The following is a 57,671-nucleotide window of genomic DNA, read 5'->3' as shown; positions in this document are numbered from 1 at the left end:
AGGGTGGAAATATGTCTATACTCACAAGAAATCGAGGAGCAATGCTGTTATTGATGCTTAACATTTTTTTGGCATTCATGGGGATTGGCCTAGTTGTCCCTGTGTTACCTAAGTTTATAAGTGAGCTAGGGATGAATGGTTCCTCGATGGGACTGATGGTTGCAGCTTTTGCGTTGACACAGCTTTTGTTATCACCATTGTCAGGAAAGTTGTCTGATCGTTATGGACGTAAAAAGTTAATTGTTTCTGGGATGTTCATCTTCATGTTATCAGAGCTTGTTTTTGGACTGGCGAGTTCTATTCCTACTCTGTTCATAGCACGAATCATGGGTGGAGCAGGGGCAGCGTTGCTTACTCCTTCTATTATGGCCTATGTCGCTGACGTGACCTCGTTTGAGGAAAGAGGCAAGGGAATGGGCATGATCAATGCAGCGATCAACACAGGCTTCATAATCGGGCCAGGGATTGGCGGATTGCTTGCCACATATGGAATACGTATTCCCTTTTTTGCGGCAGCAGGAGCTGCGGGAATAGCAGCTATCTTGTCTCTGTTAGTGCTGCCTGAGTCTTTAAGCAAGGAAAAGCAACAATATAATAGAGAACTTCCACGGCAAAAAGAAAATCTTTTGCAGCAATTTGCCAAGTCATATCAATCTCCATATTTCATGGGTTTACTCATTGTATTTGTCGTTGCTTTTGGGTTAGCGAACTTTGAAACAGTGTTTGGACTGTTTGTTGACCATAAATATGGTTTTACACCAATGGATATTGCCATCATTATAACGACAGGCTCCATTTTGGGAGCAGTTGTCCAAGCGACTATATTTGGATGGATTATTAATCGTTTTGGAGAGAAAAAAGTAATTCACCTCTGTTTGGCTATTGGGGGACTGTTCATCTTTCTAACCCTATTTGCTGAACAGTACGTGATGATTATGCTGACGACCTTCATCATTTTTCTGGCTATGGATATCCTTCGCCCGGCAGTAAGCACTTCTCTATCGCGGCAGGCCGGAGATGAGCAAGGCTTTGTGGCAGGCATGAACTCGTCCTATACAAGCTTGGGTAATGTGATTGGACCATTAATTGCAGGACTGTTATTCGATGTTCATATTAATCTGCCTTATATGGTTGCAGCTATAGCGTTACTGGCTTGTCTCGTCCTTTCACTACGTTCCAAGCAAGCGGGTGAGCAACACTCGATAGCCCGTGCAGCAGAACAGCATAGAGAGTGATAGCCGCAGGTCTATACTCATCCCCGACTTAGGTCTAGGTTCAAAAACCGTCTGGGGTCCGTTTTGTCGAACGCTAGGTCAGCGTACAATAAGAACATAAGCAAGACACAGTGAAAGGCGGTGAGAGATGATGAGAGTTAACAAAGGGAATGGGTTAGCGATTGTACTGATCGTGTTGGGTTCGATTATGCTGCTCGGTAAGTTTACTCCGTTTTTCGGTCACTTTTTAGGACATCTGATTGGTTACTTAATTCCGATAGCTATGGTCATGCTAGGCTACTACGGTGTGAAAAAAGGAAATGCGCTCTTCGGCTGGATCGTACTTGTACTCGGGGTACTGATTTTGCTTGGCAAACTGTCCTGGCTTCTGGGACCGCTACTGGCAATCGGGTTGATCATATTTGGTGTTTCCCTGCTGAGTGACCGTAGAAGACGTTACTGATTTTAGCAGTTTGGCGAATGAAAAAAGATTGTAGCAACGAAGTGGTGAATTATGGAAATACGAATTGTGAAAGGAGCAGACGCAAATGAGTGTTTTTCGAAGAATGCGTGATATCACGGTAGCGACCTTCAATGAGCATTTGGAACAAAGCCAAGACCCGGTGCAACTGATTGACCAGTTCTTGTATAATACCCGTCAGGAAATTGCCGAAGCGGAAAAACTCCATCAACAGTATGCGATGCATACAAGACAGATGAAGCAGCAGTTGGATCATGCATTGTCCATGCAGACCAAACGGGAGGAACAGGCGCTACTGGCTTTGAAGGCTGATGAAGAACATATCGCGAAGCTGGCCCTTCAGGAGAAAATGCTATATGCAGAAAAAGAAGAGCAGTATAGAGAACTGTGGGAGCAGAGCCGTGAATCACTACGTGAGCTAGAACAACAGCTAGATACGTTAAAGACAGAATATCAAACGGTACACAGCAAGCGTCAGTATTATGCGGCACGTGTACAGACGTTGAGACTCCAGCAGCAAATGAACGAACGGGCTGGTACATACGGTGGACGAAATGTTCCCCGAATGTTCAACCGCTTGGAAGATCGGGTAGCCGATATGGAAGCAGAAACGATGAGTCTGCGTGATTTACGTCGGGGTGAGGGCGACCATGCACAGGATGCTCAAGGCGGTGGATCGCTGCTCGAACAAGAGTGGGCGAGACTGAAAAGCAAGCTGAACAACAGCGGGAAGGAGTAAATTGATAATGACCCGAATTTACAGATCAAGCCGGGATAGAGTAATAACAGGTGTATGTGGCGGTCTTTCTGACGCAACAGGAATGGACTCAACATGGATTCGTATTCTGGTTGTGATCAGTTTCTTTATTACAGCAGGAACCACATTTATGATTTATGTGATTGCGGCACTGGTTATCTCCAAGGAGCCGAGATCTCCTTTTGATGGAGGATTTGGCCCTGACAGCGGACCTTACAATCAACAGGATCCACGCTATTATGGCAGTAACAATACAAGATCGCAGTATGGGCAAGGAACTGGTTACAACCAGGGCGGTGCATATGGCAATTCGAACCCGTTTTTTGGGCAAGATGCCCGCAACTCATCTAAATTTAACACAGGTCAGAACAGTGACCTGGATTCCATGATGGAAGATATCGAGAAAAAGGCAATGAAAAAAGAATTAGCAGAGTTACGCAAAAAAGTAGAGCAATTTGAGAAGGGAGATCGTAAATAATGGGGATCTTTAAAAGAATGAAGGATATGACAAGAGCATCGGTGAATGAAGTGTTGGATAAAGTGGAAGATCCGATTATTATGTTGAATCAATATTTGCGCGATATGGAGGCGGAAATTCACGAGGCTGAGGTAACGGTTGCCAAGCAAATGGCGAATGAACGTCGTATGAAACAGCGTTTGGAGGAAGCGGTGCGTGTATCCAATGAGCGTGAGAAGCAAGCTGAATCCGCATTACGAAATGGTCAGGAAGAAGTAGCGCGCAAGCTGTTGGGAGAGAAGATTTATTTTGTACAGAAGCAGGACGAATACCGCGACTTGCATACACAAGCTGAGCTTCAAGCAAAAGAATTGGTACAGCAGCTTCACGACATGAAAGATGAATTCTATAAAATGCGCAACAAGCGCAATGAGTTGGTATCCCGTGCTCAAATGGCGAAAGCCAAAAAGCAAATGTCTCAAATCAATAGTTTGCACACGATTGAAAGTGGGTCTGCTTCATTGGGCTTCCACCGTATGGAAGAAAAAATCATGCAAATGGAAGCTGAAGCTGACGTACTGCGTGCTCCTTACCGTCAAGCTCCAGGAGAAGCATATATTAATCCAGCTGAGGCTGAAAAACAGTTTAAAGTGGATGAGCAGCTTCAACAGCTTAAGTCCAAAATTCAGACAGGTGCTAAACCAGTCGATATGAAGAAGGACTGACTACTCGGAAACAAGACATTATGATATGCTGTATGGAATGGACATTGGTCGATGATCGTGCTCAATCTGTATGGTCCGGGAAAGCCATATGGCGGAATGTCGCGCCACTATGGCTTTTCCGTCCTGTATAAACAAAAGGGGGTGCAGCATGGAGAGAAAAAAATCAGCCTTGGCACTGGCAGGGATTGGCATCGGGATTATCATTTTATTCGGTCAGTGGATTGGGTTCCTCTCCGTGGTTGCACTGATCCTAATGTTGGCCGGAATATATAAGATCCGCAATTCCAAAATCAAAAAGGGTTACACGATGCTCGCGATTGGTGCTGGATTGTTAGTGCTGGATCATTTGTTCCTGTTTGTGGTAGTTACACTAGCATCATTAGCTGTATTCTATTCACGTTCAAGGAAGCTGCATAAAGGTCAAAGCTCCATATTCAAGCACAATTTTATATCCAATCATAAATGGGATGAAGTGCCTTGGAGCCTGCGCAGCACAAGCATATGGCATGTGGTTGGGGACGTGGATGCCGACCTGACGTTGGCTCTCCCAGAGGAACGTGAACCCGTCATATTTTTGCAGGGGATCTTCGGTGATATTGACATCACGCTACCGGATAATTACGGTGTAGAGGTGGAGATGTTCATATTGTTCGGACAGATTCAGTTTGACCGGGATCATGAGGCGGGGATGCTCAATCGACTGGTTTGGAAGTCTCCCCATTTTGAGCAGAGTGAGTACAAAGTGAAGTTTGTCGTTTCTTACTTGGCGGGCGATGTCCGCGTCCGATTTTATTGAATCAGGAGGAGCCGGGATGAATCATAAAAAAACGTCCAACATGGTAACCCGCAGTATGGGTGAAGGTATCCTCCTGTGTGTTGTTGTGGGCGTAGTTGTCTTTTATATGCTGTATACATATGGATATGTGAAGTCGTTCCCAACCTGGGGAATGATATTGAAAGTTGCAGGAGCCGTTATACTGGTGTTGATTGGTACAGGGGCAATGTACGGATTTTATGAAAGCTACCGCTTTAAAAGTAGACTGGAAATGTTGAGAGAGACGTTGCTGATGTGGGAAAAGGGAACCCCTGCACGTGAGTTGCCGCCCCTAGGGCATGATGAGCTTGGCAGGCTGGGAGAGCAGCTGGAACGGATTGGGCGTAAATGGCAGGAACAAGTTACGTCCTTACAACGCTTATCCACGGATAATGCTCAGCTGGCAGAACAGGCACGGATGACTGCGATTGTGGAGGAGCGGCAGCGGCTGGCCAGAGAGTTGCATGACGCCGTATCACAGCAATTATTTGCTATTTCAATGACGGCGACGGCTGTGGGGAGGACGCTGGATAAGGATTTTGATAAAGCGCAGCGTCAAGTTGCGCTAATTGAAGAAATGTCTTCCGTGGCACAATCCGAAATGCGGGCGTTACTACTTCATCTGCGGCCTGTCTATCTGGAAGGAAAACGGCTTGAGCAGGGTTTGCGTGATTTGGTACAGGAGTTGCAGGCAAAGGTACCGATGGAGATTGATTTTGAGATTGAAAGCGGAGTACAGTTGGTTAAAGGCATTGAGAACCATTTGTTTCGTATTGTTCAGGAAGCGATGTCTAATACATTGCGCCATGCCAAAGCAACCCGCATGGAAATTCGTATCGTGCAACGCCCGGATTCCATCAGGCTGACGATTCGGGATAACGGTATTGGTTTTGAACTGGATGAGAAAAAGCAGACTTCATATGGATTATCTACGATGCAGGAGCGGGTCAGTGAAATTGGGGGAGCTATTCAGTATATAACCGCTCCAGGAAAAGGAACACGGATCGAGGTGTCCGTGCCAGTTATTAATGATGAAAGCGGAAGGAACGATGATCATGGAAACGGAATTACCGATTAGCGTACTGCTGGTAGACGACCATGAAATGGTACGGATTGGTCTTGCGGCGGTGTTGGGGACGGAAGAAGGTATTGAAGTGGTCGGCGAGGCCGGAAGCGGAGAAGAAGGCATACGGTTGGCTTCCGAATACAAGCCAAATGTGATTTTGATGGATCTGGTCATGGATGGCATGGATGGCATCGAAACGACACGCCAAGTAACTCGCCTGCTTCCAGAGACCAAGGTGATTGTGCTGACGAGTTATTTGGACGATGAGAAAATGTATCCGGTCATTGAGGCAGGGGCATTCAGCTATTTGCTCAAAACGTCTCGTGCTTCCGAGATAGCGGATGCGATCCGTGCAGCTGCACGCGGACAGTCCGTACTAGAGTCACAGGTGGCCTCCAAGATGATGAATCGATTCCGCCAGCCACAGGCTGAGGCACCCGCGCATACGGAGCTGACTGATCGCGAGATGGAGGTGCTTCGCCTGTTGGCACAAGGGAAGTCTAACCAGGATATCGCAGATGAGCTGATTATCGGGATTAAGACGGTAAAATTCCATGTCACGAACCTTCTCGCTAAATTAGGAGTAGAAGACCGTACACAGGCGGCGATCTATGCTTATAAGAACGGATTAGCAGAGTAGAATGTAGAATAAACGAATACAAAAAAAACCGGAGACGACAATAGTCCTCCGGTTTTTTTGTGTTCCATAACAAGGTGTTTAAATCAGGAGGAATAAAAAGGCGATTAAAGCCAGATCTAGTGCAAGCCCTGCCCCGTATCCATATCCGCCGTACCCACCGCGATAGCCTGCTCTGCCATTTCCATAACTACTATAGCCATTTCCAGCAAATCCGCCCGCGTCATAAGGGAAGGATGGACTCAGAGGTGCGTTGGGCGGCTTAATTAAGGCATTTAGTTTGGCAGAGGTACGAGCTTTGTTTTTAGGATTCCTTTTTTTCTTTTTAGAGGAAATCTTTTTGGGGGTTTGTTTTCCTTTGTTACTGTAGCTCCCGGCATAGAGACTGCCAGGAAAGGAGGGTGGATATCCGTTCAACATCAGCTTGCCTTTGCTACACCCACTTAAGATGCCGATGTGTCGTGTACCATCACGCATAACGGCACAGACCAGACGTCCACCATGAGGTGCCACATTGGCTTCATTTACAGGATAAATCGGAAACATGATTTCACCTCTTTTGGTGTAAGATGCATTGTGATCATAGTCTATTCTTACGGTGCCTACGATGTATGGTCGAACACCCAGTAGGCAGATGAATATTTTATAAGGCTTTGCCGTATTGCTGTGTGTATAAAACCTCTGACAACGGGAATGCTATTGATAGATTCATAGATTTCAATCCAGCCGAAAAAGAAAGTAACCAGAGCGTAGGTGGGAATCGGATGGTTGTGGAGCGGGGGGAACGATAATGTTAAAAGCAGAGCTGATTAAAAAGGGGATTATTGCAATTTTGGTATTAGGAACGGTGTTGGTACTGGCTGGCTGGCGCTACGGAACCCTTCAGACAAACCGATATGATTCCCGCGAAGCAGAAACGGCTTTACGTTCATTGTTAATCATCTCGGACCAGGCCCCGGGTACGTTGGATAAGCTGGTTGTGAAGTGGCAAGGCGATTGGATTTCTAACCATGAAGAGCCGGCAGATGTGGCGGCACAGATAGCTGATCAGCTGAATATACCCACAGTAAACAAACTCGTAGAAAATGGACACACGGTTTATCGTTCTGTTCGTCATAGTGAGGATCTAAGAATCCGCTTAAATGTGATGGAACGTCAAACTGGACAATGGTATGTAGTTGTTCAACTGGAGAGCAACAATGCAGGACGTGAGCGGTTGATTCAGCTTCATAAGCTTTGTGCTGAGCAATTAAAATCTATGGGGATTCAAGCGCAGTGGAACACAGCCCTTCAGTGTTCGCTGCATACAAAGGAATCCAAGGATCAACTGTTGAAACTGACAGAGGCGAGCTTAGCAGAGGACATCTTCATGCAGGCCAAAGAAAGGTATACTGATGCGACTACTGTGGCTATATCCTATGAAGCTCCAGAGCTGCCGTTAATGATTCAAAGCGGTGAGCATCAGGTCCAGATGCAGATGGCTGTACATGAAGATAGGGAGCAGCAGGATACACGTATAACGCTCGGTTTCCCGCTCATCACGATTGAATACTGACTTATAAGGTAAATTTATGATTCATCGGATAGCTTATCCATGTAGGATATGATAAAATATCATCAAATCTTTAGTTCCATGTTTTTCGAAAATCAAGTATGATCTTGTATAAATATACACAATACTACATGCGGATTTCGGGGATTGTGGATTGCGGAATCTTGACATGGGAAGAATGAGGTACTTCATGGCTGACATACCTGCTAAAGAATCTGTTGTGACGCAAGGCGCAGTTCTGTTTATTTTTGGCGCTACGGGCGATTTGGCTCGTCGTAAGCTTTTTCCTGCTATTTACAGCTTGTACCGCGAAGGCAAGCTTGCTGAAGATTTTGCCGTTATTGGTGTAGCAAGGCGTCCTCGCACTGAGGAAGAATTCCGTAATGACCTATACGCTTCTATACAGGAGTTTAGTCGCTACAAAGCAGAAAATGATCAAGAATGGCAGGCATTTGCCGAGCATTTTGAATATAAATCGCTGGATATCAACAATGTCGAAGGGTTCCATGAGCTGAGACAGCAGACGGAGTCTATAGAAAGCAAGTTTAACATACCGGGAAATCGGTTGTTTTATTTGGCCTTGGCTCCTGAATTATTCGGAAGCGTGTCGAAGAGCTTGAAAGATGGCGGCATGATGGATGGAAAAGGATGGAATCGCCTAGTAATTGAGAAGCCATTCGGTTATAACCTCGAATCTGCACAAGAATTGAACGTTGAAATACGAGAGGTATTTGCCGAAGAAGAAATTTATCGGATTGATCACTATCTTGGCAAGGAAATGGTACAAAATATTGAGGTAATCCGCTTCGCGAACGCCTTCTTTGAACCACTGTGGAATAATAAGCATATTGCCAATGTGCAAATTACGCTTAGTGAAACGGTAGGGGTGGAGGAACGCGGAGGTTACTACGATCATTCCGGCGCCTTGCGGGATATGGGACAGAACCATATGTTGCAAATGCTAACGATGATTGCGATGGAACCACCTAGTCGTTTGTTGCCTGAGGATATCCGTGATGAAAAGGTAAAAGTGCTGCGTTCGCTGCGCCCTTTTGAAAAGTCTGAGGATGTGAAAACCAATGTGGTGCGTGGTCAATACACCGAAGGCAGTTATCGCGGACAGCAGTTGCCGGGGTATCGCCAAGAAGACAAGGTTGATCCACAGTCGAACACAGAGACTTATTTTGCTTCACGCGTGTTTGTTGATAATTTCCGTTGGGCTGGCGTACCGTTCTATATTCGTACGGGCAAACGTCTCCCTGTAAAAACAACGGAGATTGTTGTGGAATTTAAGAGCATGCCAACGAACGTGTACCTCGGTCAAAAGCATAAGCTGGAGCCGAACTTGCTCGTGATTCGGGTCAATCCAATGGAGGGCATTTACATTAAAATCAATGCCAAGAAACCTGGTTCCGAATCAGATATTGAGCCACTGGCTATGGATTTTTGCCAAAGTTGTATGGTAGGTATCAACTCACCGGAGGCTTATGAACGATTGCTGATGGATGCGATTGAGGGTGATTCGACATACTTCACGCGTTGGGATGAGGTTGCCACGGCATGGGGATTCGTCGATCGAATCGCCAAGGCATGGCAGCAGACCCCGGATACGCTGGAAACCTATGCTGCAGGCTCATGGGGACCGGAAGGTGCTCACAAGCTATTGGAGCAGGATGGCTTCAAGTGGTGGCCGGTTAGCGGTCAGGATGAAGATAATGTCATCTGGCGAGTAGGCGGCGTTCAGTAATCCCGATTTGTCCTGCATCCCCCTATGTCCTGTTCAGGACGTAAGGGGATGCTTTGCGTTCGGAGTGTGCTATAATAGCTTAGTCTCAGGTTTTCAGTTTGCAACTGATTATAAGTTAAAGGCAGGCTAAAACATGTAAATAGATCGTATTTATAATGAATATGGTAACGGAGTACGCCGAATACTGGAGCTAACGGCAATATAGCTGATAGAGCCGATGAACTTATGAAAACAGGCGTGCGTCATGGCCTTTTTATGAATAGCTTGAGCAGTAATGCAATGGATTTGATCATGAAGGGATATGTGAAATGAGTAAAACAACAGATATACTTCAACAGGAAGTCGACAAACGGCGTACGTTTGCGATTATTTCTCACCCGGATGCGGGTAAAACGACACTGACGGAAAAGCTGCTGCTGTTCGGGGGCGCGATTCGTCTTGCTGGTTCAGTTAAAGCGCGTAAAGCAAGCAAACACGCCACGAGTGACTGGATGGAGATTGAAAAACAGCGGGGGATCTCTGTAACATCCTCAGTAATGCAATTTGATTATAATGGTCACCGCATCAATATTCTGGACACCCCAGGTCACCAGGATTTCAGTGAAGACACGTATCGTACATTAACAGCAGCAGATAGTGCTGTCATGCTGATTGACGTAGCGAAAGGTGTGGAAGCGCAAACGATTAAGCTGTTTCAAGTTTGCGCGAAGCGTGGAATTCCGATTTTCACCTTCATTAACAAACTGGATCGTGAGGGACGCAGTCCTTTTGATTTGATGGAGGAGCTGGAGCAGGTGCTTGGCATCCGTTCGGTGCCTATGAATTGGCCGATTGGTACAGGACGCGAGCTGTGCGGTGTCTATGACCGTGTCAAAAATCAGGTCGAGCTGTTTCAGGGAGATGACCATTCCACGATCAAAGTACAAAAAGTGGAAGATTACAATGATCCGATCATTCGTGAGATGGCGGGCGAATATTTGCATGACCAGTTATGCCAAGACTTGGAGTTGCTTGACGTCGCGGGTGACCCTTTTGACATGGAAAAAGTACAACGCGGAGAATTAACACCTGTATTCTTCGGCAGTGCGATTAATAATTTTGGTGTACAAACATTTTTGGAAAACTTCCTTCAGCTTGCTCCTAAGCCGGAGCCGCGCCGTAGTACAGCTGGGGAAATTGAGCCAACAAACGAAAAGTTTACCGGTTATGTATTTAAAATTCAAGCGAACATGAACCCGGCTCACCGTGACCGTATTGCATTTTTGCGTATTGTCTCCGGTAAGTTTCAACGCGGGATGAGTGTTAAGCATGTACGGATGGGCAAGGAAATTAAGCTGTCCCAGCCACAGCAGTTTCTGGCACAGGACCGTGATATTGTCGAGGAGGCTTTTCCTGGCGATATTATAGGATTGTTTGACCCGGGTATTTTCCGTATTGGTGATTCACTCAGCCAAGGTAGCGAGGTTGTGTTTGATGAATTGCCGACCTTTTCGCCTGAGATTTTTGCCAAGGTAACGGTGAAAAATGCCTTGAAGCACAAGCAGTATCTGAAGGGCATTGACCAGTTGACCGAGGAAGGTATGATTCAGGTGTTCCGTACGGTAAGCTTTGACGATACGTTACTAGGTGTTGTCGGTCAACTGCAATTTGAAGTATTTGAGTACCGCATGAAGGGTGAATATGGAGTTGATGTACAGCTTCAGCGTATGCCATTCCAATTTGCACGTTGGATTGTGGATGATCAGATTGATCCGAGCAAGTTCCGTATTAACTCTACGCTGGTAAAGGATAAGAAGGGCAATTATGTTGCCTTGTTCGAAAACGAGTATGCCATGCGTACGGCTATGGAGAAAAATCCGACAGCTAAGTTTTTGGAAATGGCTCCATAAGATTGAGTATGCAGAACTGTTTGATCTCAGTCATTTAGTGTATACAACGAATAGTCCACTCGATGTTAATGCGAGTGGACTATTCTCATTTTCGAATACGGGTAAAATAATGAGCACAATTAAATCGGAACAAAAAGTTAAATAGCTAGAGCTAGGTTAAGGGTACGGGTTTGATTTTATCGATTTGTTCATGTGCCAAATGGACGAAATCGTGCTGCTGGTTTGGACTCATATGCTTCCAAGCAATTTCAAGAATGACACCCAATCCAGGCAAAGCGGCCTCCGGTCCGTCCACTGACCCAATAATCATGTCCGTAAGATCAGCTTCTGATTTGCCGTGTACTTTGTGAACAATTGCTTGTCGTAAATCCATTGTAATGGGCATGTGTACCTCCCGTATGTTGTAGTAGTGGTCGAATGTATTATGGCTTGGGCTGTTGTCCAGTATACATGGAGAAGCATTTGGCATAAGTATGTCAAAATTTATGTTTGCAGCATGATATGCTATACTATGACGGACAGTATGGTGATCGGGAGGTAAAGAAGGAATGGCAAAAAAACAGTATGCGGTCATTGGCATGGGCCGTTTTGGTTCCAGTGTTGCCAGTGCGCTGAGTGAGATGGGTTTTGATGTGCTGGCTATTGACTCGGACGAGCAGCGTACACAGGAAATGTCGAATATTGTGACGCATGCGGTGTCTGCCGACTCGACGGATGAGGAAGCGTTGCGAGCGCTGGGTATCCGTAATTTTGACGTAATCGTAGTTGCGATTGGCGAAGATATACAGGCCAGTATTCTGACGACATTGATTCTCAAGGACATGGGCGTACCAGCCCTTGTGGTCAAGGCACAAAATGAATTGCACGGGAAAGTGCTGCAAAAAATAGGTGCGGATAAAGTCGTTTATCCTGAACGGGATATGGGGTTACGGGTAGCCCATCATTTGACATCTCCCAACATTTTGGATTATATCGAACTGTCCAAGGACTACAGTATTTTGGAGATGAGAGCCGCCGATTCCATGATTGGCAAAAATCTGAAGGAGCTAGACATACGTGCACGCTTCGGCTGCAATGTGATGGCGATTCGCAGAAATCAGGAAATGAACATTTCGCCTTATGCCGAAGATCGTCTGGAGCCGGGTGATATACTGGTCATTGTGGGCCACAAGGATGATCTGACCAAGCTGGAGCTGGCATTTGCAGCCTAATGAAGGCTTGATGTTCAAGTACAAGTGAAACATCATTTATTTTTATAGAAACGGACACAGAAACGGAAGGTTAAACGAATGGAAATCATTTCACCAAATAATGCGCGTGTAAAAGAGTGGGCGCAACTGCTGGAGAAAAAGCATCGCACACGGCAGCATAAATATATAGTCGAGGGTATTCATCTGGTGCAGGAAGCGCTGCGTTCGGACGCGGCTGTCGAAACCGTCGCCTATGATTTGGACAAGGGCATTCCCGCCGAGCTGAATGGCCTGGATCCAGCCGACCAGCCAGTGGAATGGGTTCCCGTGTCAGCGGCGGTCATTGCAAAATGCACCGATACGAAGACGCCGCAGTCGGTCTTTGCCATCGTGCGTAAGGAGGAGCGCAGCGCATTCTCGGCATTGCTGGAGCAGCCGGATGCACTGGTGATGGTGCTGGACGGGGTGCAGGACCCCGGCAATGTAGGCACCATCATCCGCAGCGCGGACGCTGCTGGAGCCGCAGGCGTAATATTGGGTCATGGCTGCGCCGACCTGTACAATCCCAAAACGATCCGCTCCACGATGGGATCGTTGTTTCACCTGCCAGTGATTGAAGGCAGTCTGGAGGAGCTTTTACCACAGGCCAAAAGCAAAGGTGCCCGACTGATCAGCACCTCGCTGGATGCGAGCTTGTCATGCTATACCATAGATTTGCGTGTTTCCACTTGGCTTGTGATCGGAAACGAAGGCCAAGGTATTTCTGCTGCTACCGCGCGCATGGTGGATGAGTCGGTATTCATTCCGATGCAGGGGCAAGCGGAATCACTGAACGCAGCGATGGCTTCTACGGTGCTATTATTTGAGGCGATGAGACAACGAAACTAAGTGAATGAACACGGGGCTATGGCTGTGACTTAAATCCAATGCGGTGGATAACGTGTTTTTTATGAAGTTTAAGATTAAGTTCATGCCGGCTGTTTTATGAAACCAATCAATGAACAACCGCTAGAAACAATTGGTCGGCTACTGGTTAGGTTATGATCTTAATTGCGGTTTATGTAGTAACCAATAGAAAGGTATTTGACTATGATATTCATTAACAAAAAAACTATGGATAAGTTAACTGAACCACATAGAGAGTCTAACATGCATATCTGCTATTCAACTCCTCAAAGTCTTTCGGCTTGTACAAGTCGAGCTATATTACTTCTAAATAATGATAGGATTATTATCCTGTTCCTCAATCTATTTTCGTCTAAAGTAGTAGAAAAAGTTGAATTTGAAGTAGCTGATTTACAAGAACAAAAATATCATTCCATATATCTGTCTTCTGCAATATGGTCATTTAACATTAAAGGACAGCATTGGAGGTTCAAGATAATCAAAAAAATTATTCCTCTTGGCTCTATGCAAAGGGATTTTCTAAATTTCTTGCAACAAAATATCTTAAATTAGCGACTGAGTAGATCACCGATCTTTGAAAACGTGTGCCCTTTCAGACAAAGATGAACAGCCAGGTATCTTTCGTAAAGTCGTTTATCTGGTTTTTTCATGGTTCTATTCATTACTCAATAGGCGATTGAAATAATGCTGTTGGTTTGTTAATTGCGTGCTATTAAATCAAATGAATTTGACAGGTTGCCAAATCTTTGTTAGAGTTTCAATCAAATACGTATAACCTTTTCATGGGATGTTACCGATAGGGCATAACCTGAATTGGCTTGTTTACACTGTAAGTGTATACAGGCTGGTTTGGGTTTTTTTATTATCTGTTACCCTCGGATATCCCTTTTATCACACATTTGGAAGGAGAATGTTTATGTCTTATATTTTTCCTAAAGATTTTCTATGGGGCGGTGCTCTTGCTGCCAATCAGGCCGAGGGTGCTTATTTGGAAGACGGTAAAGGATTGAGTCTGGTAGATCTGCTGCCTACCGGAGAGAAGAGAAGAAACATAATGAAAGGGAATGTTCCTTCGCTGACTCCACTTGAAAGCGAATTCTATCCTTCCCACGAAGCCATTGATTTCTATCATCACTATCGCGAAGATATCGCGCTATTTGCGGAAATGGGATTTAAGGCGCTGCGTGTTTCCATTGCCTGGGCTCGTATTTTTCCAACAGGAGAAGATGCTACTCCAAATGAAGCAGGTTTGCAATTCTACGATGATTTGTTCGACGAGTTGCATAAACATGGCATTCAGCCAGTCGTTACCCTCGCTCATTTTGACGTGCCAGTGGATCTGGTCGAGAAATATGGAAGCTGGCGGAGCCGGAAGCTGGTAGGCCTGTTTGAAACCTATGCTAAAACAGTATTCACCCGCTACAAGGATAAAGTGAAATACTGGATGACGTTCAACGAGATTAACATGCTTCTCCATTTGCCGTTTCTCGGCGCCGGTCTTGTTTTTCAAGAAGGTGAAAACGTTAAACAAATTCAGTATCAGGCTGCACATCATCAGCTTGTGGCAAGCGCGCTGGCTGTAAAAGCGTGTCACGAGATTATCCCGGATGCCAAGATTGGTTGTATGCTTGCTGCCGGCAGCTTCTATCCGTATACGTGTAATCCCGAAGATGTGTATCAGGGCATGGAAAAAGACCGCGAGTCCTACTTCTTCATTGATGTACAGTCACGCGGCGAATATCCTGGTTATGCGAAGCGCTTCTTCAAGGATCATGGATTAAACATTGAGATGGAATCAGGCGACGCAGCCATTCTGAAAGATCATACCGTTGACTATATCGGATTCAGCTATTATTCAAGCCGGACGACCAGCACAGACCCGGAAATCGTCAAGAACATGACCAGCGGCAATGTGTTTGGCTCTGTGGCCAATCCATATCTGGACAAGTCCGAATGGGGTTGGACGATCGATCCAAAAGGATTCCGCATCACAGCCAACCAATTGCATGATCGTTACCAAAAGCCTCTGTTCGTAGTGGAAAACGGTTTTGGTGCCAATGATGTGGTTTCGCCCGAAGGAGAGGTTAACGACGATTACCGGATCGACTATCTCAAGCGGCATATTGCCGAAATGGGTGAGGCTCTTCAAGACGGAGTCGAAATTATCGGGTACACAAGTTGGGGACCTATTGACATTGTCAGCGCTTCCTCAGGAGAAATGAAAAAACGCTACGGTTATATTTATGTGGACCGTGACAATGAAGGCAACGGTTCGTTGAAACGTATTAAAAAGAAAAGCTTCCACTGGTACAAAAACGTAATTCATTCCGACGGCGAAAATCTGGGCGAATAATCGTACCACAAGTAAATGAGGATTTTGCAAAAATCCCATAAGCGACTTCCAATGAACAAGATATAGATCGAAATGGTTTAGTTCGTCTATATTTTGCACTTTGGAGCGACTGGAATCGAATTTTGCAAAATCCTGAAATAGGATCGGACGTCCCGGGCCCACGGGGATTTCCGATCTTCGTTTCTTCATTGAAAGCGTTGACAATCGTTCCTCTTCGGGCTATACTTGACGCAATTCCATCATTTTTAGGATTGTTACTGCGTAGCAGGCAAAACCTAAGCCACAAATAAGAAGATGTAACAGTCTTGTTTATTTGGCGTGCTTCGGTTTTTTTCTGTTTACAATAAAGAGGATGGAGCATGTGTGGCTCTTGCTGGCATATGGAACGGGGGATCGAGATGAACATAGCAAAGGTCATTAACAACAATGTAATCAGCGTCTACCAGACGGACGGTACCGAACTCGTGGTAATGGGTCGGGGGATTGCTTTTAAGAAAAAGCCTGGAGACAAAGTAGACGAAACCAGAATTCAGAAGGTATTTGCTCTGAAAAACAAGCAGACGTCCGATAACTTTAAAATGTTGTTGCGTGAGGTACCGCTTGATTTGATCGTGATTGTGGAGGAAGTCATTAATGATGCCAAGCATAATCTGAACAGAAAGCTGAACGAAAATATTTATGTTTCGCTGACCGATCATATCAATTTCGCTGTTGAAAGATACCGGGAAGGATTGGAAATCAAAAACGCGTTATTGTGGGAAGTCAAGCAGCTGTATAAAGAAGAATTCGCGATTGGTCTGAAAACGTTGGAGCAAATCAAACAAAGGCTCGGTATTGAACTGCCTGTGGACGAAGCGGCTTATATTGCGATTCACATCGTGAATGCTGAAATGAACGAGGAAGTCATTACGACCATGAGTATCACGAAGTTTATCCAACAAATTATCAATATCGCAAAATATCATTTTAAGGTCGATTTTGACGAGGACTCTCTGAGCTATTTCCGCTTTATTACGCATCTGAAATTTTTCGCCCAGCGCGTATTTAAGGGAAATCACTACGAAAATAACTATGATCATTTGTATGACATGATTAAGGAAAAGCACAAGGAAGCAGCTGCTTGCACAGAGAAAATCGGTGCTTTTGTGCAAAAAGAATACAACCACGAATTGACGAACGAAGAAAAGCTGTATCTGACCGTGCATATTGAACGGGTGGTGAATAGATAAGTCGAACTTTTTCGACGAAAAAGGATCAAAAATATACGTTTAAAAGTTTTTGTTGACAAATATGGTAGATTAATTATATTATGATAGTAACAGGAATTTAAAAAGTTTTAATTGGGATTGTTACTGGTTATGCAGGCAAAACCTAAGTCATGAAAAATTGCGGGAATAAAGTGCCCACCATTTTTCAAGGCTTAGGTTTTTTGTGTGCCTAAATATGTAAAAAGCCCCTTAGAACATGGAGGTGTCCATCATGAGTTATGAAAAACTGGCTAAGGAAATTGTACACCTGGTAGGTGGCGAAAAAAATGTAATATCACTCGTTCACTGTGCTACTCGCCTGCGTTTTGTGCTAAAAGATGAGGCAAAAGCAGACAAGGGAAAGCTGGAAAAAACCGATGGAATTATCACGGTAAAGCAGAGCGGTGGTCAGTTCCAGGTTGTAGTCGGCAACAAAGTACCAGAGGTATATAATGAAATCGGCAAAGTATCCAATATTTTGAATGAAACTGGAAAAGAAGATCATTCAGCTAAAGGCAACAAAGGATTTGGCGCCGTAATTGACGTAATTTCCAGCATTTTTGCACCGTTGCTCGGAGTTATGGCGGGGTCCGGTATTCTGAAAGGTCTGCTGCTGATTGCGAGCAACCTCGGCTGGTTGCTACCGAAAGACACTACCTATATGATTTTGTATGCTGCGGCCGACAGTTTGTTTTATTTTCTTCCTCTCTTGTTAGCGGTTACAACGGCACGGAAATTCGGAGGTAATATCTTCGTTGCCCTGACCATTGCCGGAGGGTTGCTTTACCCGACCATTGTCACGCTAAAAACGGAAGGTACACCTACGGACTTTTTCGGTATTCCTATTGTTATGATGAGTTATTCATCTACCGTTATTCCGATCATTTTAGCCGTCATCGTCATGAGTAAGCTGGAAAAATGGTGCAATCGAGTGATCCATGAGAGCGTCAAAAACTTTATTACACCTTTGATTCTACTCGTAATTATGCTTCCTCTAACCCTGATCGTGTTTGGTCCAGTCGGGGTGTATGTGGGCAACGCGATCGCTACTGCACTCGTTGCTGCATTTAGCTTTAGTCCGTTGCTGGCTGGAGCAATTCTTGGTGCTTGCTGGCAGCTGCTCGTTATTTTCGGTGTTCACTGGGGTCTTGTACCTGTATTCATTAATAATATTGCTGTGAATGGCAGAGACGGAATCAAGCCTTCCGCTGCGGCTTCCATCTTTGCTCAAACCGGCGCTTCGTTTGGTGTTATGCTGAAAACCAAAAATAAGAAGCTGAAAACTTTGGCGGGTTCCGCCACACTGACCGCTTTATTCGGCATCACGGAGCCAGCAGTTTATGGGGTTACGCTGCCACTGAAACGTCCGTTTATTGCAGGTATTATCGGCGGTGCCATCGGTGGTGCCATTATCGGTCAAGCAGGAACGCAAGCATTTGCCTCCGGCGCACCTGGATTGCTGACCTTGCCGATCTTTTACGGCCCCGGTGGGCAAGGATTCCCGGGATTGATTTTAGGGATTACGGTTTCATTCCTGGTGTCGGCAATTTTGACCTATATTTTAGGATTTGAGGACCCGGTCGAAGCGGAAGAAACCACCGACAATTCGGCTACAGAATCAACCTCACCAACCGATGTTTCCAATGAAGAGGTACTTAGCCCGATTGAAGGAACTGTGGTGGCTCTAACTGAAGTTCCAGATCCTGCATTTGCTTCAGAGGCTATGGGCAAAGGTATCGCCATCCAACCGACAACGGGCAGAGTCGTAGCCCCATTCGACGGAATCATCACTGTGGCATTCAAGAAAAAACATGCGCTTGCGATTGTTTCACCCCATGGCGCAGAAGTTTTGATTCATGTTGGAGTAGATACAGTCAAGCTTGACGGTAAATATTTTACTTCCCATATCAAAGAAGGAGACGAGGTAAAAGCTGGGGATCTACTGCTTGAGTTTGATGTTGAGCAAATCAGGGCAGAGGGTTATCCTACGATTACGCCAGTTATCATTACAAACTCTTCCCAATATGTTGAGATCCTTCCAATCGCTCAAGGAGAGGTAACGGAGCAGTCCCCACTGTTGAAATTGTCTAGTGCTTTAAATGAGAAAGAGGGCATCGCCTGATGTCTTAAGAATAAAGCTCTGATGGTCCACATTCCCGGATCATCAGAGCTTTTTTGTCGTCATTTTATGTAGCCAGTAAGCTCACTTGTAATTGACAATATGTCAATTAAATTAACTTGTATGGGGGTAAAAACTAATCTATAATTTTTTGTAATTATGCAAAATTTCTGAAAACATAGACTAGAAAATCAATTGATTGATCAGGGGGAAATACAAGGAATGTTAGAGCAGTGGGCAGAGGCAGTAAACGGCGTCATTTGGAGCAATCCTGTGGTATATGTCTGTTTGGGTGTGGGACTATTATTTTCGATCATGACTCGATTCCTACAAATCAGGCATTTCAAAGAGATGATCCGTCTAGTATTTAAAGGGAAAAGTTCAGAGGCAGGTGTATCCTCTTTTCAGGCCTTTACGATGGCACTATCTGGGCGTGTAGGGACGGGAAATATTGCTGGGATTGCATTGGCAGTCGGTATGGGTGGACCCGGGGCGATATTTTGGATGTGGGTCATGGCTTTTATCGGATCGGCTACTGCGTTTGTTGAATCCACACTGGCTCAGGTATATAAGGTAAAGCGCGATGGTCAGTACCGTGGCGGCCCGGCCTTTTATATTGAAAAAGGGACAGGCTTTAAATGGTTTGCCGTCATTTTTGCGGTTGCTGCGTTGGTCGCGATGTGTTTACTGATGCCGGGAACTCAATCGAACTCTATTGCCGTAGCTTTTCATAGCTCGTTTGGCATGGATATGAAGGTTTCCGGGATAGTAGTAGTCGTGTTGCTGGCGCTTATCATTTTTGGAGGTGTAAAAAGGATTGCCAATGTGGCTCAGGTTGTCATACCGTTTATGGCACTTGGCTACATCCTTGTCTCTTTTTATATTATGATGACGAATATTACTGCGCTTCCCGATGTATTTTCGCTGATTTTTCGCAGTGCCTTTGGCGTGGATTCTGTGTTTGGCGGTATGGCAGGGACGGCGATTGCCTGGGGCGTAAAACGGGGCATTTACTCCAACGAAGCCGGGCAAGGCTCAGGTGCGCATCCGGCAGCAGCCGCGGAAGTGTCTCATCCCGCAAAACAGGGGCTAGTTCAGGCATTTTCCGTGTATGTGGATACCTTTTTAGTCTGTACGTCTACGGCTTTTATGGTCTTATTCACAGGTATGTACAACGTGAAGGGACCTGGTGGCGATTTTATTGTGCAGCATCTCCCGGGTGTTGAAGAGGGAACTCAATATACACAGGCTGCTATTGAATCAGTATTTCCGGGTTTTGGCTCGAGTCTGCTGTCAATTACCTTGTTCTTTTTCGCTTTTACGACCATTATCGCCTATTATTACATCGCAGAAACGAATATGGCCTACCTGGTTGCCGACCGTAAAGCCAAATGGCCCATGTTCGTTCTAAAGCTGGTTATCCTGGGTTCGACGTTCTATGGAACGGTCGTCAAGGAATCGGCGTTGGCGTGGACACTGGGGGATATGGGGGTCGGTATTATGCTCTGGGTGAATCTGATTGCTATGATTCTGTTAGCCAAGCCTGCTCTTCTTGTACTTAAGGATTATGAACAGCAGCAGAGGCAAGGGCTGGACCCGGTGTTTGACCCGGAGAAGGCAGGTATTTCAAATGCCGAGTATTGGTCAAAGGAATATCAGCCTCCCTCAGATGAGTTGACGATTACCGCCAAACCGAGCAAGCTGCAAGCCTAAATAAGATAGATAAGTAAGATCAAAGGTGGCTCCGCGAGGAGTCATCTTTTTTTCGTTATCTTGCCTTTACATTCCAAGAGGGGTACATACGTTCACTATTTAGTCTATAATTTAGACAGACGGATTTAGAAAAATTCTGCCATAGATATGTGGGGAGGCCACATTGCACAAGAGAGGTGATTTGAATGAGCACATCCGATTTATCCATAACTGACGACAAGTGGAGAGCTATTGTAGAAAACGACAAGTCATATGACGGGGTATTTTTGTACGCTGTGAAGACAACGGGAATATTTTGTCGCCCCTCCTGCAAATCCCGACCTCCCAAAAGAGAGAACATCCGTATTTTTAAAACAGCAGAGCAGGCATTGGCCCAGCATTTTCGTCCATGCAAAAGATGTAAACCGACAGGACAACGATTGCCTGATCATGAATGGATCGCACTGGTTACAGAATACGTGAATTCTAACTATATGAAGGACTTAACATTGCACATCCTGGCTGAGATAAGTCATGGAAGTCCGTATCATTTACATCGTACCTTCAAGCGGATTATGCATCTAACTCCAATGGAATATATACAGCAGACCAGGTTGGAACAAGCGAAGAAGCTGCTCATTTGCTCAGATATATCTGTTGCGGAAGTGGGGGAGAACGTAGGTCTGTCCAATGCATCTTACTTTATTACGTTATTTAAAAAGAATACAGGCTACACCCCATTGCAATATCGCCAACTCAAATCGAAAGCAACACGAAATGGAGGTACACAGCATGGCACAGCAAATAAATAAAACGATCTATTGGTCATTGTTGACACATGAGGATTGGAATTTATATATTGCAGCTACATCGGAAGGACTATGTTATGTAGGTTCGCCCAATCAACCTGTAGAGGAATTGTTTTCATGGGCGGGAAGGCGATTTCCCGGCAGTCCTTTAGTTGAAGAGGATGCTGCTTTACAGCCCTATGCTAAGGAGCTGATTGAATATCTCCAAGGGGAGCGCACCCAATTTACATTGCCCTTTGACTTTCATGGGACTGCGTTCCAGATGGCGGTTTGGAATGCGTTGTGTGATATTCCGTATGGGGAAACACTATCCTATTCAGACATTGCCAACGCTATTCAAAAGCCAGCCTCTGTTCGTGCGGTGGGGGCTGCAATCGGTGCTAATCCAATTTTGGTCACGGTCCCTTGTCATCGGGTCATTGGTAAAAATGGAGCTATGACCGGATATCGTGGTGGTTTGGACATGAAGGTGAAGCTTTTACAGCTCGAACAGGAAAGTGTGGCATCGGTTCAGTATGAAAAATGAGTATTACAAATCCCCCAAGACTCTTTTGAATAAAGGGACAGGTTTCTTGTCAGGGTATACACACTCGTTGAACCCGTATACAGGCTGTACCTTCGGCTGCTCATATTGCTATGTACGTCAATTGCCAGTCTCCACGTTTCGTAAGGAAGCGTGGGGGACATGGGTTGATATTAAAAGTCAGGCGGCAGATATTCTTCGCAAGGAGCTTCGTAGAGCCAAATCCAAAGGTAAAGTCACGATTTTCATGTCGTCAAGCACAGATCCTTATCAGCCTGCCGAGTATAAGGAAGAGGTGACCCGGTCTCTGCTGGAGGTGATGGTGGAGGATCCACCGGATTTTCTCTTTTTACAGACGCGCAGTCCACTGGTACGGCGGGATACTGATTTACTACTCCGATTGGGGGATCGTGTACGTGTGAGTATGACTGTAGAAACAGATCGAGAAAATATACGCAAACATTTTACCCCGGAAGCTCCTCCCATCGAGGCTCGTCTCCAAACGCTACATCTCTTAAAGGAGGCAGGTGTATCGGCGCAAGCTACCATTGCTCCGATGCTTCCAAGCAGTGAACATTTTGCAGACAAGCTTTTGCCTCTGGTCAACCGTGTCTGTATTGATGATTATTTTATGGGAGATGGCAGTGGGGGGAGACGAACGCGTAGCTTAAAAATTGGTACGCTGTACGAGTCATTGGGGCTGGAAGAATGGTACCATCCTGCTGCCTATAAGGCGGTTTATGAGCGTTTTCTTCATGTTTTCCCGAAAGAGCAGCTCTATGTGAGCAAAGAAGGATTCGAACCCTGATGTAAAAGCAGTCCATGCCATTGAATCAAGAGTGACCATATAAGGGGGCAGCGGGAGAACGAATGCAAACCGTAATGACCAAAAACTTTGATTATGGGGAAAAGGAAATCGATTATCTAAAAAACGTAGACACCGTACTTGGTGCAGCGATGACGCAAATGGGCAAGGTAGAACGGGTAATCATTCCCGATCTGTTTGCGGCGCTCGTTCATGCGATTGTGGGGCAGCTTATATCGGCCAAGGCGGTTCAAACCATATGGGTAAGGATGCAGGAGAAGTTAGGGGCGATTACTCCACAAAATATAGCCGTTCAGACGGCTTTAGAAATTCAAAGCTGTGGCATCACCATGAAAAAGGCCACGTGTATCCTTAATATAGCCCAAACGATCGAGCAGGGCTTGTTGGATTTACAGGAATTATATGAGCTTTCCGATGCACAGGTGATCCAGAAATTGTCCTCGCTGCAAGGGATAGGACCTTGGACGGCTGAAATGATGCTGATTAATTGTATGGAGCGTCCAGATGTCGTCAGTTGGGGCGATATGGCTATTCGACGGGGAATGATGAAGCTGTACCATCTAGATACATTGACCAAGCAGCAATTTGAGGAGTACCGCCGAGTTTATTCACCTTATGGTTCGGTGGCCTCCATTTATTTGTGGAGTATTTCATTTCGTTAAGAATCAGGGAGTGGAAACGATGGAGAAAACAATCAGAGAACAGATACTGTCATACGTGGATGCGGATTTTCAGAAATTTACGGCTGCATTGCTTCCGACGATTAATAATGTGCTGGGTGTACGTCTGCCGGTACTGCGTAAGCTAGCTCAAGATATTGCCAAAGGAGATTGGCGTCTCTACCTGGAGACCGCTGAAAGTGAACACTTCGAAGAAGTAATGCTGCAAGGTATGGTGATTGGTTCTGTAAAAACAGATATAGAGGAAGTTTTGAGTTATACCGCCAAGTTTGTTCCTAAAATTGATAATTGGTCCGTATGTGACAGTTTCTGTGCCGGATTGAAAATCACAAAACATCATAAAGAACGGGTATGGGAGTTCATTCAGCCCTATCTATTCTCCAAGAAAGAATATGAAATTCGGTTTGGTGTGGTTATGCTTCTAAATTTTTATATTGAGGAACAGTATATGAATCGGGTGTTTACTTTACTGGAACAGACCCATCGTGAGGATTATTATGTACAAATGGCAGTAGCATGGGCGATATCGATCTGTTATATCAAGCTGCCCGAGATAACAGTGGCGTATTTAAGTCATAATACATTGGATGATTTTACCTTCAACAAAGCACTGCAAAAAATCACAGAATCATATCGGGTGGATCAGGCAACGAAAACGACCATTCGCGGTATGAAGCGAAAAAGAAAATAGGATCGGCTCCCACCTGTAAGTGTTATACTGAAAAAAAATGCGTGTATGAAAACGACAGGAGGGGAGTCAGTGAATTCGATCCCGCTGGGAGTACTTGTTGTGGATGATGAAACTAGACAGCGTCGAGGTTTAGCTGCCATGGTCAGGGATCTACGTCCCGAATACGAGGTATGGGAAGCCAAGAACGGGAAAGATGCTCTGACCATTACGTTATCCAAACCGATCCAAATCGTTTTTACAGATATTCAAATGCCGATCATGAATGGACTTGAGTATCTTCAACAATTGAGAACATCCGGTCAGCATGAGACCAAAGTTATTTTAGTGACAGTCTACCAGGAATTTAGCTATGCACAGCAGGCGGTGAGGTACGGGGCGAATGATTATTTGGTGAAACCGGTGCAATCGCAGCAGCTCATTGAAGTGATTCAACACATGGAGAAGATTATTGTAGAGGAACAGGAAGCACTGATTGGGAATCAAACAGCGTTGAATCAGATCGAGCAGAGTATGCCTGCATTTGTGGAGCATTTGTTTAGCAGATGCGTGACAGACAAATTACAGCCTAATGAGAAAATCCTATTAAAGAGTCACTTTGGATGGCATGGGATAGGAGAAGTTCTCGCGTTGGGAGCATCGGCGGCCCACCCGGAGGATATACATATGTGGGATTCTCAGCTCCGTAATACGGTTGTTGAAATATTGCGACCTTGGGCGTCTTCTGTCGTGTTTCCACTCGAATCCCGTAAAGACCATGTGGTTGCAGTAGTGAATTGGAAGGATAGGGCTGAAAGCAAAGAGGCCAAAAGTGCCCTGCAAGCTGGGCTGAAAAAGTTGGAGCAACAGCAAGCTATTTCAATCTGGTTTGCTTGGGGTCAGCCTTTTAATTTTGATGAAATGCAAATAAGCCAATCTCACGAAAAGGCCGTTGGCCTGATCTCTATGCGTTTTTATACACCTCACATCAGATGTTTGAACCTTGTCGTTTCAGATGATGAGCAGCCAGTACAGGAAATGAGCGCACACGAACAAATGGCATTTTTTAAATTTATTGAAAGCGTTATCTCTAATGGAAAGCCCGATCAGCTATTGGGTCGGGTGCAAAATTTCATTGGACAAATGACACAAGGGTATCCTGCACCTGAAGCGCTTAAAGCAAAATTGGTACACCTTCTGTTGGTTAGTTTACAACGGTTAAATATAGGGTGGAGTGAGGAAGTCTACTCACGTTTCTCGGAACGTTTGAACAAAGCTGTCGAAAAGGCCACCTGTCTTCGGAATCTTGAGGATCGTGTTGCAACATGGTTAAAAGAGCTGATTCTTGAGCTTCATAGCGGCTCCAAAGGCGAACCCATTATGAACAAGTGCAAGGAATTTCTAGATGCACATCTACATGAAGACCTAAGTCTGGAGATCGTCTCCCGGCGCTTCCACTATAATGCGTCCTATTTTAGCATTCTGTTCAAAAATTATTTCGGGCTCTCGTTCACGGAATATATGGTGAAGCTCAGAATGCAAAAGGCTCAGCACTTACTGCTGCATACAGACGCCAAGGTCGCAGAAATTAGTAGACAGGTTGGTTATAAAGATATCAAATACTTTTTTAAAGTGTTCAAAAAAAATGTAATGCACACGCCGGAAGAATTTCGTAGGAAATTCAACTGATTGTTAGGTGAAAGGAAGATACGATGCGCCAAGTTAAATATATGTATCAAAAATTTTTGGACAGTAGCTTTCGTACGAAATTGATGCTGTCCTATTTTTTGTTGTCTGGTTTTATCGTTTTGATTCTAGGTTTCGTTTACTTTGAAACGAGCGCACGGAATATTACTACAAATGTAACAGATAGCGTTACAAGCGTTCTGCGTAGTAATAACCAGCTGCTGGATAACAAGCTGACAGCTATTCAAAAAACCGTAGATATGATTCCGATCGACCATGATCTTCTTCAGAACATTACGAACGTGGATACTACGGATTCTTCATCGCTGTTACGAGCAGATCGCAGCATTACAAAAATTTTGTACAGATACTTTGGCAATATGGAGGAAGTGTACGCTTCCCAAATTATGACGCAAAATTATGCATATGGAAGCACTGATCGGATGTATATTCCCGTTCAGCCGTTCTATTCTTCTCCGTTGGCAACAACGGCGGTGGAAGCAGAAGGGGCTACCAAGTGGATTCCGGCTTATTCGTATGCCGATACATTCCATCAGCAAGATTTAAAACGAGGCTCCTATGAGTTTAGTTCTTTATTTGCTGTGGTAAAGCAGCTTCATTTGACTGCATTAGATGATGCAGGAACCTTTCATACGCTTCCGGAGGGAAAGGAAAAACCTATACTTATACTGAATTTTCGTCCTGACTTGTTAAAAGGGGGTTTTGAAGATTATGCAGCCCGCAGCGGATTTGCACATCTATCCTATGGCATGATTCATGATAAAAATGGGATGGTCATGAGTTCGGATAGACAGCAACAAGTGGGGGAGCCCGTGGCGGATTGGCTTAAGGATGCCATTGCTTCGGAACAAGGGATGAAAATGGTAAACGTTAAAGGTCAAAGCATATTACTGGTTTACGAAGCGATGAAGACGACGGGCTGGGTATCTTATATAGCCATTCCCATGGAAGATGTATTGGGACATCTATCAACGATTCGCACCTACACGGTGTTTTTTTTAGGTTTTATGATGCTCGTTGCTGTTATTCTTGCTTATTTACTGTCTGTTTATATCAGTAAGCCCATCACAGATATGAAACAAGCGATGAAAGTAATGGAGAAAGGGCATTTTGATATTCGAATTCCTGTGCGTGGCTATGATGAATTGGGAGACCTGGTGATTCGGTTTAATCAAATGAATGAAAAAATTAAAGATTTAATCGAGGAAAATTACAAGTCACGTCTACGAGCCAAAGAGTCGGAGTTAATGGCACTTAATTTACAGCTGAATCCCCATTTTTTGTATAACACTTTAACGACCATGTATTGGATCGCGTTAGAACATAAACAGCAGGAGCTAGGCCAATTGATCATTAGTCTGGCAGAAATGCTGCAAATTACTACTCGAAACAAAAACGATACATGGAGCTTGGAAACCGATCTGAATTGGCTGGAGAAATACATTTTTATTATGCAGAATCGCTTTGAGGACAAGTTCACGGTGGAATATGATATTGATCCCATTTTGCTTCAGATGGAGGTTCCCAAACTTTTCTTACAGCCTTTTGTAGAGAATTCAATTATTCACGGCTTCGCCGAAATGGAATCAGGGGGTCTGATTAAGATCACAGCCTGGATCGAGAAGCAATTGGTGTGTTTTAAAGTGGAGGATAATGGATCAGGAATTCAAGAAGAACATATACGCCGAATTCAAGCTGGAGAAATCAGATCAACGGGTATTAAAAATGTAGACAGAAGAGTACGGCTATTATATGGAATGGATTATGGCGTTACGCTCCATTCGCCAGCAGGTAAAGGGACATTCGTCCTGATTCGCATCGGAGAAATTCATAGATCTAATCAAATGACACCAATCCAATGAGAGTACGACTTTTATAAATGTAAGCGTTTGCTAAAATGAGTTTAGTGACGAAGCAACAAACGAAAAGGTAAAAAAATAAACGGTTTGGGGGCGTTACTCATGTTAAAACGAAAGTTATGGATCGTCTGCATGTGCTTGATCGTTGGGCTTATGTCAGCCTGTAGTTCAAATGAGAGCAGCAGCAAACCAGTTGATTTGCAGGGTCACGAGCAAGTGACACTGACCTATGCCAGTTGGGGTAGCACCAATGAAAAGAAGGTTCAGCAGGAAATCGCTAAAAAATTTACAGAGAAATATCCGTGGATCAAAATTAACTATATGCATATCCCCGGGGATTACGTAACCAAATTAACGACGATGTTTGCTGCCAATCAGGCACCCGATGTATTTCCAATTTATAAAGCACAGGCTCTGCAATGGGCTGAACAAGGCAAACTATATAATTTAAATGAATTTTTGAAGGAGGATAAGGAGCTAACGAAGGAAAGTCTTATTCCTAATTCAGTCATCTATTGGGATAAGGACAAAGTGGCTGGGGTCAAGGTAACTGAGGAAGCTTTCGCGCTTTATTACAATAAAGATTTGTTTGATGAGGCTGGTGTTGCTTTGCCGCCAGTAAAGGCTGAAGAGGCTTGGACATGGGAGCAGTTTTTAGAGACAGCACAAAAGCTCACCATTGATAAAGCGGGAAATAATGCGCTCAGTCCCAATTTCGATGCAAGTAACATTAAACAGTATGGAGTTCGGTTTGATACATGGATGTGGCATTTGCTTGTGCCTTCCAATAACGCAAGTGTCATTTCAGACAAAGGGGACTCGCTTAATCTTGAGAGCCCTGATGTGATTGAAGCTGTTCAGAAAATGGCTGATCTGATCAACGTTTATCATGTGGCACCGTCGCCAACACAGTCCAAAAATATACCTTCCCCGGCCGTAGCACTACAAAGTAAGCGTGTAGCGATGGATCTGGATGGACAGTGGGTTCAATTGGATCTTGGAGAATCGAAGGTGAATTTTGGTGTAGGCGTATTACCCAAGCTGAAGAGCAGCAAAACGATCCTGTTTGGTGAACCGGAAGTGATTTCTGCCAAAACCAAACATCCTAAAGAAGCATGGATGTTTTATAAATTCTTGCTGGATGCTGAAAGCGGACTTGACATGCATTCCAGCGGATTGTGGATGCCTGTCATGAAAAAGTGGTACACCGAACCAGACTTTATTAGCAAATGGGCGGATGTCAAACCAGGTCATGCCGATGGTTACCGTGATGCTGTCATGAACCAAACGCTGCATAACGGTGTCAATTCTTACGACTATTATCTGAAAAACTCGGAAAAAATCAATGCCATCATTAACCCGGCGCTAGATCAGGTATGGTTGGGCAAGAAAACGGTGGAGCAAGCATTTAAGGAGGTTTCCGCAAAGGCCAACGCGGAATTTAAAGGGACGTATCCAAAAGAATAGGGTGAGTGTTTTGACAGAAAGAGAGGGATAGAATGCAATCATTATGTTCTATTCGTAAGAAGGAAAATTGGTTGGGGTGGCTTTTTGCCGCCCCTGCTATTCTCGGCTTTGTCATTTTTGTTCTGGGACCGATGATCGCTAGTCTCTGGTTCAGTCTTACCGATTACAAGGTTGCTTCACAGGCCCATTTTATCGGTCTGGATAATTACGTCCACTTATTTGACGGTACGGATCAATTTTTTTATAAATCACTCGGGGTTACGTTTTATTATGTGTTCCTGAGTGTGCCCCTGCAAATTATTGTAGCTTTCTTTTTGGCGATATTACTTAATCAAAAGGTAAAAGGTCTGGCTTTTTTCAGGACTGTTTTCTATCTCCCTACCATTGTGCCACTCATAGCATCGTCTATGATCTGGATGTGGCTGTTTGATCCGGATCTTGGCTTGCTAAATGTGGTGCTGCGTGCGCTGCATTTGCCTGAAAGTCAGTGGATCTATAGCGAAGGGTCGGTAGTTCCTACTCTGGTTTTAATGAGTTTGTGGACCGTTGGAGGAACCATGATTATTTTTCTGGCAGGCTTGCAAGATATACCTAGACATTATTATGAAGCCATTGAAATTGACGGTGGAAACGCTCTTCATAAGCTTATGTATATTACAATTCCATTGACATCGCCCACTATTTTTTTTAATACGATTATGGGCTTCATCGGTGGGTTTCAAGTGTTTGTTCAACCTTACGTCATGACTCAGGGTGGACCCAATAACTCCAGCTTGTTTTATACCTTTTATTTGTTCCGCGAGGCATTTACTTTTTCAAATATGGGTTATGCCTGTGCTATTGCTTGGGTGCTCTTTATTGTCGTTTTGGTATTCACTGCCTTTCTGTTCAAGACGGCCCGAAAATGGGTGTATTACGAAGGCGGGGGGGCATGAACATGAAAAAACGCGGTTGGAGTTGGAGCAGGGTTTTACTCTACACAGTTCTCATAATAGGCTCACTGTTTTGTATGTTTCCTTTTTACTGGCTAGTGCGAAGCTCTATGATGGATTTAAGTCAGATTTTTTTGATCCCGCCGAAATGGATTCCAGAGCCTTTTGTATTCGAGAATTTTTTACAGCCGTTTGAAGAGTTATCCTTTGGGCGCTATTTTGTGAATACATTTATCGTCGTAGCGGGTACTTTGGCGGGTGTACTTCTGTCGAGTACCATTTCTGCCTATAGCTTTGCGCGAATGAGATGGAAGGGAAGAGATAAGGTATTTGCCTTGTTATTAAGCAGCATGATGCTGCCGTTTGCAGTCACGCTGATTCCGTCATTTATTGGTTGGCAGGCATTAGGCATGGTTAATTCGTACGTTCCATTGGTATTACCTTCGTTTTTTGGTGGAGGCGTTTTTAATATTTTTTTGCTAAGACAATTCTACATGACTCTACCGCGAGAACTGGATGAAGCTGTATTTGTGGATGGAGGCAATCATTTTACGATTTTCACCCGTATTATTTTGCCTTTGTCGAGGTCGGCGATTTTGGTCATTGGATTGTTTACGTTTTTGAATACATGGAATGATTTTATGGGGCCGCTGGTTTACCTTAATGATGAGAGCAAATTTACGTTGGCGATTGGGCTGCAGCAATTTCAGGGAATATATTCGGCTCAATGGGGTGTTTTGATGGCCGCATCTTTAATTGTAGTCTTGCCTGCTATTATTCTTTTTGCCATAGGACAGAAGTATTTTATGGAAGGGATTGCTTTGACGGGGATTAAAGGATGAGAACAACTGCCAGGTACGCACTTTGATTTTTTTGGAATTTAATATTAAAATGGAAGTAACTTTCGAAAAGGAGATGACGTGAATTGGCAGAGCAAGTGCGTATTGGCAAAACAGATCTATATGTAAAACCAATCGGTTTGGGTGCAAATAAGGTGGGAGGACATAATCTCTTTTCCGGTTTGAATGATGAAACAGGTAAAGAAGTTGTTCGCACAGCTTTGGACAACGGCATCAATTTTCTGGATACGGCTTTTATTTATGGACCTGAGCACTCAGAGCGGTTGATCGGTGAGGTGCTGAAGGAGCGGGGCAAACGTGAGGAAGCGGTCATTGCGACCAAGGGGGCACACAAATTTGTGAACGGAGAGGTTGTTTTTGACAACTCGCCTGCTTTTTTACGTGAATCCGTTGAATCCAGCCTGAAAAGATTGCAGACCGATTATATCGATCTGTTTTATATCCATTTCCCGGACGAAGCTACGCCGAAGGCAGAAGCAGTTGGAGAATTGAAGAAGCTTAAGGACGAAGGCAAAATCAAGGCTATTGGCGTATCTAACTTTTCCATTGAACAACTTAAGGATGCGAATAGCGACGGTTATGTAGATGTGCTCCAATCCCAATATAATTTGTTTCAACGGGAAGCTGAGAAGGATCTGCTGCCTTATACCAAGGAAAATGGCATTTCGTTTGTGCCTTATTTCCCGCTAGCTTCAGGATTGCTGGGTGGTAAGTATACGAAAGACATGACCTTCACAGACATTAGAGCAAAAAATCCATTGTTTCAGGGAGATGCATTTGCTCGTAATTTGGACAAAGTGGAGCAGGTACGGGAGATTGCCAATGCGTTGAATGCAGAGGTTGCTCATGTTGTGCTCGCATGGTATTTGACCCGCGATTCGATTGATGCCCTCATTCCAGGGGCGAAGGGGCCGGAGCAGGTGCTTGCGAACCTGAAGACGCTAAATGTCCAATTGAGTCAGGCTGATATCGAAAAGATTGACCACATTTTCAAATAATAAGTGTACCTGAAATTTGCAATTGTATATGTATTCCATCTAGAGAAGCTGCCGGACGGGCGGCTTCTTTTTCGTCCCTCCCTTGCATATCCTTGTAGGGTAAGTCCAACGCTGCGGGGGGATCGGATGATGAGAAGACCGCAATGGCACAGCGCACCCAATAGAAGGCAACGCGGCAGACGTAGAGTATTTTTGATTGTGGTACTGGCGCTGCTGGTAGGAATCATACAGGTGGCTGCTTATGTGGAGCAGCATTTGAAGCCGCCTATGATGCACCTGGCAAAAGTGCGGGTCAAACAAATGGCGACGGAGGCTATTAATTCAGCAATTACAGCACAGGTAGAGCAGGGGAAGACGGCTGATAATTTGATCGAATGGAGAACGGATGCACAAGGAAGAACCTCTGGCTTTGTTCTGAATTACGCAGAGCATATGAGAATTACGTCAGACACGCTCAAAGCAGTCAAGGCAACGATGGACAGCATGAGCCATTTTGATGAGAGTGTTCCGATTGGTCAGGCATTGGGCAGTCCACTGTTGGCAGCTTATGGACCAACGGTCCCTCTAAAGGTGGAGCCGCATGGAGCGATCAAGGTGGATTTAAATACGCGTCAACAGGATGCGGGCATAAACATGATTTTGGTGGAAGTGTATATTCGGATTACGACGGAAGTGTCTGTGGTTATACCGTTTGAGATGCAACCTCAGATTGTAGAGACGGAAATCCCAGTTTCGTATTTGCTGGTGGTGGGCAACGTTCCGATGTACTACTATGACAATCAGGGGAAACCAGTGGGTAAAAATGGTGCAGCCGCTCCGCAGTTGGCGTTGCCTCCCCATTCCATAGAGAGTAGCGGCGCTATAGATTCCAGCATAGAAAGTGTTCCAGAGGTAGAGGAAAACCAAAACACCTCTAGCCAGTCCCCAACGCCATAGAGCCGAGGGGAGTGACGTGAGCTGCCCAGGAAAAACAAAAGGGACCCTATGAGGAGGTCCCTTTTGTTTTTCCTGTTTTGAGCGCTTTGCGTTCGGACTGCTCCCACTGTCTTAATAACGGATACGGGTCAAAGGACCAATCTGCCCAGCCATTGTCCCGATATATACCATAGTGCAGATGCGGTGGAAACTTACCTTGGGTACCGGGTTTTCCATAGCCCGAGCTTCCGACCCAGCCAACCGTCTGACCGGGTGTAACGATGTCTCCGTTGTGGACGGTTTTGTCAAAGCCGGAAAGATGCGCATAGTAGTGATAGCGGTTGTTGAGATCTCGGATTCCGATTCGCCATCCTCCGAAGGGATTCCAGCCCTTCATTTCAACTACACCGTAGCAGGTACTGCGAACTGGAACTCCATAGCCAGCAAACAGATCAGTTCCTTCATGTATACGGTAACCGCCCCAGCTGCGACGGCTTCCCCATGTGCTGCGGTAGCTATAAATGCTGCCTAAAGGAAGAGGGAAGGCTTGACTGACCAGATCCAGCTTGCCATACGTCCGATACAGCTTGGCAAACTGCTGAACTCTTTGAACTGCGCGGCTGTTATGGTAATATTCCCAAACGGCAATACCAAATTCATCCTCGTTGTTTCCATACTTTCCGAGATAAGATGCGATGCTGAATAGCAGATCCTTGTCATTATTACGGTCAGCGATTCCATCACCTGAACCGTCTTGTCCCAGCCCGGAAAATAGTTCAATGGAACGCGGATTTTGATCCTCCGAATCAGGGTTCATCAGGCCGGACCAGACTGGTCCCGTGATGAAAATACCTATGATTCGTTCCGCATGCTTCCGATCCCTGGGATGGGCCACTGTAAGTGTGCGTTCATACTGGTCGATGGCGGCCAGCCTGTACCAAGGAACTCCAGTCAAAGCTTCGATGGAATGATATAGAGCCAGCCTGGACGTATACGACGAGGACTGAACATGTGAAGCATCTACATTTGCGGTCAGGCTGCTTCTGGCGGACGAGGACTGTAAGTGATTGGCAAAGGCATGGGCAGGAAGCGGACAGGCCGTTGTCAGTGTAGTAGCACATAACAGCAGCGATAACAAACGAACAGCTCGGGCTGTCCGCGTAGGGTAAGGCACGTGAACCGACCTCCTATAGAAGGGCTTAATCGCCCGGTAAATTCTAGGCCCCGTATTCAATAGCGTGAATAGGGCGCTTTTGTTTAGATTGAGCCATATCCGCCGCTTTTATCCATGTACAGAGTTTACTTTTTCCGGCATCAATGTCATATCAAAAAGGGAACAATGAATGGAGGTTTTTCCATGGCTTTCATGTTATAATGTATGGCAATGACAGCTTAAGCTTATCAGAAAGAAGGTCTATGCCATTGTCTAGAAAAGTGAAGGAAGCTAAGCCCGACTGGATTCGTATTAAACTTACGACAGGCGATAACTATCAGGAAATCAAGAGCATGATGCGTTCCAAGACATTACATACCGTATGTGAGGAGGCACGATGCCCTAATATATATGAATGCTGGGCCAATAGGACAGCTACATTTATGATTTTGGGTGATACTTGTACGCGTGCGTGTCGTTTTTGCGCAGTAAATACGGGAATGCCTACGGAACTGGACTTGCAGGAGCCTGAACGCGTCGCTGAAGCGGCTGAAAACATGAATTTGAAGCACTGTGTCGTAACCAGTGTGGCTCGCGACGATTTGAAAGATGGGGGTGCTACTATATTTGCAGAAACGGTTCGTGCGATTCGCCGCCGATTACCTTTTTGCAGTGTAGAAGTATTGATTCCCGATTTTATGGGCGATATTGAATCGCTGCGAATCGTCATGGATGCCAAACCAGATATTCTGAATCATAATATTGAAACGGTGGAGCGCATGTCCGACAAGGTTCGGGCTAAAGCGAAATACCGTCGCTCTCTGGAGCTGCTTCAACGTGCGAAGCAATTAAATCCGGCTATTCCAACGAAATCAAGCATCATGCTAGGTGTCGGGGAAGAGTGGGACGAGATCTTACAAACCATGGATGATCTGCGTAAAGTCGATTGTGACATTATGACAATTGGTCAATATTTGCAGCCGTCCGAGAAACATTTATATGTGCAAAAATATTATCCACCGGAAGATTTTGCGAAGTTAAAGGAAGAGGGATTACAGCGGGGATTCAGCCACGTCGAATCTGGACCGTTGGTCCGCAGCTCCTACCAAGCGCATGAGCAGGTGAAGTCAGCCGCTCAGCATAAGGAAGAAGGCGCCCTTTCGCAGGCTTGATCCGGGAAAGGCGGTCAGAATAGCTTGTTTCAAATCGGTGGTAAAAACTATGAATTGTTGCAGGATCACAAGAACGGGTGGAATCCCGAAGCGTTTCGTGATCGGTATAGTGAAGTGCTGGATCGCTATGATTACATTATTGGTGATTGGGGTTACAATCAGCTACGTCTGAAGGGCTTTTATCGAGACGGTCATCCCAAAGCAAATAAGGATACATCTATAGTGGTACTGGACGATTACATTAATGAATACTGCAATTTTGGCTGTGCTTATTTTGTGTTGCAAAAAAGCCGTGAAGTAGTTAATAAAAACGGGGTCAATGATGAAATCATTGCTCCAGATATTCAGCAGTTGGTAGATGCTCAGAGGGAACAAGCGGGAACGCTAGAACCCGAAGAGCAGCAAGAAGTATTGCAACATACAGCTGGAGAACAGGAGTGGCCGCAACCACAGCAGGATTCCACAGCTACGGAGGAATCGCGAGTGGAGCAGCCTCGAGAATCCCGGGAACCACGCGAGTTGCAACGTCGTGAACTGAAGGATGCCCAGGAGGTACGTGAACGACAGCCGCGTGAAGCTCGCGAAAGTCGTCCATCCAGAGAAGGACGTGAAGGAAATCGGCAGCGTGAAGCACGTGATTCGCGCCAGCCAAGAGAACCACGTGAAACAAAGGATGGACGCAATCCGGGTGAAGGGCAGCAAGCCCGGGAACCACGTAGACAGCGCAATCAGCAAGGGAGTTTCGATAAAAAGGAATCGCGTGGGCCACGCTATGAGCGTCAACCAAAGGAAAATCGGGAGGGACGGCAAGTTCGTGTCTCACGTGAACCTGAGGGCCAGCGGCAGACCCAGCCAGCTGCTAAAGCCGAAAGAGCTGAGGGTAGCAAAAAGAATAAATCATATACAGCTCCACAACAAAACGGTTCCTGAATTTTCAGGGGCCGTTTTGTTTATAAAAAAAGAGCCAGAGTCGGCTCTTTTATAGGTTCTAATTGAGAAAAGCGTTGCGTACTCGATCCCAAAATGGGAAAGGACGATAACGAGCGAAGCTGATCTTCTGACTTGCGACCTGACATCGAACAGAGATTAAGTCATCCACAGGAAAGTTGAGGTGATCTACTGTCAATAAGAGACGCTGATCTTTCCGTGAAAAAATATCACAATGATGGTGTTTGGGCAGTAGCAATGGCGATCCCAGTGTCCGATACACGCGGTTATTAATGGAAGCGATCTCAGTCAATTGCAATGCTTCAATGGTGGGGTGAACCATAGCTCCGCCAAGTGCTTTATTATATGCGGTCGTTCCTGAGGGGGTAGAAACACATATACCGTCACCGCGAAACATTTCAAAGGTGATATCATTAATATCTACTTGGGCAACGACAGTGCCATCCACCCCTTTTAACGTAAATTCATTCAAGGCAATAAAAGAAGCATTGCCTGACTTCTTGTGAATTTCCAACTCAATCAGTGGATACTTAACGATTCTCGGGTTAAGCGGTCCTTCAGATCCGCTTTGGCTCATCAGGTGGATTAGCTCCTCCAGCTCGTCCGCACGCCAATCAGCGTAAAAGCCTAGATGACCGGTATGTACACCAACAAAGGCAATATCCGGAATGCGGTCGATGAAGGTATGAAACGCATGAAGCATCGTACCATCGCCTCCAATAGACACGACGATTTCCGGCGATTCGGCATCCAGCTTGAAATTCTTTTCTTGGGCAAGACGGTGAAATTGCTGACTCAGGTCCATGGAGTGCTGATCCCCGCGATCCAGAACATAATATCTCAAGATGAAAAGCTCCTTTGTCATGGGTATATATCGATCATAATCAATTATGAGCAAGAACACAATCGTTCATTGCCTGTGTGTTCTTCTCAAACGTACATATAAGCGACTTGTACCCACACTCAACCATGAGAGACTAAGCATTCCAGCCAGTATAAAGGCAAGAAACAGCAGACTTTGCAACAACATGACGGACGAGAAGCCAGGAGACCACGCGATGTCGTATATCGGAGAAAAGACTGGAGAGCTTCCCTGTCCCATAAGAGGCCGCCATAACACGAGAGCTAGCAGTGCTGAGATGATGCCGTGCGCAGCCCGGGCCAACAAAAATGGCATATAACGAAGATCCGTCATATTTAAAATACTTGCAACCTGCGCATGAACCGACAGCCCGCCCCAGGAGAGAACAAAAGCGGCTGCGGCTACCTTGAATGGTAACGCCGCTGCCGTGGCTTTACCTGCGGCTTGCGCTCCTAAAGTGACTTCGAAAATACCACCCACAATGGACTCCGTTAACGTAGGAGGAAGACCACATGCAGTCAATAGGCTTGCCGTAAGCAGATGAAGCCCGCTCATTAAACCGGAGTTCGTCAAAGCGTCTAAAATGACACAGAAGAATACAACTAGCCCTCCTACGACAATAATAAGGCGTAGGGAGGAAGTAATCGCCTGACGAAGTAACTCACCCAATGGGCGACCATCTTCCAAACGAGCTGTATGCATGGCATATAATGCTTGGCGTAGGGGTCCAGGCTGCCTATTGCGATCTGCTACTTTTGTATTCTTGGACTTCGACCAGGCTTTTTGAGTAGGTTGAGGGCGGTCGTTGCGAGTATCTGTTTCTCCTGAACGGGAACCGTGGAAGCGCATAAGCAGTCCGATGATGAGCACGCCACCATAATGGGCCGTGCCCAGTACGAGTGCAATTTCTGGTTGATGGAAGAAGCCAACGGAAACCGCACCGATCAAAAATATCGGATCAGAGGAAGTGGTAAACGCGACCAAACGCTCTCCTTCAATGCGTGTGATCCATTTTTGCTCCCACAGCTTGGCTGTTAGTTTAGCTCCAATCGGGTAACCGGATGCACAGCTGACCGCAGCGACAAAACCTCCACAGCCAGGTACACGGAATAGAGGCTGCATCAGCGGATCCAACAGCGCGCCTATGAAATGAACAATTCCGAAACCCAGGAGAAGCTCGGAAATAACGAAAAACGGGAATAAAGACGGAAACAGCACGTCCCACCAGATGGCAAGCCCCCGAAGCCCGGCATTCAGAGAAGATTGCGGGTATACAGCCATAAGCATAAATAGGAATAGCAGTGTAAGGATGAGCAGAGGAAGCGAGTAACGACGGTATAGCGACATAGAGGCCCCTCCTTTGGAGTTGTACTAATATACCTATGTCGGGGATGGACAAAGAGTACAAAAAAATCAAAGAAAACGGTTACATCTAATGCTGTATTTTTGTAAATAGTATGTTAAAATAGGAAAACAACGATCCATAACCTTAAGGATGGAGTGATCAGGATGAGTATCGTTGCCGGTCTGTTCGTATGTGCTTTTGTGTATGTTATTCGTGCCTCTCTCGTCCATCCCGGTGAAGAGGATTGGCGGAGTTATTAATTGTATTTATAGAATGACGAAGCTGTGTGCAATGAAGCACACCCTCTTCATATGTTAAATTGATAAAATGACGCTTATTTTTAGCGTCATTTTTTGTTTTTTGTTATAATACGGGTGTATATTTATTACCATAGCACAGAAAGTTGGAGGAAAAGTGAATCCTAGCCTGAGCGTTTATGACAACCTTGGGGGTGCGGAAGGTGTTCGTGCTATTATTGAGGCCTTCTACCCGAGAGTTTATAAAGATCCGTTGTTAAGTCCCCTGTTTCCTAAAGACATGGAACCGGTTAAGGAAAAGCAGTATATGTTCCTGAGTCAGTTTTTTGGAGGACCGTCCCTTTTTTCTGATGCATATGGTCATCCGATGTTACGTGCCAGACATATGAAGTTTCCCGTAACGGAGGAGCGAGCAGAGGCATGGTTGTCTTGTATGGCAGGTGCGTTAACGGATACGGGCATTGAGGAGCCGCTTCGTTCAATCATACTTAACCGTTTGTCTGGTCCTGCGCATCATTTTGTAAATACCCCGTAAGCTTTCGGGGATTGCCGAATTTTGGAGAGGGTTGTAAAAACATTGGAACTTGAACCGTTATATCAGATCAAAATCATTTGCCCACATTGCGAAGAAGAATTTCAAACATCCCGTGTCAGACCAAGCCTAAAAAAGGCCATTCGTACGGATTCAGATTTTTGTGCTTATTATAAGAATGAAAATCCGGATTTTTATGTCGTAAGGGTCTGTCCTCATTGTGGATTTACCTCGACAGAGCACTCTACCGTTCAGTTAAGCGAACAGCAAACCAAGATATTCAAGGATAAAATCGGTAATCGCTGGCAGTCTCGCGAATATGGCGGGCACCGTAGCTGGGAAGAGGCATTAGAAACGTATAAACTGGGTTTACTCTGTGCCCAGGTCATCGGAGAAAAGGAACGCGTAGTAGCTAGTCTATTACAGCATATCGCTTGGATGTACAGATACCAGGGAAATGAGGAGCAGGAGCTTCGCTTTCTCAAATTTAGTCTGGATTCTTATGTTCGGGTCTATGAGCTGGAGGGTGTCGGGGCGAATAATGCCAAACTGCTTTATCTGATTGGTGAATTGCATCGACGTACAGGCAACTTTAACGAAGCAGTACGCTGGTTTTCGCGTGTCATTAATGACAAAAAGATTATGGATGCAGCCATGATCCGGGCTTCCCGTGAACAGTGGTCTGTACTGCGAGAACAAATGCTGGCTAAAAATTACCAACTGCCGGAGGAAATGCAAGACGCAAGCTCCTCCTGAAGAAATAAAGGTGTGCACTATGGCCGATTTAGGCTCATGGTTCACACCTTGTTTGTAAAACGGGTTATCTTATCTTACAACTGCCTCATGAATTAATGATGACGCAATGTGGTATCTGACAGCAAATAATCGTCATCACAATCCACTAAAGTAACCTTGTTATGGCAGCATGGAAACACAAGCAGCTTTTTCATACCTTCGTGTATGAGCTTAAGTTCTTTTGGCTTCAGGGGCAGCAAAACATTATCATGGTCGCAAAACGGACAAGACTGTACATAAACGTCTCCCATGACGATGTCATAAGGCCAGGTTTTATGAAAAGGGATCATGATTTGTCCGATTCTCCGCCGTTCGGGTCAGCGGTTTCTTCTTTAGCCAGTTCGGCCAGCTTTTGCATCAAAATGTGCTGGGGTGTATGCATAAGGTGTTCCAGCGGAATGCCGAGCTTTTCGGATAATTTCACAGCCGTCTCCGGCGAAATTTGTAAGGGTCTCATCCTGTTTTCCTCCCAATTGTAGTGATTTACTATCACGATGTAGCTTTATTGTATATGAAACCACATGAATTCGCCAAAAAAGAAAGGTGGAACTATTATGAAAACACCGTTAAAGCAAACATGGGATCTGGAATCTATTTTTAGCGGAGGATCTTCCTCTGCCTCATTTCTTGCATTTTTGGAAGAAATGGAAAGCAAGGTCCAACAACTGCAAGCTCAGCTTAAAGCAGCCAAAGTACCACAAACGGTATTGGATACCGAGCGTCTGGATAGTGTACTGAATAGCATACAGGAGCTATTTAATGGCGCGTCGCAGGCGGGTTCCTTTGTCTCTTGTCTAACTGCTCAAAACCAGCACGACAAGCTGGCTGTTCAACTGGGGGCACGTGTCAACACGCTGTATGCCCAAGGGAAAAGTGCTTTAGTATCTTTCCAGAACTTGCTGGCACAAACCAGTGAAGACATTTGGCAGAAATGGATGGAGCGCGAAGCTATCCAGCCGATTTCTTTTGTCCTTACCGAATATCGGAACGAAGCACGTGAAAAAATGGCTCCTGAGCTGGAAAGCCTTGCATTGGATCTGGCAGTGGATGGCTACCATGGCTGGGGCGACTTTTATGATACCATCGTCAAAAATATGACGATCCCTGTTCCAGAAAATGGCGAGATCGTAAACCTGTCTGTAGGTCAGGCAGCTAATAAGCTGGATGAAGCAGATCGCAGCGTACGTAAAGACGTGTTTGCACGTTGGGAAGAGGCGTGGACTCAGGTAGAGGACTATTGTGCGGATACATTGAATCATTTGGCAGGCTTCCGTCTGAAGCTATATGAAAAACGAGGCTGGACAGATGTGCTTAAAGAACCGCTGGAAATCAGCCGTATGTCTGCACAAACGCTGGATACGATGTGGCAGGTTATTAATGAAACAAAGCCTATTGTAGTCAAATACTTGGAGCGGAAAGCAAAGCTGCTAGGCTTAGAGAAGCTGTCCTGGCATGACGTTGAAGCTCCGCTGGGGACGTCAACCACTAAAATCCCTTACGACGATGCTGCTGTAACGATTGTTGAGCAATTTGGTAAATTTAGCTCGAGAATGGCTGACTTTGCCCAAATGGCTTTTGAGAAAAGCTGGATCGAAGCAGAAGATCGTCCAGGCAAACGTCCGGGTGGTTTCTGTACATCTCTGCGTCTGAGCAAAGAGACCCGTATTTTTATGACCTATGCCGGATCACCATCCAATGTTTCGACACTGGCCCATGAGCTCGGACACGGTTATCATCAGCATGTGATGAATGAATTGCACCCATTGAATCAAAATTATGCCATGAACGTGGCTGAGACGGCATCGACGCTGGCAGAACTAATTGTATCAGATGCGTTGCTGGAAGCTGCCGAGGGTCAGGAGAAGGTGGCTTTGCTGGAGGATAAAATTCAGCGTGGTGTAGCCTTCTTTATGAACATTCATGCCCGTTTCCTGTTTGAAACCCGTTTTTACGAGCTGCGGAAAAAAGGAGTCGTAGGAGCACAACAATTAAGCGAGTTGATGGAACAAGCGCAGCGTGAAGCGTTTAGTGGTGTACTGGATGAGGCTCATCCTCATTTTTGGGCATCCAAGCTGCATTTCTATATTACGAACACTCCTTTCTACAACTTCCCGTACACATTCGGGTATATGTTCAGTGCAGGAATTTACGCTTTTGCGAAGGAAAATCCTGACGGCTTCGCCGACCAATATGATGCCTTGCTGCGTGATACAGGTCGCATGACAGTCGAAGAATTGGCTTCCAAGCACTTAGGTACCGATTTAACACAGGCTGACTTCTGGCGTAATGCTGCGCAAGTTACTGTTCAGGATATTGAGCAATTTTTACAAATGACAAAATAACGGATTTACACTTTTGAAAGGTCTCCCATAAGGGAGGCCTTTTTTTAATTTTTGCAGAAGATGATGAACAAAGTCGCAAAATGTCGAAGTGTAATTAACATTACCTGTTGGCGAAATTTAAAATGATGGATATACTTAGAAAATAGTTATAAATACCCAATTATGTTGGTTTTGATTGTAAGGTTAAAAATCTTCGCATATAATTGAGCCGTAAGACCTATTAAATATTTTTGTATAAGGTATATAGGAGGGTTTTTTGTGATGGATGAAGTAGGTCAATTGTCGTTGGCAAGGCAGATGGATATCGTTTTAAAAGAACTGGATAATGAACTGGCGGGCTTGTCGTCAGGTATCGTATTTGTACAAATACGTAACAATGTAGTTGGAAAATTTGGGATTCGTCATAATCCGCTTGCAGGTAAAGGTGGCACATTTGCAGCAGTAGAACCGGGGTTATCAGCAAAGCATCGGGAGGATTTTCGGCGTATGGCCCTAGAAACGCTAAATCATAAGCGTAGCTGGACTCATGGCGAGATTGCTTTCGATTTTGCCATTAGACAAGGAACGATTTTGGTAGATGCAACACTGGAGTCCAACTACAACATGGCGAATCTTATGATCCGCTACAACAAGCCTACATACCGAGCGGCTAATTCGGAATAATCATTTATAAAAAAAGAGTAAAGAAAAGGCGGCCTTCCTAGGGAAGACCGCCTTTGTTATATGCCCGTTATAACGCATTTTGGTAAATTACGATGAACGGAATGCTCATGTGGAATAATGACGCTTATTGACCTGAACGACCTGATAATTGCTGTTCGGCCAGCTGTACCAAGCGTTTAGTGATATAGCCTCCCAGAGAACCAGCTTCACGGGATGGCATGTCACCGTAGTAACCATCTGCCGGAATGGTGATGCCCAGCTCTTGTGCAGCTTCATATTTCAATTGTTGCAATGCGTTGTTGGCTTGAGGAACAACTAGGTTGTTACTGCGACGGCTTCTGCCTTGATTAGCTTCATTCATGTGTAGTCACCTCCTTCGGCTGTGATGAGGTTAGTATGCGACAGAGTTATGAAAATATGCGCCGAAGGAAGAAAAGTGACTAGAGGAAAATTACGGATATATGATATGAATCTGAGTTTTAAGGTCGATGGATTGCTGAGGCTCCAGACGGATCAGTCCGCCTCCCTCAACAGGATCAGGCAAATTGGGAGCATCCGACAGCCATGTATAAGGCTCAATGCAAAGATACTGATCGCATTCACCTTTGGTATATAACACCCAATACTTAAAGTATTGCTCATCTGCTGTGTAGCGGATTTGATAACCGTCGTCACGAGTCAAAACAGCTTCAGCAGGGCCTTCCGTCGCCCGCAACAGCGTATCTAGATTTGTTCCTTTCAGAGAAAGACCCGAAGAGAGCTGATCCAAGTCATTCAACGAAGTAATGATACCTGTAGGTAGCTGTTCAGCATCCTGCTCATAGACGCCGTTCACAGGCAGCTTTAGGCGCCAGCGCTCAGGTTCTCCGTCCACCATAAACCAAGTGTGATATCCCAAGCCAAATGGGGCTGCTTTTTCACCTAAATTCGTTACGCGCAGCGTTTGACTTAATACAGCACCCTGCAAGCGATACGTCATCTCCAGACGCAAGGGAATGGGGAACTGTTCCATCCAGTGCGGATCACTTTCTGTCAAAAGCTCAGTAGTAACACTGCAACCTTCTTCATCCTCTTCAATATCACTGCAGCGCCAGGACTGATTACGATGCAGACCGTGTATATGATTGTCATTGGCTGTATTTCGGTCGAACTGATAAGGAATACCGTCAAACTCAAATTGTCCTTTGCGAATTCGGCCTGGAGGAATCAAAATGGGCAAGCCAAAATGATAAGGCTTTTGTAAATAGAAAGCCAATTCTTCCTCACCAGGCCGACGTACGATATCCCGGTCGAGCTTCAGATCACGCACTGAGATAATATTATTCCCGAGGCGAGGGATCATCGTAACTTCCAGTTCACCACTATGTAAAACATACGTGTCGTAACCGTTCCAGTGTTCTTTGGTCACTTGTTTCATATCCATGCTCCTTTGTCCACTATAATCGGTTGAAGCTTCGTGTCATTATGATAACAGATTTTTGATCGTAGGGCACAATCGTCATTTGACAATAACATTATGCGGAATTATCATTAATGTAGTTTAGAAAGTAATGACATGGATAACACGATGATGAGGACAAGTAAGCTTTCGCATAAGCTCTTCAGAAAGCCGGTGGTGGATGGGAACCGGTGAGCCTGCACTGCTGAATGGACCTTGGAGTGCCGCACAGAACAGGATTCTACTGTCCTCAGTATGACGGCCGATTGCTCCCCGTTAACGGAGCTTTAAGATTGCAGGCAGCCACGGAGCATAGCTCCGACAAGTAATAGGCTGACGGCAATGAATAAGGGTGGTACCACGGTCTCGCGTCCCTTGAGGATGCGGGGCCTTTTTGCGTTCTAATTTTGAAATAAACGGAGGAGGAAGAATATGAAAACTGTACTTTCAGGTATTCAGCCTAGTGGACAACTTACTTTGGGCAATTACATTGGTGCAATGAAAAACTTTGTCAAATTGCAAGAGGATCATCAATGTTACTTTATGGTCGTAGACCTTCATGCAATTACCGTACCGCAGGAACCGGCCCATTTACGTGAGCAGTCGGAGGCGGTAGCGGCATTATTTATCGCAGCAGGTATTAATCCGGAGAAATCCAATGTCTTTTTACAATCCCATGTTCCTCAGCACGCTGAGCTGGGATGGTTGATGACAACACTGACGAATATGGGCGAATTGGAACGTATGACTCAGTTTAAGGATAAAGCGGCAGGCAAGGACTCCGTAGGAGCAGGGCTGTTCGTATATCCATCGTTGATGGCAGCTGACATTTTGCTCTACAACGCGGATCTCGTCCCGGTAGGCGACGATCAGAAACAGCATCTGGAGCTGACACGCGATTTGGCGGGTCGCTTTAATCACCGTTATGGAGATTATTTTACTGTTCCCGAACCGTATATCCCTGAAGTAGGGGCGAGAATTATGTCCCTGGATGATGTATCTAAAAAAATGAGTAAGAGCAATCCGAATGCAGGCAGCTTTATTGCCTTGCTGGACGAACCGAAAGTCATACGCAAGAAAATTAGCCGCGCTACAACCGATTCTGGTAGTGAGGTTAGATATGATCCAGCCAATAAACCGGAAATTAGTAATCTGATGGGCATCTACAGCCAGTGTTCCGGTTTGTCGCTCCAAGAAGTGCAGGATCGCTATGAAGGTCAAATGTACGGAACATTTAAAAAAGAACTGGCAGAGACCGTTGTAGCTATGCTTGAACCGATTCAGCAGCGCTATCGCGACATCCGGGAATCCGGTGAGATTGGACGTATTTTGGCCCAATCCGCAGAGCGTGCACAAGAAGCGGCTGAAGTCACGTTGTCTGCGGTCAAAGAGCGCATGGGCTTTCTGCCACGTCTACGCTAAAGCATATTGCTGGCAAAACTGATTAGGCCCTATAGGATTGGCTTAGGAGCGGCGTTGTCGGGCTTTGACCACGAAACCCCAGCCGATATTGCCGACAGATAATAGCCCCAGCAGAATGGCAAGCCATGCGGAATAACTGATGGATATAGCGGCTGCGGTCAGCAGGACAATGGATGAAACGGCGAACCATAGGGACAAACCTTTGCTCATTGGTAAAAACCTCCAGTGTTCGAATGTTGAATTTCAGGAATAAGTAGTTGTAAGCGAGCCATAATAATCTTGCAAGCTTGCAATGAACCTCACTCACAAAGAACTGAAAGGAGATTCAAATATGAGCAGACGTCGTTCAAACAACCTGCAAGTACCGCAGGCCAACGCCGCTTTACAACAATTAAAATATGAGGCAGCTCAAGAACTTGGCATCACTATCCCTCAGGACGGTTACTTCGGTAATGTTGTTTCCCGCGAAACAGGTTCGCTTGGGGGATACATCACGAAAAAGCTGGTCCAACAAGCAGAACAATCCTTGTCGGGCAGCAGCCGTTTGCAGTAATACACATAGACACTCCATCTTGGAAGCTGTATTATGAGCAACTGTGATGAAGAAAATCCGGAGCGATCATGCTCCGGATTTTTTTACGCATGGCTTATGACCATTGTGAATCACGCAAGTCCGCTTCGTCAAGAGGGCGCTTTCATGAGATCTGATTTTTTGCGGGAGTGACCAAAAAAAAGCAAGCTCCCAGATTAAGGGGAACTTGCTGTCTGTTGTTCATACGGCTTGTTGTTAGCTTGTAAGCAGGTTTTAATTCGTATGCAGGGAAAGGCGTTTTTGCATCTTTTCGTCACTGAGCCATCCAATATAGCTGTTAATCAGTCCGAACTGCTTATCCATCGCGACCACGGCCACGAATGGATATTGTTTTCGGTGTCGATACCTTACGTCTCCCCATCGCACAATGTAGCCCCATTCCAGTTCCTCCACCTCGGCAACGGCGAAGGAGGAAAAATAGCGAAATGCCTGCACATCGCGATAGGATTTGGATGCTTCTACGGCAGGATGTGTGGATGGAATCGCATGTTTCGTCCAAAATAAGTGTTTGCCATTTAATCCGCCAATGTCATAACTTCCATTCTGATGAGCTTTTACCACATGCCACCGGTTCCATGATACGGTGGGAATGATATAATAGATGTCGCCTTCCTGACGCTCGTTGTCCATATCACGTACCGCTTTTCTGGTTATAAAATGACTCCAGGTTCGCCAAATGTAATATAGGCCAATAATAACGTACAGCGTAATAAATAAGGGAGCGGGTGGAATCAATCCGGTGATCCACAGCATAATCGCAGCAACATGGGTGCCAAAAATAAAGGGATCGAAAATATGGATGATATTCCAAGATATCCACTTGTTCGTAAACGGCCGGAATGCCTGTGTTCCGTACGTATTAAATAAATCTGTGAATACATGTAGGCAGACAGCAATCGTTACCCATAATGCTACATGACCTGGGGGCACATCTCTGAAGATCAGGCAAATCAGTCCTGTTATGGACAAGATCCATATCAACCAGAAGGGAATTGAATGCGACAGTCCACGGTGATTGCGAATGTAGGCTGCATTATTTTTCAACCGAAGCAAAGTGTCAAAATCCGGAGCTTGTGACGCTACGACTGTAGCGAGCAGTACGACTGCGGCCAACTTTGGATCTCCGGCGACGACAGGATCAGTGTAGGCCAGCCCGGCCAATCCGATTCCCATGACAAAGTGTGTGGCTGTATCCATATCTGTCGCTCCTTTTGTATTGTTTCCTGTACTTATTACTACCCAAATTTACTGTAAACGATCAGCAGGGACGATTTGCCATCGGAATTGTGAACGTTTTGTGCGTTTTCTGTCAAACTTTTCGGGGTAGGTATATGATAAAATTTATATCGGAGTTCAACTTACTCCCGAATTCATACATCTCTAAGGGGGAGTTACTCACAATGGATAATATAAGTTATAAGACTTCTTCGGATGCGGCTACCTATTCTGTAAAATCTAAACCACCCGGTAAAGCGGGCACTTGGAAAGATTTTATTACAGTTACCAAGCCAGGCATCCTTCGTACCAATCTGGTTGCAGCCTTTGGTGGTTTTTGGTTAGCATCGCAATGGGACGTTGACTATATAAAGCTAATTCTTACACTTTTAGGTACAATGCTGGTTATGGCGTCTTCTTGTGTTTTTAACAACTATTTTGACCGTGAGCTGGATTTGAAAATGGAACGTACACGTAATCGCTCACTGCCAACAGGGCGTCTGACCCCTACAACGGTGTTGTCATACGCTATTATTTTGGGTGTTGTCGGGTTAGCTGTTCTATTCTTCTTCTCTGGTGTAAAGGCAGGATTACTGGGATTACTTGGTATGTTCGTCTACGTCGGTATTTATACACTTTGGTTAAAACGTTCGTCTACATGGAGCACATCCATCGGCGGTATTTCCGGTGCAATGCCTCCTGTGATTGGTTATGTGGCCGCTTCGGGGCGTATTGATATGGGCGCTTGGCTCTTATTTGCTCTCCTATTCTTATGGCAGCCTCCTCACTTTTGGGCACTTGCTATTCGCAGAGTTGAGGAATATCGCGCAGCAGGATTTCCGTTGTTGCCAGTCGTAAAAGGTATCCATCGTACCAAAATTCAGATGATTCCTTATATTGTATTGCTGATTCCGGTACCCATCCTTATGTATGCTTATGGATATGCCGGTATGATTTTTATGATCGTGTCCGTGTTACTGTCCGTGCTGTGGGCATTCTATGCCTTTAAAGGTTTTACGATTAAGGAAGAAGAAACGGATTCCTGGGCAAAAAAAGTATTTTTCTTTTCCATTAACCATCTGACACTCAGCTTCTTGCTGATGATCGTCGATACGGTTCATAAGTTCTAATGTCATTTTAGAGGCTTTTATAGTGCACCATATAGCTGTCCAACAGGCATGGAAGCGGCCTGAGGACAGCTTTTTGTTATTTTAAAGACTAAAGAACAGGTGGCGGGTATATAATGTATTCTCCTAACCCTGCTTTTTCCAATTGAGCGATCACATATTCATCTGGAGTGCCTTCTACGCCAGCATATCCTTTGCGGGTATACATATGGTAGGCATCCGGAAAAGAGTCTGCAAGCACACCCCTTATTTTTTTCCCTGAGCTGTCATTGTCCATAAATAAATATATTTCGTCGTGCTTGGCCCGCTTGTGGAGGGATTCCAGTTTCATAGAGTTTAGTGTGCCGAAGGTGCATAAAATGTGGACCTCCGGGTCAAGTAATCGGCGAAGTTTGCTGCGGTCATTTTTCCCTTCGACGATCACGGTTATCGCCATGTAAGCTCACCCCTTGTTTGATACATATGCTCGAAATTCCCCGGGAAATGAAGAATATGTGTATAGTGTAGCTCCAAATAGGGTTCTCATGCAAAAAATAACAAAATAGCCTGCCAGAAGTGGCAGGCATGGGCACAAGGGGCAACATGTTAGGGCGATTCAGACATTAAATCCAGCAAGTACGGAGAATGATGACGAGCAGAATATAAAGAACAAGAATGGTGCCAGTTGAAGTTCCAATAGGGCAAGGATGACAGTGGCTCACGGGCTGCACCTCCCTTTGTTAGTGAATGTTCAGTCAAAATAGTCTATGTGGATAGGGGTGTAGTGTACTGTGCATTTGCCCTCTGGAACGGTATTTTGGGCTTTATAGGTAGGACAATAGCAACCGCTGTCTCAGACTAGCTAGGAATGATAAGGTCCTGAGGCGGACAGTGGCGGTGTCGGAGATAAGCGTTTAACGGGAACGAATAGCAGGCCAGCCATCAGAATCAGAAATGCGATAAAAAAAGGAGAAATGTGATCGGGTAGCTGACCTGCCAGTACAGGTCCGGCAAAGGAGCCGATAGATGTTGCAATAGACTGTAGTGCAAAGGTTTTACCCAGTCGCGCACCTCCAATTCGTATGAAAAGAGAGGCCAGCGCTGGAAAAATGATACCTTTGGCTGTTCCCAAAATAAAAAGTATGATGCCAATCGCCGCTTCGGGCGTGGTGGCGAGTGCGTAAAAACTTAGAGACATCAAAATAATGCCACAAAGTAGCCGCGCCATGGGTGAATATTTGTTCAGAAACAGCAGGCTGAGCGTACAAAGTGCTCCCAAACTGATGATGGAAAAGAGCAATCCGGTGGACATCATGGACGCAGAACCGTTATTTCGTAATGGGATTTCGTAAAATAAAATGCCTTGTGCACAGGCCAAAACAAAAGGCAGGAGCAGATAGCGCCAATTGAATGGTAAACGCATCTTCTGTACCCCGGATAGTGGAGCAGGTGTCGCATGACCATCTGATAATTGGGCCTGTGGAGCGGGTGCTGTTTTGGGCAAGGTGAAATAAGCCATGAGTCCCGTGACTACGAGAATGATGCCAAGTGAACTAAACGTCTCACTAAAGCCGAAACTGGCTACGATAAATGCGCCGGCGGCTGGAGACAGGACAGAGGCCAATGTGTGAACGACACCATGTCCTGACATATATTTGCCCTGCGTAACTGGATGATCGGATAGCTGTGCCAACATGGCCAGACAGGCTGGAGATAAAAAGGCCAACACAAAACCGCTAATCGCCCGAAGAAAAAGTAATTCCCACGGTGTGTGGATGTACGATTGAATGATAAGAATGATGCCTGCGGCTGTTAGGCTGAACATAATATATCGGCGGCTGCCGTGTTTGTCGACCTTGGGGCCGGCCATCAAATTACCAGGCAGGTGAGTTAGAGAGTAAATCCCCATCATCCAGCCAATAAAAGTAGGTGCTGCACCCAGGGAGATAGCGAATGGTGTCAAAATAGGATATTGTGCATGCAGATCGAAAAAGGCAATGAATAAAAAAAGATACAGCCAGAGGGCTGTTTTCATGGGATGACCCCCTTCCCTAATGTAAAATTTCATGTTGCACTACGTATCGGCCCTTCCTAAGTTGTACGCTGGATTGGACGAACATAGACCACTTTGTATGGACAAGAATTGAATAACAAGGTGTGTAAAAGAGCTAAGCTGACAGGGCATCACGTAATCATGTATAATTACAGAGACAATTTTCTGATTTGAATGATGTAGTTGAAAACGGGAGTGTAGCGAAATGGATAAGGGCGTCTGGACAGAGTTTTTGGAACATAATTGGCAGATTGTTCAGGATAACTGGCTGTATATATTAATTGGGCTTGTCCTATTGTTAGTCATATTGAAGGTTGTAAGAACTCTCATAAAATGGCTGATTGTCATTGTCGTAATTGCAGGCTTGCTTATCTACAGTGGCATTTCCTTTGAACAGGTCGGCAAGGTCGTTACTCAGGCAAAGGATGATGCGATTAACAAGGTTCAGAGCGAGGCTTTGAACATGATGATCAAGGAGGGACGGGATGCTAAATACACATCCAATGCGGATGGGACGTTTTCGGTAACCAGTTCCAACCTGGAAGTGAAAGGTCCATTTGATGGTGACAAGGTCAAGGTATGGTTTCAGGGGATGTCGCTGGGCGAGTGGAGTATGGGCGATACCGTTAAGAAATATATCGAAAGTGCGAAAGGCTCGGCTGTAACACAGTCGCCACAGTCGCCGTAGAGACAGGAGGAACACAATGAAACCATCCTGGCTGGAGCCTATTCTTCATTGGAATGGCGTGACGGTGTTTTTGATTGTCATTGTACTGCTGTCGTTGATTCAGGGCTGGAGACGAGGAGCTTCCAGATCTGTGGGGGCGCTGTTCAGTCTCATTGTGGATGGCATACTGACTGTGGCGGGTATTTTGTGCTCGCTCGGGTTAGCCATGTGGCTTTCACCGAAAGTACAACAATGGCTGGCGGCTTACATGGAACATTTGCCTCAGCGGGAACTAAGCGGGATTGAACAATTTTATTATACGTTGGTGGCGGGGTTAGAAGGTTTTCCGCTGCTGCGGTTCGCCGTATTGTTCATGCTCAGTTATGCTATCGCCCAATTTGTACTACGTGCAATTTATGTGTTGATGGTAGGTGGTAAGTCAGATTCTCATCTCCGTGAGCATGAAAAAAAATCAGGCTTTCTCAGTAGGGTGGCAGGGGCTGGAATAGGTACTCTTATCGGTGGAGCACGCGCTATCATGGTTATAGCCCTGCTATTCATTGGCGTAAGTCTGTACCCAGACAGCGGGTTTAGCAGCTACGTCCAAGCTTCACCGATTTATAAGCAAGGAGCGCAATCGGTCATTGAGCCGTTATCCGGTACACTGATTAAGGATAAATTGCCCGTATTTACGCAGGCCGTTACCAAGGAATTAAATGGTATCCTGCAGCGAAAATACGAAATGATTGACCGGGAAATTCCGAACGATATCGGTCAGGCTGCGGCCAAGATTACACAGGGGATGAGCGGTGATGAGCAAAAAGCCAGAGCGTTGTATGAATGGGTAGGTACCCGTATTAGCTATGATTTCAGTAAGGTAGAAGCCTATGAGCAGCGTGGTGACTGGCATGAACAGACCCCTAGAGATACGTTTGATACACGTAAAGGAGTCTGCATTGATTATGCACGCCTGTATGCGATGATGGCTCGGTCGCAGGGACTACAGGTCAAGGTGGTGACAGGACTTGGTTATAACGGACAGGGAGGCTACGGGTCCCATGCCTGGAATGAAGTGTATTTGAGCGCGCAGGATCAGTGGGTACCGTTAGACCCGACCTGGGCGCAAAGTGGGGACTGGTTTAATCCGCCTGGTTTTGCCCAAACACATATCAAGGATAAAGTGATTTAATAAGGAGTGGAAAAGGGCACATGAGAAAGATAGACAACGAGCAGGGAAAAGACAATGAGATGTCTGATCGAAAAAGATTCAGCTTTCGGATCAATCTGTTCTTTTTCAGCTCGTTCATTATATTTACGGTCATTATTGTAAGATTGGCGATACTTCAATTCGTAGATGGACCTCAGCTCAAGCAGCAGGAGGCCAGTAATGTTACCAAAAATGTACCGCTTACGCCGATTCGCGGAACGATTTACGATTCCACCGGGCAGAACAGACTGGCGTATTCTACACCTGTACAATCGCTGTATATCACGCTCTCCAAGAACTATAGTGACAACGTGGAAAATTTGCGTAATCCTGATAAAAAATTGTTGCCTGAGCTGGAGAATATGACACAGAAGCTGGCAAATCGGTTTGCTCAATATGGTAGTAAAGATGAGCCGAAAATGACGGCAGAACAAATTATGGACGCTATGGACCGGAACTATCAACGGTTTAGCGGTTTTACGCCGCGTCTGATTAAAACCAATCTTAATAAAGATGAAGTCGCCTATTTTATGCAGCATAAGAGTGAGTTCCCCGGGATAGATGTTGTAGAGGAAACGGTACGTCATTACGATCCTGATACGGTAGCAGTTCAAGCGGTTGGCTACATTAAAAGCTACAAAAGTGCGCGTGAAACGTTGGATAAATATAAAAATATTCAAAAATCCATGTCAGCTGAAAATGATCCGGGTCTCATCTATATGGATAACGAGTCTGTAGGCTTTGATGGACTTGAATTTCAATATCAGGAACAGTTGCGAGGGAAAAATGGTTATAAAACGGTACCGATTGATCCGCGCAATATGCCGGAAGGTGTAGATTCCGTTACTCCTCCGCAAAAAGGAGATAATGTCTATTCCACGATTAACAAAGAAATTCAGGTTAAGACTGAAAATGCCATTATGGATCAATTGAGATGGCTCCATACACACGCTGTATCTGGCAGGACTCATCCTTATGCGAAAACAGGCTTTGCTGTCGCAATGGAAGTGGATACAGGTAATGTGGTAGCCATGGCGAGCATGCCGGATTATGATGCGAATTACTGGCAAACGGGTACTATTTCGTCGGAAAAATATAAAGAGATTGAACATGTTTATCAAAACGCCACAATAAAGAACGTTGGCTCTGGCCAATCTGGACAGCACCCTGATTCTACTGTACTTCTCGGATCAACTATTAAACCGCTGTCTGTTCTTATTGGATTGGAAGAAGGACTGTTTACAACAAATACGTACTATCAAGATACAGGAGCGGCTTATTTCGGACGTAACAACTCCTCACGGGTGCGCAACTCATCCGGTCATGTATACGGTTCAATGGACCCGGCAACCGCTATTCGCCATTCCTCCAATGCCTTTATGGTCGATATGGTTGGCAAACGATTATATAACAAATACATCAACAATGCCGCAGAAGACCAGGGCGTTAACGTATGGGATCGTTATATGAAAGAGTTTGGATTAGGTGTTTCTACTGGAGTAGACTTGCCCGGTGAGTTCCGGGGTTGGCGGGAGTACACGAGTAAATCAGAGTCAGCGCTTTCTAAATTGGCATATGCATCCTTTGGTCAACAAGGTAAATATACACCTATGCAACTTGCCCAGTACACAACAATGATCGCTACCAAGGGCAAACGGATGGAGCCACATTTGGTCAGTCAAATTAAAGATGCCAACGGCAATGTAGTTCAAACAATTAAGCCGAAGGTGCTGAATGAAGTGAAATTTCCGGATGCTTATTGGAATGAAGTTATACGCGGGATGGCAACAGATGTCAGCGCATTTAAAGGTTTCCCTTATGACTTTGCTCGCAAAACGGGGACATCGCAGCAAAGTGTGGGCAGAGAACTAAAAGATAACGGGGTATTTATTGCCTTTGCCCCACGTCAGAATCCCAAGCTGGCCGTAGCCGTTGTCATTCCTGAAGGAGGCTTCGGGGCCTGGAGTGCTGGGCCTGTGGCACGTAAAATCTTTGATGCCTACGACGAAGTTTATGGATTGGACGGGGTACCTAAGAAAAAGGATGCCACAGCAACCGATCCTAACGCAATCAAACAGCCATAATCATTTTATACGATATTATTTCATGAAAGCTTCTCTTAGCCTTAGAGCTGAGCGAAGCTTTTTTTATGCTTTTCTACGTTCTTACAAAATTGTCATCTTGTAATTCATCGTTTATTGCTTTGGATATGGTAGGATCAGGAATATGAAACCCTAATCGGAAGGAGTAATGACCAGCTAATATGGACAGAGGAAGTTTGGATAAAAAGTTTTCATTTAAAAAGAAAAATGTTGAAGAGAATGAAGAGTCACGAAAAAAACGGACGGTTTTACGAACCAACCTACTGTTTTTTAGTGCTTTTGTGCTGTTTGCCCTGATCATTACCAGACTAGCTGTATTGCAGTTTGTACAATCGGAGGAGCTGAAAGGCCAGCAGCAATCCGTAAATACGAAAAATGTCCCGTTAGCCCCGAGTCGCGGCACGATTTATGACTCCACAGGTACGGTTAAGCTGGCGTATTCGACTTCAGTACAGTCCTTGTATGTAACTTTATCTAAGGATTATAGCAAGCGTACGGAGAAGGATCGCAAGCCGGGGGAAAAGCTGCTTCCTGAGCTCAATGCTTTTGCTGCCAAGCTTGCTGCCAAATTAAACGAACTGGGTCGTACCGAAGGAGAGCAGCTTAATGCAGAGGAAATAAAAAAGCGACTTGACCCGGACTATAATCAATATAGGGGATTTACCCCACGTTTGGTCAAATCCGACCTGAGTCGGGAGGAAATCGCTTATTTTCTGGAGCATCGGACAGAGTTCCCTGGTGTAGAGATTGTAGAAGAAAGTGTACGCCATTATGACCCGGATCGGGTGGCGGTACAAACGATTGGATATATGTACAAGTTCAAAGGAGCTCGAACGAACCGACCCAAATATAAAGAGCTCTATGAAGCTAATTCAGAGGTTCTAAAACCGGCACAGGTGTATTCGGAAAGTGAAACGGTCGGATATGATGGCTTGGAGCTTCAGTACCAGGACGAGCTGAGAGGAAAAAACGGGTATAAAACGGTAGAGGTCAATCCGCGCAGCATGCCGGAGGGCATTGAATCCATTACTCCTCCTGAAAAAGGACATCATTTATATTCCACCATCAACAAGGAAATTCAGCAGAAAACCGAACAGGCCATTATGGATCAGCTTCGCTGGCTTCATACTCATGCCGTATCGGGGAAGCTTCATCAAGACGCAACCACTGGCTTCGCTGTAGCGATGGAGGTAGAGACCGGAAATATCGTGGCAATGGCCAGTATGCCGGATTATGACTCTAATGTATGGAAAAGTGGAAGTACCTCACCTTCGGTATATGACGAAATTCAGCATAAAATGGGAAATGGAACAATTAAATCCGTGCCTAGCGGAAAAGCGGGTCCACATCCAGAATCCTCGGTGCTTCTGGGTTCAACCATTAAACCGCTATCCGTGCTGATCGGGTTGAAGGAAAACCTGTTTTCTCCCGGACAAACTTATCTGGATACGGGAAGTGCGTACTACGGCAAAAATCGCTCCAGCCGGGTTGGGAATTCTAGCGGACATGTGTATGGTTCTTTGACACCTAGCAGGGCAATTGAGGTCTCGTCGAATACGTTTATGGTGGATATGATCGGCAAGCCGCTGTATGCCAAATACGGAAGTAATGCAGGGGTGCATCAGGGAATTGATGTATGGGACAAGTATATGAAGGAATTTGGATTAGGCGTTCCGACAGAAGTAGATCTGCCGGGCGAGTGGGCAGGCAGACTTGAGTATACGAGCAAGCATGAAAGTGCGCTGACACGTTTGGTACAGGCATCCTTTGGTCAGCAGGGAAAGTATACGGCCATGCAGCTAGCCCAGTATACGACTGTGCTGGCAACAAAGGGCAAGCGTATGCAGCCTCATTTGGTTAGCAAAATTGTAGATGATCAGGGGAATCTTGTACGTGAATTTAAGCCGAAGGTGCTGAATGAGGTCGCTTTTTCAGATACGTACTGGAATACAGTAATTCGAGGTATGGCTACGGATGTTAAAGCCTTTAATGGATTTCCTTATGATTATGCCCGCAAAACGGGGACTTCCCAGCAGGTAGTGGGACATACGGTTAAAGATAACGGGGTGTTCATCGCTTTTGCTCCGCGTCAAAATCCAAAGCTGGCAGTAGCAGTCATTATTCCTGAAGGGGGCTTTGGTGCGACGAGCGCAGGACCGGTTGCGCGTAAAATATTTGATGCGTATGACGAAGTATATGGGCTAGATGGTACTCCTAAAAAGCCTCTGGCAGCAAAGTGAGGACTTGAATACTTTTGTGGGCTTCTCTTTTTCATGGTAAAATGTCGTTGGACATAAGGGACATACAGGAGGAAGAGAGACTATGGGAGAAAACCAATATAAATACAAACTGCTTGCGCTCGACATGGATGGAACTTTACTGAATGATAATCATGAAATTTCCCTGGAAACAATTAACTGGATTAACAAGGCGATTCAGGAAGGGATCCATGTATGCTTGTCCACCGGACGTGCAGCGATGCATGCTCTTCCCTACGGTCAGCAACTCGGCCTGGAGACGCCAATGGTAACTGTAAACGGCAGTGAGGTGTGGAAATCACCCCACGAGTTGTGGCGCCGTTATTTACTTGATAAGGAGCTCGTTCGTAAGATGCACCAGATTGCTGTAGACACAGGCTCCTGGTTCTGGGCTTACTCAACGGAGGAATTATATAATAGGGATCGTTGGCCGGATACATTGGACACACAGGA

At 45.4% G+C, this 57,671-nt stretch carries 55 protein-coding genes, 1 pseudogene and 1 other annotated feature (1 of these 57 running past the window's edge); of the genes and pseudogenes, 43 read left to right on the top strand and 13 right to left on the bottom strand.

Annotated features, from left to right (window positions below; translation table 11 throughout):
• Positions 1-11: 11 nt before the first annotated feature.
• The 8 genes from KAI37_RS21375 to KAI37_RS21340 all read left to right on the top strand — a co-directional run bounded on the left by KAI37_RS21375 (position 12) and on the right by KAI37_RS21340 (position 6,154).
• The gene (locus KAI37_RS21375) at positions 12-1,235 is read left to right on the top strand and encodes an MFS transporter (protein WP_220030183.1); all 1,224 of its coding nucleotides are present in this window, start codon (positions 12-14) and stop codon (positions 1,233-1,235) included.
• 130 nt (positions 1,236-1,365) lie between these two features.
• Entirely contained in the window at positions 1,366-1,677 is a 312-nt protein-coding gene (locus tag KAI37_RS21370) for a LiaF transmembrane domain-containing protein (protein WP_013311898.1), read from the top strand.
• Between the two features lie 85 nt (positions 1,678-1,762).
• A complete protein-coding gene (locus tag KAI37_RS21365) occupies positions 1,763-2,434 on the top strand; it encodes a PspA/IM30 family protein (protein WP_013311897.1) in 672 nt (223 codons plus the stop codon).
• Positions 2,435-2,441: 7 nt separating this feature from the next.
• Positions 2,442-2,930 (top strand): PspC domain-containing protein, encoded by a 489-nt coding sequence (locus KAI37_RS21360; RefSeq protein WP_013311896.1) that lies wholly within the window; start codon positions 2,442-2,444, stop codon positions 2,928-2,930.
• On the top strand, positions 2,930-3,634 hold the full coding sequence (locus tag KAI37_RS21355) for a PspA/IM30 family protein (RefSeq protein WP_023990238.1): 705 nt from the start codon (positions 2,930-2,932) through the stop codon (positions 3,632-3,634). The genes KAI37_RS21360 and KAI37_RS21355 overlap by 1 nt, the downstream gene beginning before the upstream one ends.
• A gap of 148 nt (positions 3,635-3,782) precedes the next feature.
• Positions 3,783-4,430 (top strand): cell wall-active antibiotics response protein LiaF, encoded by a 648-nt coding sequence (gene liaF, locus KAI37_RS21350; RefSeq protein ID WP_076294256.1) that lies wholly within the window; start codon positions 3,783-3,785, stop codon positions 4,428-4,430.
• A 16-nt stretch (positions 4,431-4,446) separates the two neighbouring features.
• Positions 4,447-5,526, top strand: a complete 1,080-nt coding sequence (locus tag KAI37_RS21345; RefSeq protein WP_023990236.1) for a sensor histidine kinase — start codon at positions 4,447-4,449, stop codon at positions 5,524-5,526.
• Entirely contained in the window at positions 5,504-6,154 is a 651-nt protein-coding gene (locus tag KAI37_RS21340; protein ID WP_013372995.1) for a response regulator, read from the top strand. The genes KAI37_RS21345 and KAI37_RS21340 overlap by 23 nt, the downstream gene beginning before the upstream one ends.
• A 78-nt stretch (positions 6,155-6,232) precedes the next feature.
• On the opposite strand, the gene KAI37_RS21335 is transcribed toward KAI37_RS21340, so the two are convergent.
• On the bottom strand, positions 6,233-6,697 hold the full coding sequence (locus tag KAI37_RS21335; protein WP_071642895.1) for a hypothetical protein: 465 nt from the start codon (positions 6,695-6,697) through the stop codon (positions 6,233-6,235).
• 244 nt (positions 6,698-6,941) lie between these two features.
• Between KAI37_RS21335 and KAI37_RS21330 the strand changes: the two genes are divergently transcribed.
• From KAI37_RS21330 to KAI37_RS21320, 3 genes are all read left to right on the top strand, one after another.
• Positions 6,942-7,706 (top strand): YwmB family TATA-box binding protein, encoded by a 765-nt coding sequence (locus KAI37_RS21330; RefSeq protein ID WP_220030182.1) that lies wholly within the window; start codon positions 6,942-6,944, stop codon positions 7,704-7,706.
• A gap of 187 nt (positions 7,707-7,893) precedes the next feature.
• A complete protein-coding gene (gene zwf / locus KAI37_RS21325; protein WP_220030181.1) occupies positions 7,894-9,450 on the top strand; it encodes a glucose-6-phosphate dehydrogenase in 1,557 nt (518 codons plus the stop codon).
• Positions 9,451-9,758: 308 nt separating this feature from the next.
• Positions 9,759-11,339: a peptide chain release factor 3 gene (locus KAI37_RS21320; protein ID WP_013311888.1), complete on the top strand. Its 1,581-nt coding sequence runs from the start codon at positions 9,759-9,761 to the stop codon at positions 11,337-11,339.
• 151 nt (positions 11,340-11,490) lie between these two features.
• Here the strand turns inward: KAI37_RS21320 and KAI37_RS21315 are convergent, their stop codons facing one another.
• On the bottom strand, positions 11,491-11,724 hold the full coding sequence (locus KAI37_RS21315) for a small acid-soluble spore protein SspI (protein WP_016819939.1): 234 nt from the start codon (positions 11,722-11,724) through the stop codon (positions 11,491-11,493).
• Between the two features lie 160 nt (positions 11,725-11,884).
• Here KAI37_RS21315 and KAI37_RS21310 point away from each other — a divergent pair.
• From KAI37_RS21310 to yunB, 18 genes and pseudogenes are all read left to right on the top strand, one after another.
• A pseudogene (locus KAI37_RS21310) lies at positions 11,885-12,550 on the top strand (potassium channel family protein); the annotation flags it as partial.
• Positions 12,551-12,628: 78 nt separating this feature from the next.
• Positions 12,629-13,417 carry a TrmH family RNA methyltransferase gene (locus KAI37_RS21305; RefSeq protein ID WP_076294253.1) on the top strand — a complete coding sequence of 263 codons (789 nt, stop codon included), beginning with the start codon at positions 12,629-12,631 and terminating at the stop codon, positions 13,415-13,417.
• 934 nt (positions 13,418-14,351) lie between these two features.
• A complete protein-coding gene (locus KAI37_RS21300; protein WP_179085949.1) occupies positions 14,352-15,788 on the top strand; it encodes a 6-phospho-beta-glucosidase in 1,437 nt (478 codons plus the stop codon).
• Between the two features lie 398 nt (positions 15,789-16,186).
• Entirely contained in the window at positions 16,187-17,017 is an 831-nt protein-coding gene (gene licT / locus KAI37_RS21295) for a BglG family transcription antiterminator LicT (RefSeq protein WP_023990227.1), read from the top strand.
• Positions 17,018-17,267: 250 nt separating this feature from the next.
• Complete coding sequence (locus KAI37_RS21290; RefSeq protein ID WP_220030180.1) at positions 17,268-19,157, top strand: beta-glucoside-specific PTS transporter subunit IIABC; 1,890 nt, start codon at positions 17,268-17,270, stop codon at positions 19,155-19,157.
• Positions 19,158-19,376: 219 nt separating this feature from the next.
• Entirely contained in the window at positions 19,377-20,867 is a 1,491-nt protein-coding gene (locus KAI37_RS21285) for an alanine/glycine:cation symporter family protein (RefSeq protein ID WP_025723624.1), read from the top strand.
• A 185-nt stretch (positions 20,868-21,052) separates the two neighbouring features.
• Positions 21,053-21,658 carry a bifunctional transcriptional activator/DNA repair enzyme AdaA gene (locus KAI37_RS21280; protein WP_220030179.1) on the top strand — a complete coding sequence of 202 codons (606 nt, stop codon included), beginning with the start codon at positions 21,053-21,055 and terminating at the stop codon, positions 21,656-21,658.
• Positions 21,639-22,181: a methylated-DNA--[protein]-cysteine S-methyltransferase gene (locus tag KAI37_RS21275; protein ID WP_220030178.1), complete on the top strand. Its 543-nt coding sequence runs from the start codon at positions 21,639-21,641 to the stop codon at positions 22,179-22,181. Before KAI37_RS21280 ends, KAI37_RS21275 begins: the two co-directional genes overlap by 20 nt.
• Positions 22,171-22,986 (top strand): SPL family radical SAM protein, encoded by an 816-nt coding sequence (locus KAI37_RS21270; RefSeq protein ID WP_220030177.1) that lies wholly within the window; start codon positions 22,171-22,173, stop codon positions 22,984-22,986. Before KAI37_RS21275 ends, KAI37_RS21270 begins: the two co-directional genes overlap by 11 nt.
• A 62-nt stretch (positions 22,987-23,048) precedes the next feature.
• A complete protein-coding gene (locus KAI37_RS21265; RefSeq protein WP_220030176.1) occupies positions 23,049-23,666 on the top strand; it encodes a DNA-3-methyladenine glycosylase family protein in 618 nt (205 codons plus the stop codon).
• 19 nt (positions 23,667-23,685) lie between these two features.
• On the top strand, positions 23,686-24,375 hold the full coding sequence (locus KAI37_RS21260) for a DNA alkylation repair protein (RefSeq protein ID WP_220030175.1): 690 nt from the start codon (positions 23,686-23,688) through the stop codon (positions 24,373-24,375).
• 69 nt (positions 24,376-24,444) lie between these two features.
• Positions 24,445-26,040: a response regulator transcription factor gene (locus KAI37_RS21255; RefSeq protein WP_220030174.1), complete on the top strand. Its 1,596-nt coding sequence runs from the start codon at positions 24,445-24,447 to the stop codon at positions 26,038-26,040.
• Between the two features lie 23 nt (positions 26,041-26,063).
• Positions 26,064-27,920, top strand: coding sequence for a histidine kinase (locus tag KAI37_RS21250; protein WP_220030173.1), 1,857 nt, complete (start codon positions 26,064-26,066; stop codon positions 27,918-27,920).
• Positions 27,921-28,019: 99 nt separating this feature from the next.
• On the top strand, positions 28,020-29,384 hold the full coding sequence (locus KAI37_RS21245) for an ABC transporter substrate-binding protein (protein WP_220030172.1): 1,365 nt from the start codon (positions 28,020-28,022) through the stop codon (positions 29,382-29,384).
• 32 nt (positions 29,385-29,416) lie between these two features.
• On the top strand, positions 29,417-30,319 hold the full coding sequence (locus tag KAI37_RS21240; protein ID WP_220030171.1) for a carbohydrate ABC transporter permease: 903 nt from the start codon (positions 29,417-29,419) through the stop codon (positions 30,317-30,319).
• A gap of 2 nt (positions 30,320-30,321) precedes the next feature.
• Positions 30,322-31,158: a carbohydrate ABC transporter permease gene (locus KAI37_RS21235; RefSeq protein WP_071642867.1), complete on the top strand. Its 837-nt coding sequence runs from the start codon at positions 30,322-30,324 to the stop codon at positions 31,156-31,158.
• Positions 31,159-31,241: 83 nt separating this feature from the next.
• Positions 31,242-32,174: an aldo/keto reductase gene (locus KAI37_RS21230; RefSeq protein ID WP_071558281.1), complete on the top strand. Its 933-nt coding sequence runs from the start codon at positions 31,242-31,244 to the stop codon at positions 32,172-32,174.
• Positions 32,175-32,300: 126 nt separating this feature from the next.
• On the top strand, positions 32,301-33,110 hold the full coding sequence (yunB, locus tag KAI37_RS21225; RefSeq protein WP_076294247.1) for a sporulation protein YunB: 810 nt from the start codon (positions 32,301-32,303) through the stop codon (positions 33,108-33,110).
• A 46-nt stretch (positions 33,111-33,156) separates the two neighbouring features.
• Here yunB and KAI37_RS21220 read toward each other — a convergent pair whose 3' ends face one another.
• Complete coding sequence (locus tag KAI37_RS21220; protein ID WP_071642863.1) at positions 33,157-34,263, bottom strand: M23 family metallopeptidase; 1,107 nt, start codon at positions 34,261-34,263, stop codon at positions 33,157-33,159.
• Positions 34,264-34,511: 248 nt separating this feature from the next.
• Here KAI37_RS21220 and lipA point away from each other — a divergent pair, with 248 nt between their 5' ends.
• The gene (lipA, locus tag KAI37_RS21215; RefSeq protein WP_023990211.1) at positions 34,512-35,414 is read left to right on the top strand and encodes a lipoyl synthase; all 903 of its coding nucleotides are present in this window, start codon (positions 34,512-34,514) and stop codon (positions 35,412-35,414) included.
• A 24-nt stretch (positions 35,415-35,438) separates the two neighbouring features.
• Positions 35,439-36,344, top strand: a complete 906-nt coding sequence (locus KAI37_RS21210) for a YutD-like domain-containing protein (protein ID WP_220030170.1) — start codon at positions 35,439-35,441, stop codon at positions 36,342-36,344.
• A 58-nt stretch (positions 36,345-36,402) separates the two neighbouring features.
• On the opposite strand, the gene KAI37_RS21205 is transcribed toward KAI37_RS21210, so the two are convergent.
• Both KAI37_RS21205 and ylbJ read right to left on the bottom strand, forming a co-directional pair.
• Positions 36,403-37,206, bottom strand: coding sequence for an NAD kinase (locus KAI37_RS21205; RefSeq protein ID WP_013372943.1), 804 nt, complete (start codon positions 37,204-37,206; stop codon positions 36,403-36,405).
• Between the two features lie 66 nt (positions 37,207-37,272).
• The gene (gene ylbJ / locus KAI37_RS21200) at positions 37,273-38,571 is read right to left on the bottom strand and encodes a sporulation integral membrane protein YlbJ (RefSeq protein ID WP_220030169.1); all 1,299 of its coding nucleotides are present in this window, start codon (positions 38,569-38,571) and stop codon (positions 37,273-37,275) included.
• A 412-nt stretch (positions 38,572-38,983) separates the two neighbouring features.
• On the opposite strand from ylbJ, the gene KAI37_RS21195 reads away from it, so the two are divergent.
• Both KAI37_RS21195 and KAI37_RS21190 read left to right on the top strand, forming a co-directional pair.
• A complete protein-coding gene (locus tag KAI37_RS21195; RefSeq protein ID WP_220030168.1) occupies positions 38,984-39,361 on the top strand; it encodes a globin domain-containing protein in 378 nt (125 codons plus the stop codon).
• A gap of 42 nt (positions 39,362-39,403) precedes the next feature.
• Positions 39,404-40,114, top strand: a complete 711-nt coding sequence (locus KAI37_RS21190; RefSeq protein ID WP_023990207.1) for a DUF2225 domain-containing protein — start codon at positions 39,404-39,406, stop codon at positions 40,112-40,114.
• Positions 40,115-40,206: 92 nt separating this feature from the next.
• Here the strand turns inward: KAI37_RS21190 and KAI37_RS26575 are convergent, their stop codons facing one another.
• Both KAI37_RS26575 and KAI37_RS21185 read right to left on the bottom strand, forming a co-directional pair.
• Entirely contained in the window at positions 40,207-40,443 is a 237-nt protein-coding gene (locus tag KAI37_RS26575; RefSeq protein ID WP_023990206.1) for a hypothetical protein, read from the bottom strand.
• Complete coding sequence (locus KAI37_RS21185; RefSeq protein WP_014277894.1) at positions 40,440-40,610, bottom strand: YycC family protein; 171 nt, start codon at positions 40,608-40,610, stop codon at positions 40,440-40,442. Before KAI37_RS21185 ends, KAI37_RS26575 begins: the two co-directional genes overlap by 4 nt.
• A 97-nt stretch (positions 40,611-40,707) precedes the next feature.
• Here KAI37_RS21185 and KAI37_RS21180 point away from each other — a divergent pair, with 97 nt between their 5' ends.
• Both KAI37_RS21180 and KAI37_RS21175 read left to right on the top strand, forming a co-directional pair.
• Entirely contained in the window at positions 40,708-42,495 is a 1,788-nt protein-coding gene (locus KAI37_RS21180; RefSeq protein ID WP_028541419.1) for a M3 family oligoendopeptidase, read from the top strand.
• Between the two features lie 261 nt (positions 42,496-42,756).
• Complete coding sequence (locus KAI37_RS21175) at positions 42,757-43,158, top strand: hypothetical protein (RefSeq protein WP_013311862.1); 402 nt, start codon at positions 42,757-42,759, stop codon at positions 43,156-43,158.
• A gap of 124 nt (positions 43,159-43,282) precedes the next feature.
• On the opposite strand, the gene KAI37_RS21170 is transcribed toward KAI37_RS21175, so the two are convergent.
• Positions 43,283-43,519, bottom strand: coding sequence for an alpha/beta-type small acid-soluble spore protein (locus KAI37_RS21170; protein WP_013311861.1), 237 nt, complete (start codon positions 43,517-43,519; stop codon positions 43,283-43,285).
• 90 nt (positions 43,520-43,609) lie between these two features.
• Positions 43,610-44,575, bottom strand: a complete 966-nt coding sequence (locus KAI37_RS21165; RefSeq protein ID WP_220030167.1) for an aldose 1-epimerase — start codon at positions 44,573-44,575, stop codon at positions 43,610-43,612.
• Positions 44,576-44,716: 141 nt separating this feature from the next.
• Positions 44,717-44,975 (top strand) — a binding site (T-box leader).
• Between the two features lie 53 nt (positions 44,976-45,028).
• Between KAI37_RS21165 and trpS the strand changes: the two genes are divergently transcribed.
• Positions 45,029-46,018, top strand: coding sequence for a tryptophan--tRNA ligase (gene trpS / locus KAI37_RS21160; protein WP_071642855.1), 990 nt, complete (start codon positions 45,029-45,031; stop codon positions 46,016-46,018).
• Between the two features lie 42 nt (positions 46,019-46,060).
• Here trpS and KAI37_RS21155 read toward each other — a convergent pair whose 3' ends face one another.
• Positions 46,061-46,228, bottom strand: coding sequence for a hypothetical protein (locus KAI37_RS21155; RefSeq protein ID WP_007431986.1), 168 nt, complete (start codon positions 46,226-46,228; stop codon positions 46,061-46,063).
• A 121-nt stretch (positions 46,229-46,349) separates the two neighbouring features.
• Between KAI37_RS21155 and KAI37_RS21150 the strand changes: the two genes are divergently transcribed.
• Positions 46,350-46,571 carry an alpha/beta-type small acid-soluble spore protein gene (locus KAI37_RS21150; RefSeq protein ID WP_013311857.1) on the top strand — a complete coding sequence of 74 codons (222 nt, stop codon included), beginning with the start codon at positions 46,350-46,352 and terminating at the stop codon, positions 46,569-46,571.
• 252 nt (positions 46,572-46,823) lie between these two features.
• On the opposite strand, the gene KAI37_RS21145 is transcribed toward KAI37_RS21150, so the two are convergent.
• Complete coding sequence (locus KAI37_RS21145) at positions 46,824-47,807, bottom strand: metal-dependent hydrolase (RefSeq protein WP_071642853.1); 984 nt, start codon at positions 47,805-47,807, stop codon at positions 46,824-46,826.
• 203 nt (positions 47,808-48,010) lie between these two features.
• Here KAI37_RS21145 and cyoE point away from each other — a divergent pair, with 203 nt between their 5' ends.
• A complete protein-coding gene (gene cyoE, locus KAI37_RS21140; protein ID WP_013311855.1) occupies positions 48,011-48,955 on the top strand; it encodes a heme o synthase in 945 nt (314 codons plus the stop codon).
• 88 nt (positions 48,956-49,043) lie between these two features.
• Here the strand turns inward: cyoE and KAI37_RS21135 are convergent, their stop codons facing one another.
• Both KAI37_RS21135 and KAI37_RS21130 read right to left on the bottom strand, forming a co-directional pair.
• Complete coding sequence (locus KAI37_RS21135) at positions 49,044-49,388, bottom strand: toprim domain-containing protein (protein WP_071642851.1); 345 nt, start codon at positions 49,386-49,388, stop codon at positions 49,044-49,046.
• A gap of 405 nt (positions 49,389-49,793) precedes the next feature.
• Entirely contained in the window at positions 49,794-50,966 is a 1,173-nt protein-coding gene (locus tag KAI37_RS21130; protein ID WP_071642849.1) for an MFS transporter, read from the bottom strand.
• A gap of 223 nt (positions 50,967-51,189) precedes the next feature.
• Between KAI37_RS21130 and KAI37_RS21125 the strand changes: the two genes are divergently transcribed.
• From KAI37_RS21125 to KAI37_RS21105, 5 genes are all read left to right on the top strand, one after another.
• The gene (locus tag KAI37_RS21125) at positions 51,190-51,672 is read left to right on the top strand and encodes a hypothetical protein (RefSeq protein ID WP_071642848.1); all 483 of its coding nucleotides are present in this window, start codon (positions 51,190-51,192) and stop codon (positions 51,670-51,672) included.
• 16 nt (positions 51,673-51,688) lie between these two features.
• Positions 51,689-52,840, top strand: coding sequence for a transglutaminase domain-containing protein (locus KAI37_RS21120; protein ID WP_071642846.1), 1,152 nt, complete (start codon positions 51,689-51,691; stop codon positions 52,838-52,840).
• Positions 52,841-52,860: 20 nt separating this feature from the next.
• Positions 52,861-54,942, top strand: a complete 2,082-nt coding sequence (locus KAI37_RS21115) for a peptidoglycan D,D-transpeptidase FtsI family protein (RefSeq protein WP_220030166.1) — start codon at positions 52,861-52,863, stop codon at positions 54,940-54,942.
• A 179-nt stretch (positions 54,943-55,121) separates the two neighbouring features.
• Positions 55,122-57,200, top strand: a complete 2,079-nt coding sequence (locus KAI37_RS21110) for a peptidoglycan D,D-transpeptidase FtsI family protein (RefSeq protein ID WP_071642842.1) — start codon at positions 55,122-55,124, stop codon at positions 57,198-57,200.
• Between the two features lie 82 nt (positions 57,201-57,282).
• Positions 57,283-57,671: the 5' portion of a Cof-type HAD-IIB family hydrolase gene (locus KAI37_RS21105; protein ID WP_076294241.1), read on the top strand. Its footprint extends 361 nt past the window's final position; the window shows 389 of its 750 coding nt (coding positions 1-389); the start codon lies at positions 57,283-57,285; the stop codon falls past the right edge of the window.

This window comes from Paenibacillus sp. S25 (genome assembly GCF_019454085.1).
In the GTDB taxonomy this organism is placed as follows: domain Bacteria; phylum Bacillota; class Bacilli; order Paenibacillales; family Paenibacillaceae; genus Paenibacillus; species Paenibacillus polymyxa_B.
The sequence above is the reverse complement of the archived record's forward strand: the minus strand, read 5'-3'. Positions and strand labels throughout refer to the sequence as shown.

Excerpts from the sequence above, each read along its gene's own strand:
- KAI37_RS21375 (WP_220030183.1), top strand. The coding sequence starts at position 12 with ATGTCTATACTCACAAGAAATCGAGGAGCAATGCTGTTATTGATGCTT.
- KAI37_RS21370 (WP_013311898.1), top strand. The coding sequence starts at position 1,366 with ATGAGAGTTAACAAAGGGAATGGGTTAGCGATTGTACTGATCGTGTTG.
- KAI37_RS21365 (WP_013311897.1), top strand. The coding sequence starts at position 1,763 with ATGAGTGTTTTTCGAAGAATGCGTGATATCACGGTAGCGACCTTCAAT.
- KAI37_RS21360 (WP_013311896.1), top strand. The coding sequence starts at position 2,442 with ATGACCCGAATTTACAGATCAAGCCGGGATAGAGTAATAACAGGTGTA.
- KAI37_RS21355 (WP_023990238.1), top strand. The coding sequence starts at position 2,930 with ATGGGGATCTTTAAAAGAATGAAGGATATGACAAGAGCATCGGTGAAT.
- liaF (WP_076294256.1), top strand. The coding sequence starts at position 3,783 with ATGGAGAGAAAAAAATCAGCCTTGGCACTGGCAGGGATTGGCATCGGG.
- KAI37_RS21345 (WP_023990236.1), top strand. The coding sequence starts at position 4,447 with ATGAATCATAAAAAAACGTCCAACATGGTAACCCGCAGTATGGGTGAA.
- KAI37_RS21340 (WP_013372995.1), top strand. The coding sequence starts at position 5,504 with ATGGAAACGGAATTACCGATTAGCGTACTGCTGGTAGACGACCATGAA.
- KAI37_RS21335 (WP_071642895.1), bottom strand. The coding sequence starts at position 6,697 with ATGTTTCCGATTTATCCTGTAAATGAAGCCAATGTGGCACCTCATGGT.
- KAI37_RS21330 (WP_220030182.1), top strand. The coding sequence starts at position 6,942 with ATGTTAAAAGCAGAGCTGATTAAAAAGGGGATTATTGCAATTTTGGTA.
- zwf (WP_220030181.1), top strand. The coding sequence starts at position 7,894 with ATGGCTGACATACCTGCTAAAGAATCTGTTGTGACGCAAGGCGCAGTT.
- KAI37_RS21320 (WP_013311888.1), top strand. The coding sequence starts at position 9,759 with ATGAGTAAAACAACAGATATACTTCAACAGGAAGTCGACAAACGGCGT.
- KAI37_RS21315 (WP_016819939.1), bottom strand. The coding sequence starts at position 11,724 with ATGCCCATTACAATGGATTTACGACAAGCAATTGTTCACAAAGTACAC.
- KAI37_RS21305 (WP_076294253.1), top strand. The coding sequence starts at position 12,629 with ATGGAAATCATTTCACCAAATAATGCGCGTGTAAAAGAGTGGGCGCAA.
- KAI37_RS21300 (WP_179085949.1), top strand. The coding sequence starts at position 14,352 with ATGTCTTATATTTTTCCTAAAGATTTTCTATGGGGCGGTGCTCTTGCT.
- licT (WP_023990227.1), top strand. The coding sequence starts at position 16,187 with ATGAACATAGCAAAGGTCATTAACAACAATGTAATCAGCGTCTACCAG.
- KAI37_RS21290 (WP_220030180.1), top strand. The coding sequence starts at position 17,268 with ATGAGTTATGAAAAACTGGCTAAGGAAATTGTACACCTGGTAGGTGGC.
- KAI37_RS21285 (WP_025723624.1), top strand. The coding sequence starts at position 19,377 with ATGTTAGAGCAGTGGGCAGAGGCAGTAAACGGCGTCATTTGGAGCAAT.
- KAI37_RS21280 (WP_220030179.1), top strand. The coding sequence starts at position 21,053 with ATGAGCACATCCGATTTATCCATAACTGACGACAAGTGGAGAGCTATT.
- KAI37_RS21275 (WP_220030178.1), top strand. The coding sequence starts at position 21,639 with ATGGCACAGCAAATAAATAAAACGATCTATTGGTCATTGTTGACACAT.
- KAI37_RS21270 (WP_220030177.1), top strand. The coding sequence starts at position 22,171 with ATGAAAAATGAGTATTACAAATCCCCCAAGACTCTTTTGAATAAAGGG.
- KAI37_RS21265 (WP_220030176.1), top strand. The coding sequence starts at position 23,049 with ATGCAAACCGTAATGACCAAAAACTTTGATTATGGGGAAAAGGAAATC.
- KAI37_RS21260 (WP_220030175.1), top strand. The coding sequence starts at position 23,686 with ATGGAGAAAACAATCAGAGAACAGATACTGTCATACGTGGATGCGGAT.
- KAI37_RS21250 (WP_220030173.1), top strand. The coding sequence starts at position 26,064 with ATGCGCCAAGTTAAATATATGTATCAAAAATTTTTGGACAGTAGCTTT.
- KAI37_RS21245 (WP_220030172.1), top strand. The coding sequence starts at position 28,020 with ATGTTAAAACGAAAGTTATGGATCGTCTGCATGTGCTTGATCGTTGGG.
- KAI37_RS21240 (WP_220030171.1), top strand. The coding sequence starts at position 29,417 with ATGCAATCATTATGTTCTATTCGTAAGAAGGAAAATTGGTTGGGGTGG.
- KAI37_RS21235 (WP_071642867.1), top strand. The coding sequence starts at position 30,322 with ATGAAAAAACGCGGTTGGAGTTGGAGCAGGGTTTTACTCTACACAGTT.
- yunB (WP_076294247.1), top strand. The coding sequence starts at position 32,301 with ATGATGAGAAGACCGCAATGGCACAGCGCACCCAATAGAAGGCAACGC.
- ylbJ (WP_220030169.1), bottom strand. The coding sequence starts at position 38,571 with ATGTCGCTATACCGTCGTTACTCGCTTCCTCTGCTCATCCTTACACTG.
- KAI37_RS26575 (WP_023990206.1), bottom strand. The coding sequence starts at position 40,443 with ATGATCCCTTTTCATAAAACCTGGCCTTATGACATCGTCATGGGAGAC.
- KAI37_RS21185 (WP_014277894.1), bottom strand. The coding sequence starts at position 40,610 with ATGAGACCCTTACAAATTTCGCCGGAGACGGCTGTGAAATTATCCGAA.
- KAI37_RS21180 (WP_028541419.1), top strand. The coding sequence starts at position 40,708 with ATGAAAACACCGTTAAAGCAAACATGGGATCTGGAATCTATTTTTAGC.
- KAI37_RS21175 (WP_013311862.1), top strand. The coding sequence starts at position 42,757 with ATGGATGAAGTAGGTCAATTGTCGTTGGCAAGGCAGATGGATATCGTT.
- KAI37_RS21170 (WP_013311861.1), bottom strand. The coding sequence starts at position 43,519 with ATGAATGAAGCTAATCAAGGCAGAAGCCGTCGCAGTAACAACCTAGTT.
- KAI37_RS21165 (WP_220030167.1), bottom strand. The coding sequence starts at position 44,575 with ATGAAACAAGTGACCAAAGAACACTGGAACGGTTACGACACGTATGTT.
- trpS (WP_071642855.1), top strand. The coding sequence starts at position 45,029 with ATGAAAACTGTACTTTCAGGTATTCAGCCTAGTGGACAACTTACTTTG.
- KAI37_RS21155 (WP_007431986.1), bottom strand. The coding sequence starts at position 46,228 with ATGAGCAAAGGTTTGTCCCTATGGTTCGCCGTTTCATCCATTGTCCTG.
- KAI37_RS21150 (WP_013311857.1), top strand. The coding sequence starts at position 46,350 with ATGAGCAGACGTCGTTCAAACAACCTGCAAGTACCGCAGGCCAACGCC.
- KAI37_RS21145 (WP_071642853.1), bottom strand. The coding sequence starts at position 47,807 with ATGGATACAGCCACACACTTTGTCATGGGAATCGGATTGGCCGGGCTG.
- cyoE (WP_013311855.1), top strand. The coding sequence starts at position 48,011 with ATGGATAATATAAGTTATAAGACTTCTTCGGATGCGGCTACCTATTCT.
- KAI37_RS21135 (WP_071642851.1), bottom strand. The coding sequence starts at position 49,388 with ATGGCGATAACCGTGATCGTCGAAGGGAAAAATGACCGCAGCAAACTT.
- KAI37_RS21130 (WP_071642849.1), bottom strand. The coding sequence starts at position 50,966 with ATGAAAACAGCCCTCTGGCTGTATCTTTTTTTATTCATTGCCTTTTTC.
- KAI37_RS21125 (WP_071642848.1), top strand. The coding sequence starts at position 51,190 with ATGGATAAGGGCGTCTGGACAGAGTTTTTGGAACATAATTGGCAGATT.
- KAI37_RS21120 (WP_071642846.1), top strand. The coding sequence starts at position 51,689 with ATGAAACCATCCTGGCTGGAGCCTATTCTTCATTGGAATGGCGTGACG.
- KAI37_RS21115 (WP_220030166.1), top strand. The coding sequence starts at position 52,861 with ATGAGAAAGATAGACAACGAGCAGGGAAAAGACAATGAGATGTCTGAT.
- KAI37_RS21110 (WP_071642842.1), top strand. The coding sequence starts at position 55,122 with ATGGACAGAGGAAGTTTGGATAAAAAGTTTTCATTTAAAAAGAAAAAT.